Source organism: Streptomyces sp. SudanB5_2050, from assembly GCF_964272335.1.
Taxonomy (GTDB): Bacteria; Actinomycetota; Actinomycetes; order Streptomycetales; family Streptomycetaceae; genus Streptomyces; species Streptomyces rochei.
Genome location: NZ_OZ186760.1, coordinates 6989666 through 7044060, shown reverse-complemented (window position 1 = coordinate 7044060; position 54395 = coordinate 6989666). Strand labels below are relative to the sequence as shown.

Here is a 54395-nt window from a genome sequence, read left to right as displayed (position 1 = left end):
TGCTGCGGCACATCGAGGACGGTCCGGCCTGGTGGGCGGAGGTCACCCGCCACAACGACGAGGCGACCGCGGCGGCACCGGTGCCGCTGCGCGTCGCGAGCACATCGAGCTGACCGAGCCGAAGGACCGGGCCGCAGGGGTCCGGTCGTACGGAGGAAAGGAGCACCCGTGTCCCGGAACGGCGATGCCGACCACAAGTCCCCCGAGACCGCCATCGAGGAGGTTCTGCACGAGATCGCGGAGGCCCGGCCGCGCGACGCCGAGTCCGACGAGGGCCCGCGCCGGGGCGAGGCGGGGGACGCCACCTCGCCGAACACCGGGGCCCAGGAGGACGCCGAGGGAGAGTGACGTGTCACCCGTCCCGGCCGGGCAGGGGTGCCGCGGTGCCGGGCGGGTACTCGGCGTGCCATGGAGTACGACCGCGAAGGACCACAGTTGCCGACGGCCCGGGGCCCGATCTCCGCGGCCGTCGGCGCGTACCTGCTCGGGGCGGGTCCGCTGCCCGCCGCCGAGACCGTCGCCGAGGCCCCGCCGTACGGCGACGACCTGCAACTGGCCCTGTACCAGTGTTACGAGCTGCACTACCGGGGGTTCGCCGGCGTCTCCCCCGCTCTCGAATGGGACCCCGGCCTGCTGGGGACCCGGGCCGCGCTGGAGGACCGCTTCCTGTCCGCGCTGCGCGCCGACACCCCGGTGCACGACAGTGTCGCCGAGGCGGTCGGGGCGCTGCTGGTCGAACCCGTCGACGGGAAGGGCGTCAGTCACTTCCTCCGGGACGAGGGCGAGCTGTGGCAGCTGCGCGAGTACGCGGCCCAGCGCTCCCTCTACCACCTCAAGGAGGCCGACCCGCACGCCTGGGTGCTGCCGCGGTTGTGGGGGCGGGCCAAGGCGGCGATGGCGGCGGTGGAGTTCGACGAGTACGGCGGCGGCCGTGCCGAGCGGGTGCACGCCCGGCTGTTCGCTGACCTGATGACGGACCTGGGTCTGGACACCGCGTACGGCCGCCATCTGGACGCGGCGTCGGCCGAATGCCTGGCCACGGTGAACATGATGTCGCTGTTCGGCCTGCACCGGTCGCTGCGCGGCGCCCTGGTGGGCCACTTCGCGGCGGTCGAGATCACCTCGTCGCCCGGTTCACGGCGGCTCGCCGAGGCGATGCGCCGCACCGGCGCCGGACCCGCCGCCGAGCACTTCTACGACGAGCACGTCGAGGCCGACGCGGTGCACGAGCAGATCGTCCGGCACGAGGTGATCGACGGGCTCCTCGAGCAGGAGCCCTGGCTCGCCGCGGACGTCGCCTTCGGCATCGACGCCACCGGTTTCCTGGAGGACCGCTTCGGGGCCCGGCTGCTCGCCGACTGGCGTTGCGGCAGGTCGTCCCTGCGCACCCCGCTGCCCGACCCGCGGCACGCGGAGCACGAGGTGTCCCATACTTCGTGACCGGTGGGGTACCTGGGATCCGTGAATTTCATGGTGCTACCGGGCGTGTACGCCCCTCAGGAGGACACCGCCCTGCTGGCCGGGGCGCTGTCCGACGAGTCGCTCCCGCCGGGCGCGGCCGTGCTCGACGTGGGGACCGGATCGGGCGCCCTGGCCCTGGCGGCCGCCCGGCGGGGCGGCCGGGTGACCGCGGTGGACGTGTCCTGGCGCGCGGTGTGCGCCGCCCGGGTGAACGCCGCGCGGGCCGGGCTGCGCGTCCGTGTTCGGCACGGCAACCTCTTCACGCCCGTACGGGGCGAGACGTTCGATCTGGTGCTGGCCAATCCGCCGTACGTACCGGCCCCGGGCCGGGGCCGTGCGCCGCGCGGTGCGGCGCGGGCCTGGGACGCGGGCCACGACGGGCGGCTGGTGCTGGACCGGATCTGCGCCGAGGCGCCCGGCCTGCTGCGCCCCGGCGGGGTGCTGCTGCTCGTGCAGTCCGCCCTCAGCGATCCGGAGCGGACCGTGGGGCGCCTGCGGGAGGCCGGACTGAAGGCGGCGGTGACCCGGCGGCAGCGGATCGCCTTCGGTCCCGTGGTGCGCGGCCGGGAACGCTGGCTGCGCCAGCGCGGGCTGCTGTCCCTGGCCGACAACGAGGAGGAGCTGGTGGTCGTCCGTGCCGAACTCCCCGTCTGACGCCCCGCGCCGGGTCAAGGTCCAGCGCCGGGGGCCGCTGCTGGTGGAGGGCCCGGTGGAGGTGGAGCTGGAGGACGGCACGACGGTGTCCTCCGACCGTTTCCGGGTCGCGCTGTGCACCTGTCGCCGCAGTCGGCGCTATCCCTGGTGCGACACCAGTCACCGCGCCCGCTCGTCGGGCTCCGGCGACGGGCCCGCGGCGAAGGGCTGACCCTCTTATGACCCGCTTGATCCCGGAGAACGGCGGACGGCCCCACTCCGTCCGCCGTCCCCGGTGCGGGACCGCTTCCCGTCCGGCGGCGCCTCGCACTCCCCAGTAGCGAGCCGCCACTCGCGCCGCACGGGCGGCCGGTCCCGGTCCTAGAAGGTGAAGACGCCGGCGCTGCCCGCGTTCTTCACGCACTCGTTGGCGAAGGTGCGTTCGTAGGAGACGTGCCGGCCCTGCCAGACCCCGTCGACGGTGACCACCACGGGGTCGTACTCACGGGTGCAGAACACGCCGGGTTCCGCTCTCAGGGCGTCGAAGTCACCCCCCGCGCCGCGCAGTTCGGCGCAGGCCGACGCGGCGGCCGGGTGCGTGCCGGCCGCCTGCGGGGCGCAGGTCAGGGTGACCGCGCGTACCGGCGCGGCGGTGGCAGCGCTCTCTCCGTACCCCACGGTCAGCACCAGGGCCGAGGGGGCGTAGAGCGACGCGGGGGCGGTGGCCGGGGAGGCGAGGGAGGCCCCGGCGAGGGGCCCGCAGACGGCGGTGGCCGTCAGGCCCAGAGTCGCTGCCCAGCGCGCGGTGTTCCGCATTGTGTGCATCCTTCCGCTCGGGATGAGGGTGATCGCCGGCCCGGCCCGGTGGGTGCCGGAACGGCGAGCGCGAGTCTGCCGAGTCCGCCACCGAAACTCATCTCGACCCCACGGATTTCGGTAACCTTGCGTATTGAATCAGTGGCGCGAAGTCACAGAATTCGAACGTTCCAAGTCCGTAAGAGGCCGGTTCTTGATCGGTACTTCAGTCATGAACTGGCCGGATGGCGTGATCCCTTCGTTCGCCAATAGGCCGGAAACACCCCTGAAACATGCCCGTCTCCCCGACGGCACGGCCCGACATACTCACGGGTATGGTGCCGAAGGCGGCAACTCGACGACGAGAGGCGGGGCTTCGGATGGCCAAGCACTGGGCGGACTTCCAGTACGAGATCTACCTGAACGGGATGACCGGTGCCGTTCCGCGCCTGCCCACCGACCTGACGCGGCTGGAGGAGCTGACCGAGCGGCGCCTGGGCCCCGGTCCGGTCGGGTACGTCGCCGGCAGTGCCGGTGACGGCAGCACCGCGCGGGCCAACCGGGCGGCTCTCGACCGGCGCCGGATCGTGCCGCGCATGCTCCGCGACGTCCACGAACGTGACCTCGCGGTCGAGGTGCTGGGCCGTCGGTTGCCCGCCCCGTTGGCGCTCGCGCCGGTCGGCGTCCTGTCGATCATGCATCCGGACGCGGAGCCGGCCGCCGCCCGGGCCGCCGCCGCCCGGGGCGTGCCGTACGTCCTGTCCTCCGCGTCCAGCACCCCCATGGAGCAGGTCGCCGAGGCGATGGGCGACGGCGAGCGCTGGTTCCAGCTGTACTGGCCCAAGGACCGCGAGGTGGCCCGCAGTTTCCTGGGGCGGGCGAAGGCGGCGGGTTACAGCGCCTTGTTCGTCACCCTGGACACGCCGCTGCTGTCGTGGCGCCCGCGCGACCTCGACCAGGCGTACCTGCCGTTCCTGCACGGGGTGGGCACGGCGAACTACTTCTCCGACCCGGCCTTCCGGGCCGGCCTGGCGAAGCCGGTGCACGAGGATCCGAACGCGGCGGTGATGCACTTCGTCGGCATGTTCTCCGATCCCGCCAAGTCCTGGCCGGATCTGGCGTTCCTGCGCGAGAACTGGGACGGTCCGATCGTCCTCAAGGGCATCCTGCACCCGGACGACGCCCGGCTGGCCGCCGACGCCGGGATGGACGGCGTGGTGGTCTCCAATCACGGCGGCCGTCAGGTGGCCGGCTCCGTCGCCGCCGCCGACGCCCTGCCGCGTGTGGTGGAGGCGGTCGGCGACCGCCTCACCGTGCTGTTCGACAGCGGGGTGCGCACCGGCGACGACGTCTTCAAGGCGCTGGCCCTCGGCGCGCGGGCGGTGCTCCTCGGCCGTCCCTACGTCTACGGTCTGGCGCTGGACGGGCAGGCGGGCGTGGAGCATGTGATCCGCTGCCTGCTCGCCGAACTCGACCTGACCCTGGCCCTGTCGGGCCACGCCTCGCCGACGACCCCGGGCCCGGGCGACCTCGTCGAGGACCCCGCGTAGGGTCCCGGGGGCCCGCACAGGGGCCCGAGGCCCGGCACAGGGGCCCGAGGCCCCGCACAGGGGGCCGGGGTCCCGCACAGGGGGCCGGGGTCCCGCCGCCGCCCCGGCCCGGAGCACCGGCCCCCGTGCGTGCCGTGGCGACCGGGCGACCGGGCGACCGTGAGGCTCCCTCAGCCGCCCGGCAGCTCCACCGCGCGGGCGGCCGGGGTCTCGGTGCGGGCGACGGACAGGGAGCCGTCCACCGGTACCGGGTCGCTCCGCCAGCGCTGGGCGTCGGAGCCGTCGTGCACCTTGACGACCACATCGGCGTCCGGGGCGGTGGCGGTGGCCGCGAGGGCGAGCCCGCGCTGCCCGTGCGGCACCAGCTCACCCCGGTCGGTGAGGTCGTAGCGCACGTGGTCGCCCCGCTCGGTGCCCTCGTCGGCGCAGGTACCGAGAACGACGACCCCGGCGTCCGCCCGCGAGTCCAGACACAGCCCCGGATCGGCGGCGCTGCGCAGCAGTCCGTCGTCCTCCAGGGTCCACTGCTGGGTCCACGCCCCCGAACACTGCGCGAGGCGGGTCCCCACCCCGGCCCCGGGCTCGCCCCGGACGTCGAGGCAGAGGTCGGCGGCGACGTTGCGCAGCAGCGCCCGGTCCGCCGCCGTGGGCAGCCCGGCCGTGCCGGGCGGTTTCGGCCTGCTGGTGGCGGACGCCGTGCCTTCGTCCCCCGCGGCGCTGGTGGAGGCGGCGGGGTCGGCGCCTCCTCCGTCGTACGACCAGACGCTCACCACGAGCGCCACGGCCATCACGCCCGCCGACGCGGCGCCGAGCTGCCGCAGCACCGCCCGGCCGGAGCGCGGCCGGCCCAGGGGCACGGGCAACCGGGCCAGCAGACCCGGACGTCCGCCGCGGTGGCGGGCGCTTCCTCGGGCAAGGGTGCTCAGCCTCGCCCGTCCGGGACGGGAGTCGAGGTAGCGCCGGGCGCCCCAGCCGAGGACCGCTTCGGCGATCAGCGTGCCCAGCTCACGCTCGAAGTGGCCGAGCTGTTCGGCCGCGTGCCGGCAGTGGCGGCAGTCGGCCAGGTGCTTGCGGACGTCCGGCAGCAGGGTGCCGCCCCGGCGGATCGGCACGTCGAGGAGCCGGCCGTGGAAGCGGCAGTCCTGGGAGGGCGCGAGTTGCCGATGGGCGTCCAGACAGCCTTCGCGGAATTTCTCCCGAGCCTGTTCGAGAGTGATCGACGCGGTGTCGGTATCCATGCCGAGCAGACCGGCCGGGACAGCAATGTGTTCGGCTTCGACCTCCGTGTGCCAGAGCAAACAACGGGCCGGTCCCGGAAGTGACGCGAATGCCCGCGCGGCCAGGGTGCGGTTTTCCGGAATCATCGACTTCGCCGCCCGCATACCACGTCCGCCGGCGGGTTTGGCCAACGGGGGGAGAACGGCGGATATCCCCTCTTCCGCGGACCACTGGCGGACCGTGTCCCGTACGGCCACCAGCAGCCGAGGACGCAGGGCCGTGGCCTGCTCGCCCTCGGCCAGCCGGTCCAGCACCCGGTGCCAGGCGGCGCCGGCCACCATCGCCGTCACCTGGCCCGATGCGGCGAGACAGATGGTGGCGTAGTCGTGGGCGGGCTGCCAGTGCCGCGCCATGAGCAGGGCGGCGGCCCGGGAGCCTTCGCTCTCCGGACCGTCGCGCAGCCGCGCGGCGAGCAGTTCGTCGGACTCCCCGTGGTCCCCGCCCGAGGGCGGGTGTGCGGGACGAGGGGGGTGGGGGGTGGGCACTGGGGTCGTTCCTTCCCACGCGCGTGTGACACAGATGTTCCGGTCGCCGAAAAGGGACCACCGATTGGTGTATACCTTTTTACCGCGGTGTGGGGAGCGTGAATTCGCCACGGCGAAATCCGGTCTGGGTTTCTCAACGCGCGTGCGAGACCCGGCCTTTACCCCCCGCACGGGTGCTTCACTCTCGCACAAGCCTCTCATGGTCAACAAGGCGGACGGGTGACTTCGGCCCGCTTTGAAAGAAGGTCAGAATGCGCGGCGGCTCTCGCGGCGCGCGCCCGCTTCCGGCTTTCTCAGATCTGCCAGGAGCGCAGCCGGTCCGCCGCGCCGTAAACGTCGGCCTTGCCGGACATCAGGTCGCGCGCGAGGTCGACGAGGGCTCCGTAGGGCGGGTCGATCCCGACGTCGCTGGCGTACATGTAGGCGACGGCCGTGGCACAGGCGAAGCGGGCGTTGGCCGCGGGCAGCGGCTTGAGCACGGCGAGGGTGTGCAGCAGGGCGGCGGCCCGCCAGGCCGGGTCGGAGTCGACGCCGAGCCGGGGCGGGTCGACCCGGTGCCGGGCGACGGCGGCGACCAGCGCGGAGAAGTCGTTGATCGTGGGCTGCTCCGGCAGTACTTCCTCATGACGCTGGAGCAGCCAGGGCACGTCGATGTGCAGGACCGGTGCCATGGGTCAGGCGGCCCGCCCCTCGCCCCGGACGGGGGGCGGTTCGTCGTCGGGAAAGGCGGCGGCGAATTCGTCGGCGTGGGCCGAGAAGAACCGGCGGAACGCCTCCGCCCCCTCCTGAAGCGCCCGGTGCCGGGCTATGTCGGCGGCGGCGGCCTCCCGCACGAGCGCCTTCATCGACGTACCGCGTTCCTTGGCGATCTGCCGCAGGTCCTCGAGCTCGCGGTCGCTGAACTCCACGTTCAGAGCTGGCATGCCTCCCACGGTACCGCGCGGGTACTGACCAGTAAATAGGCCCAGGTCAGAGCAGTGATGCGACGGTACCGCGGGAGGCGGTCAGGGCAGCGACGGCAGGGTCAGCCCTGGTCCGCCACGAAGGAGGCCATCCGGGCCAGGGCGGCGTTCCAGTTGATGGTGTGCTCGTTGGTCGACCAGGACTGGATGTCGTCGATGAAGCAGAACTGGGCGACGCAGCCCTGGAGCTTGCTCTGCGCGTAGGGGTCCTGGATATTCGAGTTCGGGCCGCCGGAGAGGGTGCCGTCGGGCGGGGCCGGCAGCGACGGGTCGAGCTGCTTGGCGTACCAGCGGCTGTGCTGGTTGTGGGCGTTGACCTCGCCGTAGCCGGTGACGTACGACATGTTCAGCGCGTTGCGGCCCAGGATGTAGTCCATGCTCTGGAGCGCTCCGTCGCGGTACTTCGAGGCGCCGGTGATGTCGTAGGCGGTGGCCAGGACGACCGCGTTGTTGAGGATCTGGTGGCTGGAGCCCCAGTCGTAGACGTTGTCCTCGGGGGCGTAAGGCATGCCGTAGGGGTGTGCCCTCAGGGTGGCGAGGTACTTGTCGGCGCCCTGGACGACGGAGCGGCGCACCTGGTCCCGGCCGGGGAGCCGGTTCGGCACGGTCGCGAGGTCGAGGCGGGCGGCCGCCGCGGTGCGGGCCCAGTCGAAGCCGAGCGGGCCGAAGATGTCGGCGGTGTGGACCGGGGAGTTCAGCACGTACTCCCGGAAGTCCCGCTCCCCCGTCGTCAGATACAGCTCGGCCGCCGCCCAGTAGAACTCGTCGTCGACCCGGCTGTCGGGGTAGGCGCCGCCGCCGATGCCGTCGCTCTCGTCGGCGAGCACGTCCGGGTGGGCGAGCGCCGCCGCCCACGCCGTGCGGGCCGCGTCGAGCGCCTTCGCGGCGAACTCCCGGTCGTAGGGGCGGTAGAGGCGGGCCGCCTGCGCGGCCGTCGCGGCCAGGTTGAGGGTGGCCGCGGTGGTCGGCGGGTGCAGCTCGCGCTTCTGGGGATCGTCGCTGGGCAGCAGCGGCAGACCGGTCCACGCCTCGTCGTGGATCTTGTGGTGGGCCATGCCGGCCAGCGGCTGCCCCTGGGGCACCTGCATCTTCAGCAGGAAGTCCAGCTCCCAGCGGACCTCGTCGAGGATGTCCGGCACCTTGTTGCCGCTCTCCGGGATGGCGAGGGTGCCGTCGCCGAGCTTCGAGGGCTCGCCCGTGCGGGCGTGCAGCGAGCGCTCGTAGGTGCTGAGCAGCTCCCAGGTGGAGATGCCGCCGTTGACGACGTACTTGCCGTGGTCGCCGGCGTCGTACCAGCCGCCGGAGACGTCGAGGGTGTAGTCGCAGACGCCGGGCTGACAGGGGACCTCGGTGTCGCCCTGGTTGGGCGCCACGCCCACGTGTCCGGCCGGGCGGCCGTAGCCCGGGCGCAGCTCGTCGCTGATCGGGGTGCCGCTGCGCTGCGTGTAGTAGTACTTCGCGGAGTCGGTGCGCAGCCGCTCGTAGGCGGCGGTGCCGATGTCGAAGGGGCGGCTGGTCTCCCCGTCGGCGACCAGGGTGTAGCCCTCGCCGCGCTTCCCGTAGCGGCCGAAGTCGATCGAGTGGACGTTCTGCCCGGAGGAGGCGTCCACGCCGCGCGGCTCGCTCCGGCCGTGGGCGACGACGCGTCCGCGGTCGTTCTTCAGCTGCCAGCCCAGCGGCGAGGTCGCGTCGGTGACGACGGTGGCGTTCTTCGGGCCGGAGGGGAGGTAGCCGACCTGGTTGACGCGGACCCGCGGCCCGGTGTCGGGCTCGTACGGCTCGGGCGCGACCCCGCCCAGCAGCGACACGTCGTCCACGCAGAACCGCCAGGCGTCGGGCGTGCCGCCGAGCTGGAAGCCGACCTGGCCCTGGGTGGTGTCGACGGGCGAGGTGAAGGTGTACGAGTAGGTGTTGCCGGAGACGCTGAGCTGCGGGCTGACCTCGTGGTAGGTGTCGTACGGGGCGACCGAGAGGCCCACGATCGCACGGACCACGTGGTCGGCGGGCGCGCCGGTCGCGGTGAAGGAGAAGCGGTACGACTCCCCCGCCACCAGGGTGATGTCGTTCTGGCCGACGGCGGCGTCCCAGCGGTTGGCGGTGCCGCCCGGGGCGTCGGCGCACAGCCGGCCGTCGGTCACTGCCGCGGTGACGTTGCTGCTCGCCCACCAGGACTCGGTGCCGTTGTCGAATGTGCCGTTCCGCACCTGCTCGGTCTCCTCCGCGCCGGCCGGGGCGGCGGGCAGCGCGGTGACCGCCGCCGCCAGCAGCGCGGTCAGGGAGACGAGCGCGGTTCTGCGTCTTTTCACGTCTGGGCTCCTCGGGGGAGGTGCGAGTGGCGCTCACATGGAGGGAGCGGTCAGGAATGGGAGCGCTCCCAAATCGGTCGCAGGCCATGCTTGTGGCAGACATGACAGTCCGTCAACGGTCCGGACGGCACCGGTTCTCCTCCGGCCGCCGCCCGACGGTGGGGTGCCGAAGCGCGCGAGACCGCTCGTTCCGGTCCGTACCGGCCCCGGACGCACTAGGCTGGGGCCCAGGTGACGCGCTGTTCACCATGGGTGTGCGCAATGGAGTGGCGACGATGAGTCCGGTCAACCCGTCCGAGGATGACGCCGCGGCCCGCGCCGTCATCGACGACTCCGGCACCCTGCGCGAGTGGAACGAGGGCGCCCGGCTCCTGCTGGGCCACTCGGCCGCGGACGTCGTGGGACGCCCCGCGGCCGACCTGCTGGCCGACCGCGCGGACGGCCTGCCGCCCGGCCCCGAGCAGGAGCGGTGGAGCGGCACCCTGACGCTGCGGCACCGCGACGGACGGGCGGTGCCCGTCTGGGTGCTCGCCCACCGCAGACCGTCCGGGGGCGGCGGGCCGGGCACCTGGCTCGCCGTCGCCCCTCGTTACGACGGCCCCGACCACCACGACGACCCGCTGGTCAGGGCGGCGCTCACCCAGTCGCCCTGCGCCACCATGATCTTCGACGACCGGCTGCGGCTGCGCGCCGTGAACGACGCCATGGCGCGGCTGCTCGGCCTGCCGGCCGACCGGCTGCGCGGTCTGCGGCCCACCGACATCGGCAGCAGGTCCCAGCACACCGAGCTGGAGCGGCACCTGCGCCGGGTGCTGGCCACCGGCGACCGCCACGACATGCACACCCACCTGAAGGCCACCGGGGAGAGCCGGGCCCACGCGTGGCACGCCCGCATCGCGCCCCTCGCCGACGCCGACGGCCGGGTGCGCGGCGTCTGCGTCAGCGCCCACGACTTCACCGAGCAGCACCTCGCCCGCGAGCGGCTGCAGTTGGTCAACGAGGCCAGCGTGCGCATCGGCACCACACTCGACGTCACCCACACGGCGCAAGAGCTGGCCGACGTGTGCGTGCCCGCGCTCGCCGACTTCGTCAGCGTCGACCTGCTGGACCCCCACGACCACGGGGGTGAGCCCCCGGTCGTGCCCGCCCCGCCGGTCGGTCTGCGGCGGGCCGCCCACCGGTCGATCACCCCGGGCTCCCCGGAGGCGGTCGCCGAACCCGGCCGGCTGGACGTCTACCCGGCGGGCTCCCCCCAGGCCGAGTGCCTGGTCGCGGGGCACGCGATCGTGGCCGAGGTTCCCTCCGGGGACCTGGAGCGGTGGCAGGAGTGGGACCCCGTGCGCGTCCGGCGGGTGGAGGAGTACGGCATCCACTCCACGATGTCCGTGCCGCTGCAGGCCCGCGGCACGACCCTGGGCGTGGCGGTGTTCACCCGGTACCGGCGGCCCTACCCCTTCACGGACGACGACCGGCTGCTGGCCGAGGAGGTCACCGCCCGCGCCGCGGTCTGCATCGACAACGCCCGCCGCTACTCCCGCGAGCGCGAGACCACGCTCACGCTGCAGCGCAGCCTCCTGCCGAGGTGGCTGCCGCCCACCGCCGCGCTGGAGGCCGCCTCCCGCTATCTTCCGGCGGCCCGCTCCGGGGTCGGCGGCGACTGGTTCGACGTGATCCCGCTGTCCGGGATGCGGGTCGCCATGGTCGTCGGCGACGTCGTGGGCCACGGCATCCAGGCATCGGCCACCATGGGCCGGCTGCGCACGGCGGTGCGCACACTCGCCGACATCGACCTGACGCCCGACGAACTCCTCACCCACCTCGACGACCTGGTCGTGCGGCTCTCCGAGGAGTCCGGCGACAACGGCACGGGCGAGGTCGGCGCCACCTGCCTGTACGCGGTCTACGACCCGGTGTCGCGACGCTGCTCCCTGGCCCGCGCCGGGCATCCGTCACCGGTGCTGGTCCCGCCCGACGGCCCGCCCCGGCAGATCGAGCTGCCCTCGGGGCCGCCGCTGGGGGTGGGCGGCCTTCCGTTCGAGTCGGCGGAGCTGGAGCTGCGCGAGGGCAGCGTGCTGGCGTTCTGCACCGACGGTCTGGTCGAGGGCCGGGACCGGGACGCCGAAGCGGGTCAGGCGCTGCTGCGCGAGGCCCTGGCCGGACCCACCGAGTCGCTCGACGCGACCTGCGACCGGGTCCTGCACGCACTGCTCCCGTCGGGCGGCGCCGCCGACGACGTGGCACTGCTGCTGGCCCGCACCCGTGGGCTGCCCGCCGAGCAGGTGGCCACCTGGGACATCCCGGCCGACCCGTCGCTGGTCGCCCCCGTACGCAAACAGGTCGTCGAGCAGCTGTCCGCCTGGGCCCTGCTGGAGGCGTCCTTCACCGCCGAGTTGGTGGTGAGCGAACTGGTCACCAACGCCATCCGCTACGGCTCCCCGCCCATCCGGCTGCGGCTCATCCACGACTCGGCCACGCTGATCTGCGAGGTTTCCGACACCAGCCACACCGCGCCGCACCTGCGCCGGGCCAAGACCTGGGACGAGGGGGGCCGGGGGCTGCTGCTGGTCGCCCAGCTCACCCAGCGCTGGGGCAGCCGGCACACCGCCGAGGGCAAGACCATCTGGGCGGAGCTGGGACTGCTCGGCGAGGAGTGACACCGGGTGGTGCGCCGGCGGACGCCGGCGAAGGCGCACGCCCGTGAGCGACGCCCCGGGACCCGCGCCCCGGGCGCACGGCGGGACGCGCGCGCGAGGGAGCACCGGCCGTGCTCCCGTCAAGGCGGCGCGCCCGTCGTTTCCCGGGCGGTGCGGCGGGACACTCGAAAGGCACGGGGCGTACGTGCCGCCGGGCGGCCGTGCGCGCGACCTGACGGGAGTGGAGAAGCGATGGCGAACACGTCACGGCCCGTACGCCGTACCGCCCTGCTGGCGAGCGCGGCGGCGCTCCTCGGCCTGGTGGGCGCCTGCGGCAGCGAGAGCAGTACGTCGACTGCCCCGCGCCCGACCCAGGCCCCCCGCACGACGACTCCGGACCCTGGTGCCGCGACCGGTGCCGCCACCACCCCGGCGGCGACCGCCGCACCCAGTGACACCGCGGGTTCCGCCTCCGCCTCCGCCCGCACCAACGGCCGGTGCCGCACCGGCGAACTGCGCGCCGAGGTCGGCCGCGTCGACCCCGGGGCCGGGCAGCGGAACTTCCCGATCGTGCTGACCAACACCTCCGACCGCACCTGCACCGTGCACGGCTACCCGGGCGCCGCCTTCGTCGACGCCTCCGGCGGGCAGCTGGGCCCGGATCCCGTACGCGCGCCCTCCTCCCCCGGGACCGTCACGCTGGCGCCCGGGAAGAGCGCGTGGGCCGGGCTGTCGTTCTCCAGCCCCCAGATCAGCGGCGCCCGCACCGCCACCCCGGCGGCGCTGCTCGTGACCCCGCCCGACGAGCACGACCCGATCCGGGTGGCGTGGACGGCCGGTGAGGTCCCGGTGGGCGGCGACGAGTCGTCCGTGAAGGTCACCGCCCTCGAACCCGGCACGGGCCCCTGAGGCGCCCGCGAGAGCGTCCGGGGGCCGGCCCGGCTCAGTGACCTGCAATCGGGTGCGGCGTGTACGGCCGCTCCAGCTCCTCGATCTCCTGCTCGGTGAGCGACAGTTCGACCGCCGCCACGGCGTCCTCCAGGTGCCCCGGCTTCGACGCCCCGACGATCGGCGCGGTCACCGTGGACCGGTGCAGCAGCCAGGCGAGGGCCACCTGGGCGCGCGGCACACCGCGGTTCTCGGCCGTGCGGGTGACGGCCTCGACCACGGCCCGGTCGCCCTCCTGGTACAGCGTGCCGCCGAAGTCGTCGGTGGCGCTGCGCTCGGTGGTGGTGTCCCAGTCACGGGTGAGCCGGCCGCGGGCGAGCGGGCTCCACGGCAGCACGCCGACCCCCTGGTCGGCGCAGAGCGGCAGCATCTCGCGCTCCTCCTCGCGGTAGAGGAGGTTGTAGTGGTTCTGCATGGAGACGAACTTGGTCCAGCCGTGCCGTTCGGCGGTGTACTGCATCTTGGAGAACTGCCAGGCGTACATCGAGCTGGCGCCGATGTAGCGGACCTTGCCCGCCCTGACCAGGTCGTGCAGCGCCTCCATCGTCTCCTCGACGGGCGTGTGCGGGTCGAAGCGGTGGATCTGGTAGAGGTCGACGTAGTCGGTGCCCAGGCGCCTCAGGCTGTGGTCGATCTCGGTCATGATCGCCTTCCGGGACAGCCCGGCGCCGTTGGGTCCGGGCCGCATCCGGCCGTTGACCTTGGTCGCGAGCACGATGTCGTCCCGGCGGGCGTAGTCGCGCAGCGCCTCGCCGACGATCTCCTCGCTGGTGCCGTCGGAGTAGACGTTGGCCGTGTCGAAGAAGGTGACGCCCGCCTCCAGCGCCTGCCGGATCAGCGGACGTGACGCCTCGGCGTCGAGGGTCCACGCGTGGGTGCCCCGGTCGGGAACGCCGTACGTCATGCAGCCCAGGCAGATCCGCGACACCTCGAGGCCCGTCGAACCGAGCTTCACGTACCGCATCGTTGCTGCTCCTGTCTTCGGGATCATCAGTACCGGTGGCGAGCGTACGTCCTGGTGCGGCTTCGGGCGGCGCCGGGTCAGCCCCGTTCGACCAGGTCCAGCGCCCGCTCCCAGGCGAAGTCGGGGCGGCCGCCGTCCTCTCCCTGCCCGGCGTACGGGTCGCCGAAGCGCACGCCCATGCCGCGCAGCCGGGCCAGGCTCTCCCGGTACGCGGGATGGGACGCCAGCGCGTCGGCGACGCAGGGCAGCACCGCCACGGGCACCCCCAGGCCGCTCACCTCGCACAGGGTGGCCAGCGCGAGGTTGTCGGCGAGGCCGGCGGCCCACTTGTTGACCGTGTTGAAAGTGGCCGGCGCGACCACCACGGCGTCCGGGTCCGGGAAGGGACGGGGCTCGCCGGGGCGGCGCCAGGCCGACCGGATGGGCCGGCCGGTCTGCGCCCGGACGGCGTCGGTGTCGAAGAAGCCGTTCAGGGCGACCGGCGTCGCGAAGACGCCGACCGCCCAGCCGCGCTCCTGAGCGGCGGTGATCAGCTTGCTGACGCCGGAGGCCACGCCTGCGGCGCAGACCACGACGTAGAGGAAGGGCTGCTCCGGTGTCCCGGTGTTCCGGACCTGTTCGCTCATCCGGGAACCCTACTGAACGCGACCGGACGGGCGCCGGGCGACCGGCGTGACCCCGGGCACGCCCTGGCCGGGGATCGCCGTGCTGGCGGTGGGCGGTGAACTCCTGTGCCCCCGCGGGCGGTCCGCGGGCGGCGGACGGTGACTCGATGGCACCGCTCGCCGGCCGGTGCGGTACGCCGGATCCCGACGGTGGGCGACCGCGCCGCCCGTGCGCGGCCGGCGCGGTCGTCGCGGCGAGCCGGGATGGATGGAGCACCGGCCGGTGTTGTAGACCGGTACCGGTCAGCCGTACGACGTGACGATGGGACGGATGCCATGCCTTTGGACGGCGAGTACGAACCCAGCCCGACGCGGTGGGTGCGCGAACAGGTCGAGCTCTACGAGAGCAGCGGCGGCACGAAGGGCACCACCCTGCTGGACACGGGCATGCCCGTGATCGTGCTGACCACCCGGGGAGCGCGCAGCGGCAAGATCCGCAAGACGCCGCTGATGCGTGTCGAGCACGAGGGCCGGTACGCCGCGGTGGCGTCGCTGGGCGGGGCGCCCAAGCACCCGGTCTGGTACCACAACGTCAAGGCCGATCCGCGGGTGGAACTCCAGGACGGTCCCGTCAAGCGGGACATGACGGCCCGTGAGGTCACCGGCGCGGAGAAGGCCGCGTGGTGGGAGCGGGCGGTGGCGGCGTATCCGCCGTACGCCGACTACCAGAAGAAGACGGAGCGGGAGATCCCGGTCTTCGTGCTGGAACCGGCCGACGGGAGCTGAACGGGCGGCCCGGAAAATTCTCGGCACACGCGCGCATGAACCGGCGGCGGCCGGGCACGCGTGGGTCAGGCCCCGCCGCGTTCCCCCGTCGCGGCGGGGCTTTCCGCTGCCTCGCGCGCGGGCCGGTCGGTGACGTCCAGGAAGATCTGCCCGGCCTCGGGGATCGTGTGGGCTATCGACCGCTTGATGCGCACGGCGACCTCCTCCACCCGTTCGCTGTCCAGGCCCGGCACCAGGTCGATGCGGGCGGCCACCAGGGTGGAGTCGAGGCCCGTCTTCATGGTGAACAGCGCCTCGACGCTGTCGATCTCCGGCTGGGCGCGCAACAGCGCGCAGATCCGGCCGCTGGCCTCCGGGTCGGCGGCCTCGCCGATCAGCTGGTCGCGGGCCTCGCGGCCCAGCCGGTAGGCCACGTAGACCAGCAGCGCGCCGATGGCGAGCGAGGCGCCGGCCTCCCACACCACCTGACCGGTGACCATGTGCAGGATCATGCCGGCCATGGCGAGGGTCACGCCGAGCACCGCGGTGCCGTCCTCGGCGACGACCGTGCGCAGGGCCGGGTCGCGCAGCCCGGCGGCGAGCCCGCCCTGGCCGCGCACCTGGTACAGGGCCCGCAGCAGGGACGCGCCCTCGGCGAGCAGGGCGACCCCGAGCACCACCAGTCCGGCGACGTAACCGCTCAGCTCCTCCTGGGCGCCGGTACGCAGTGCCTCCACGCCCTGGTAGAAGGAGAAGCAGCCGCCCATCACGAAGATGCCGACGGCCGCCAGCAGGGACCAGAAGAACCGTTCCTTGCCGTAGCCGAAGGGGTGCCTGCGGTCGGCGGGCCGGCGGCTGCGGCGCAGCGCGGCGAGCAGGAAGACCTCGTTCATGCTGTCGGCCACCGAGTGCGCGGCCTCCGACAGCAGCGCGGGCGAGCCCGCGAGGAAGCCGCCCACCGCCTTGGCCACGGCGATCACCAGGTTGGCGGCCAGGGCCACCAGCACGGTGACGCGCGTCCTGCGGTCGGCCGCGCGGTCGGCCGCGCCCGGGCGGCCGTCGTCCCCATGACCGTCGCTCCGGCCGGCGTCGTCCCGGTGGCCGTCGCGCCGGCGGCCGACGTCCCGGTGGCCGTCGCCGGGGTGGCCGTCGTGCCGACGACCGGGCTCGCGTTCGGGCGTTTCTTCAGAGGCTGTCCCACTCACGAGGGGCCGACTGCCCCCACCCGCGTGGCTCACACCCGCCTTGCGGGTGGCCCGCGGGGGTTCCACCAGTGCCGTCGGCCGAAAACGGGGAACGCGTCCACCAGAGCACACGGACGACCGGAGGGCAGGGGCATGAGCGGTGACGACGGGACACCCGGCAACAGCGGCTACGGCAGGAAGGCGTTCAAGCGGTCCCGGAGCCACTTCGCGGACCGGATCACCGCCGACGGCCGGGACGGCTGGCCGGTGGCGCCCGGCCGCTACCGGCTGGTGGTGAGCCGGGCCTGTCCGTGGGCGAGCCGGGCGCTGGTCTCGCGGCGCCTGCTCGGCCTGGAGGACACCCTCTCCCTGGCGGTCGCCGATCCGATCCAGGACGACCGCAGCTGGCGCTTCACCCTGGACCCGGACGGCCGCGACCCGGTCCTCGGCATCCGCTACCTCAGCGAGGCGTACGACCGGCGGGAGACCGGTTACCCGGGCGGGGTGAGCGTGCCGGCGATCGTGGACGTGCCCAGCGGGAAACTGGTCACCAACGACTTCCAGCAGATCACCCTGGACCTCGCCACCGAGTGGACGTCCCTGCACCGGCCGGGCGCGCCCGACCTGTATCCCGAGGCGCTGCGCGACGAGATCGACGAGGTCATGGCGGGCGTCTACGAGGACGTCAACAACGGCGTGTACCGCGCGGGCTTCGCGACCGGGCAGCAGGAGTACGAGGAGGCGTGCGCGGGCGTCTTCCGGCGCCTGGAGCAGCTGGTGCCCCGCCTGGAGCGGCAGCGCTATCTGGTCGGCGACACGATCACCGAGGCGGACATCCGGCTGTTCACCACCCTGGTCCGCTTCGACGCCGTCTACCACGGTCACTTCAAGTGCAACCGCTGGAAGCTGGCCGAGAACCCGGTGCTGTGGGCGTACGTCCGCGATCTGTTCCAGACCCCGGGCTTCGGCGACACCGTGGACTTCGACCACATCAAGCGCCACTACTACCAGGTGCACACCGGCATCAACCCGACCGCCATCGTGCCGCTGGGCCCGGATCTGTCCGGCTGGCTCACGCCCCACCACCGGCAGGAGCTGGGCGGCCGGCCGTTCGGCGACGGGACGCCGCCGGAACCGGTCCGCCCCGACGAGGCGGTCGCGGTGCCGGGCAGGCCCTGACCGCGGACCGGCCGGGCCGCCCGGACCCCGGGACCCCGCTCATCCGGCCACCGCCCGTCCGACGGCGGCTCACCGGACAACGGCTCACCGGACAACAGCTCACCCGACGACCCATCACCCGACAACGGCTCACCCGACGACCGATCACCCGACGCAAGGAGAATCACGTGGGCAAGAAAAAGAAGAAGTCGCTCCCGCTGGCCTACAAGCCCGTCGGTTTCGTACTGGGCTGGGCGGGCGGCGCGCTGGCCGGCATGGCCTTCCAGAAGACCTGGAAGGTGCTCCGGCACGAGGACGACGCGCCCGACGCGCTGGACCCGGACCGCGGCTGGGGAGAGATCCTGCTGGCCGCCGCGATCCAGGGCGCCATCTTCGCCGCGGTGCGCAGCGCCGTGGACCGCACGGGCGCCAAGGCCATCGAGCGCTCGACCGGCGTCTGGCCGGTCGGCGACAAGGGCGGCCGGGACTGACCCGACCCGGCGCCCGGACGGGCCCGCTCCCCCTCCCCGACGGCACCCGGCAGGCTAGCCCTGCTTGGGTGCCGTCGGCGCGACAGCGCCGCGCAGGGTGAAGGAGTGCCCCGCCGGGTCGGAGAAGCCGCGCTCCTCGTGCGGGCCCGCCGGGTCCTTCGCCTCCACGGGGCGTCCGCCGAGCCCCACGATGGCGCGCTCCGCCTCGTCCAGGTCGTCGACCACGAAGTCCAGGTGGACCTGGAGGGAGTTCTCGGGGCGCGGCCAGCTGGGCGGGGTGGCGTTGACGTCCCGGCGGAACGCCATCCGGAAGCCGCCGGGCCCCTCGATCTCGATCCGGTTGGCGGTCGCCTCGGACTCCTCCGCGCCCAGCAGTCCCTTGTAGAACTCGGCGAGCTTCTCGGGCTCGGCGCAGTCGAGCACCACGACGCCCGCGTTGACCAGTGCCATGTCTCCTCCGAAGGATTCCGGGCGCGGGGCGGTCGTGCCCCGCGGTCCCGTACCTTGCGGATATCCCGGTCCGCCCGGATCAGTCGGCCGGCAGCCAACGGCCGTCGCGCATCAGCTCGCGTCCCTCCAACTCGTCGGCCTCGCGCCAGGCTTGGACACGCCGCGGGCGCAGACGGAAGTACAGGTACGGGGTGGCGAGCGACCGGGGGTCGAAGCCGGTCTTGGCCGCGAACGACTCGGCTTCCTCCTCGGACAGTTCGGCGGGCGTCACGGTCTCCACCGTGCCTTCGACCATCACCACGTCGCGGGTCGGCCCGATGCCGACCCGGGCCCGTCCGCTCGCGGCCAGATTGCGGCCGGTGGGGCTGGCGGCGGGGGTGGAGAAGAGCAGGTGGGAACCGTTCCAGAGGAAGGACAGGGGGACCAGGTACGGCGCGCCGGAGGCGCCGTCGGCCGTGGCCACCCAGGCGTCCACCTCGTGGTCCAGGCGGTGCAGGGTGTCGCGCTTGCGCTGTTCGGTGCCGCGGGGCGGTGGCGGGGTCATCGGCGAGCCTCCTGAGGCGACGTCATGATCGGCCGGGTCTCGATCGTGCCACGGCGGACGGGCGGTAACGAAGATCACCAGCAGGCGTCGTGTAGATCATTTAGGGTCGGGGCAGCCTCGTATCGCTTCTCGGTTCAACTTTCGTCCCGGGAAGCCCAGTTCGAGTGTGCGCACGGTCCGGCGACCGTGCGCCCGCAGGGCGGGGGGACTCTGCGTTCCGTCTCCCGAAAGGAAACACATGCCTCAGGACGTCCGGTTCGACCTCCCCTTCGACACTCCGGTCAGCCCCCATCTGGCCACCGCCCGCGACCTCCATCTGCGCTGGGTGCGCGAGCGGGGCCTGGTGCGCAGCCGGGCCGGGTTCGACGAGTACGAGTCCTGGGACCTCGCCGGCGCCGCCGCCCGCACCTACCCGTACGCGTCGGCGCAGGACATGGTCGTCCTGATGAACTGGTTCTCCCTGGCCTTCCTCTTCGACGACCAGTTCGACGCGGCCCGTCCGGACCGGGCGGAGCGCATAGCGGAGGTGGCGCGGGAACTGATCGCCACACCGCTGCGCCCGGCGGGTACCGCGCCGCGGGTGGAGTGCCCCATCACCCTGGCCTGGGCGGAGGTCTGGGCCCATCTCTCGGATGGCATGTCCCTGACGTGGAGGTCGCGGTTCGCCGCCTCCTGGGGCCGCTTCCTGGTGGCGCACTGCGAGGAGGTCGACCTGGCGGCCGGCGGCCGGGCCGGAACGCTCGGCCTCGCCGACTACACCGCCTTCCGGCGCCGCACGGTCGGCATCCACCACAGCATCGACGCGGGCGAGCGCAGCCGCGGCTTCGAGGTGCCGCCGTCGGCGATGGCGCATCCGCTGATGGAGCGGCTGCGGGACCTGGCCGCGGACACCATCGGCTTCATGAACGACATCCACTCCTTCGAGCGCGAGCGCCGTCGCGGGGACGGCCACAACCTGATCGCCGTCCTGCACCGGGAGCGGGGCTGCTCGTGGCAGGAGGCCGCCGAGGAGGCGTACCGGATGACGACCGCCTGTCTCGACGAGTACGTGGCGCTGGAGGCCCGCGTGCCCGAGATGTGCGACGAACTGGGTCTGGACGCGCGGGAGCGGGCCCGGGTGGGAATGGGCGTGGAGGCCATCCAGCACTGGATCAACGGCAACTACGAGTGGGCGCTGACCTCCGGCCGCTACACGGCGGCCAAGGAGGGTCCGGTGGCCACGGCGGAGCTGGCCGGGCGGGGCTCGGTGGACGACCTGCTGACGGTGTGAGGCGGGCGCCGCCCGGCCGGACCCCTCCGGCCGGGCGGCGTCGGCCCGGCCGGCGCGAGGGTCGGACGGCGCCTGGGCCAGACGGCGCCAGCGTCAGACGGCGAACTCCACGGGCAGACTGTCCAGCCGGGACTCCCAGGTGGAGGCCGTGGAGGTCAGCTCGGCCGGCGGCACCGCCAGACGCAGCCCGGGCAGCCGGTGCAGCAGCACGTCGACGGCCGTCTCGATGATGGACTGGCCGATGCTCTGCCCCGGGCACTCGTGGGGCCCCGCGCTGAAGGCCAGGTGCGAGGCGTTGCCCTCGACCGAGACACCCGTGTCGGGACGGATCTCGGGGTCGTGGTTGCCGGCCGCGAGCCCCAGGACCAGCAGGTCGCCCTCCTTGACCGGGCAGCCGCCCAGCTCCAGGTCGGCGGTGGCGAACCGGCCGGGGAGCACGGCGAGGGGCGGGGAGTTCCACATCACCTCCTCCACGACCGAGGACATGTTCAGCTGCCCGCTCACCAGGCCGGACAGCCAGGCGGTCTCGCTGAGCACGAGCTGAAGCGCCCGCGCCAGCAGGTTGCTGGTGGTGGTGTGGGCGGTGATCAGCACCAGACGCAGGTGGTTGACGATCTCGTCCTCGTCCAGACCGGCGTGGTGCTCGATGAGGCCGGAGGTGAAGTCGGCTCCGGGCTCGGCGCGCTTGCGCGCGGCGAGTTCGCCGAGGATGCCCATGATGCGCTCGTTGTGCGTGAGGGCGTCCGCGCCGCCCTTGATCACCTGATTGCTGGACTCGGCGAGGCTGCGCCCCTCCCGTTCGGCGAGCCCGAAGACGCGGGTGAGGACCAGCATCGGCAGGTACTCGGCGAAGTCGGCCACCAGATCGGCGCGGCCCGCGTCGGCGAACGCGTCGATCTGCTTGTTGGCGAAGTGCGTGGCGTGACGGCGGATGCCCCGGCCGGCGACGGCGTGGAGGTTGTCGGTGACGGCCGCGCGCAGCCTGCGGTGCGGTTCGCCGTCCTGGGAGACGCAGTCGGGCCGCCAGCCCACCATCTGTATCAGCGGGGACGTCTCCTCCACACGGCCGTCCCGGAAGTCCCGCCAGATCCGTGAATCCCGGCTGAACTGGAGGGGGTTGTCCAGCACCCGCCGGTTCTCCCGGTAGCCGAGCACCAACCAGGCGGGTACGTCCCCTTCCAGCAGCACCGGCGCGACGGAGCCGTGCTCCTTGCGCAGCCGGGCGTAGATGTCGTGGGGGTCGGTGGCCGCCTCGGGACCGTAGAGCCGGGTGACGTCCGCGCCGTGGGCGACGGGGCAGCCGCCGCCCACGGCACCGGACGGGGTCTGGTCGTCGGTCATCGGGGCTCCAGGGCTGCGGTCGACCGGTCCTTCAGGTGCCGGATCAGCGTGACCAGGACGTCGCGGCTGGCCTCGCGGTCCCGGGCGTCGAAGGTGACGACCGGGGTGCGCGGGGGGATGTCGAGGGCGTCGCGGATCTCCTCGACCGGGTAGTCGCGGGAGTCGGGGAAGACGTTGAGCGCGATGACGAAGGGGACCTTCTGCCGCTCCATCTCCTCGATCGCCCGGAAGCTGGAGGCCAGCCGCCGGGTGTCCACCAGGACCACCGCACCGAGGGCCCCCTTGAACAGGCCGTTCCACAGGAACCAGAACCGCTCCTGGCCCGGGGTGCCGAACAGGTACAGCATCAGCGTGTCGTTGAGGCTGATCTTGCCGAAGTCGAGGCTGACGGTGGTCTGCGTCTTGTCGGCCACGCCGACGAGGTGGTCGACGTCGGCGCTGGCCTGGGTGAGGGTCTCCTCGGTGGTCAGCGGTTTGATGTCGCTGACGGAGCGGACCATGGTGGTCTTGCCCGTACCGAAGCCGCCGGCGATCATCACCTTCACCGAGCGGGTCTCCCCCGACGTCGGTGACCCCGGTCGGTCAAAGCCTTTCAAGTCCACTGAGTACCTCCTCAAGGAGCGCGAGGTCGGGCCCGCGGCCGGCGTCGTGCGCCGGGATGGGATCACGGGCTTCGACGCTGCCCGCCCGGAGCAGGTCGGACAGCAGCACCGCGAGAATGTTGAACGGCAGTTGCAGATGGGCGCCGAGTTCGGCCACCGACAGCGGTTCGCGGCAGCGCCGGAGAATCTCCTGGTGCTCGTGCTGCATGCCCGGTGACGGGGCGGCCCGGGAGACGACGAGGGTCGCCACGTCGAGGGTCGACGCCGAACCGCCCGGCCCGCTGCGCCCGCCGGTGAGGACGTAGTAGCGCTCGAGGCCGGACGGATCGGTCGGTCGGCGGGGAGCACTCATCCAGAGTGCTCCTCCTGGCGCGGAGTGGTGCCGAGGAGTTCACCCATCCTGCGGGCCAGGTCGCGCATCTGATGGCCGAGCAGGCCCTGGTCGAGGCCCTCGCGGGCGAGGACGCCGAGATACGTCTCCAGACCCGCGCGGACGACGAAGAGGTGTCCGCCGTCCACCTCGATCATCGCGAGGCGCAGCTGCCCCGCGTGCTGCGGGAACTGCTCGGCGACCGGTTGGGCCAGCGCCTGCAGTCCGGCCACCACGGCGGCGAAGCGGTCCACGTCGTCGGGGTCTTCGGCGCCGTAGGAGGTGATGGCCTTGCCGTCGCTGGAGGCCACGAGGGCGAAGCGGATCTCCTGGATGGACTCCACAAGGTCGCGGAGCGCCCAGCTCACGTCGGTTCCCTGGTGCGTCATGGGGACTAGTCGCTCTCTTCAGTACGGTGCTCGGTGGGCTGGCCACCGGTGGTCGTGTCACGGGTGCCGGCGGTCCCGGGCGGCGGCGCGGCGCCGGTCGCCGGGCCGGCGTCGCGCCCGGCGGTGGCGAAGGCCGCGAGTCCGGCGAAGGACGCGTCCGGCGGGATCGCGGGGACGGGGGACGCCGCGGGCACGGGGGCCACCTCGGACTCGCCGGACCGGGCGCCGTGCGCGGCGGGCTCGGGGGCCCGCTGTCCCGCCGGGCGGTCCGGCGTTCCGGCGGCGGCCGGTTCGCCGCGCCTGCTGCGGCGCCGGGGCAGGCCGCCCGGGGTGGTCTCCACGGAGTCGTCTCCGGTCGGGGCCGGGGAGCCCGTCGGGACCGGGGAGCCCGTCGGAGCCGGGGCACCGGCCGGGCCCGGGGCCGGAGCACCGGCCGGGCCGGGGGCCGGGGCCTCGGCGGCGGGTGGCGCGGGGGCGGCCGGTGCCGCCTGGGTGGCGGGGGCCGCCGTCGGCAGCGGACCGAAGTATTTGTGGGGTACGACGACAACGACGGACGTGCCCAGCCAGGGCGAGTCGGCGAAGGTGACCCGGATGCCGTAGCGCCGGGCGAGGGCGCCGACGACCCGGAGGCCGATGCTGGCGTCCTCCGAGATGCCGCCGAGCCCGGGGCCGGGCGAGGTGCCCGCGAGGGCGTGCTCGGCCTCGCGCTTCTTCTCCTCGCTCAGGCCCTTCCCGGAGTCCTGGATCTCGATGCCGACGCCGTTGGGCACCTCCTTGCCGGAGACGACGACCGGCTCGGTGGGCGGCGAGTAGCGCGCGGCGTTGTCCAGCAGGTGGGCGAAGATCAGGGTGAGGTGGTCGACCAGACCGCCGTCGACGCCCAGCTCGGGCAGATGGCGCAGCTGGACGCGGTGGAAGTCCTTGATCCGGCCGATGCCGCCGCGCATCACGCTCAGCAGCCGCTGCGGCTCCTGCCACTGCCGGCCGGGCCGGTCGGAGCCGCCGAGGACGCCGATGCTGGCGGCGAGGCAGTCCGCGGGACCGATGGCCTGGTCGAGTTCCATCAGTCCCCGGGCGACGGACGGCAGCCGTCCGTGCTCACCCTGCATCTCGTGCAGACGGCCCCGGAGTTTGCTGGTCAGGACGTGGATGCGGTTGCCCACGCCGATGACGGCCTGTTCGGCGGAGGTGGAGCGGTCGAACTCCGCCTCGACGCCCATCAGCGCGGTCCGCAGGACCTTGCGCAGTTCGGCCTGGAGGTCGGCGCCGACCTTGGCGCACTGCTCGACGGTCGGCAGGATGTCGTCGATGGCGTCGCCGGCGCGCAGCCGGCGCATCGCGTCCGGCAGCTGCTCGTCGGCGAGCCGGGCCACGGCGGCCATCTGGTGGTCGAGCCGCTCCTGCCAGGCGCCGGCCTGCTCGGCGAGGCGCGTCTCGTGGGCGGCGGCCTGCTCGGCCAGCCGCTCGTCGGCGGCCCGGGCCTGTTCGGTCAGGCGCGTCTCGTACGTCCGCGCCTGCTCGGTCAGCCGGGCGTCCAGGGCCGCGCGTTCGGTGGAGAACTTCCGCTCGAGGCCGGCCACGTGCTGCTGCCACTGCTGGGAGTGCTCGGCCTGCGCCGCGCGGTGCGCGTCCTCGGTCCGGCGCAGCTGCGCGCGGGTGCGCAGGAGGAGGCGTACGCACACGGTGCCGGCCGCCGTCGCCGCCACGCCGGCGACGGCGACGGATATTCGCTCCGAGCTCATGAACGTCGCGGCTACCGTCCCGCCTCCCAGGCCCAGCGGCATCAGCCACCAGCTGTACCAGGCGACAGGGGCCCGCGCCGCCGGTGGCGGAGTGGCGAGTTCCATCTGCATCCTTCGAACAAAACGATCGAACACGGGGGGGTGCGCAAGGGGGACCGCACTCATGAGTACGCACCGCGGCCGACACGTCGCGACCGTGTCAACTCGCAGCGCCGCTCGGGAGCTTATCGGTTGTGAAGCCGAAAAGATCAATTCCGCGACCCGGCGGAAGTGAGGATTCCGTCACGGTCGACAAATAGACGTCGGGTCGACCAATCCCTTTGCCTCACAGGCAAGTTGAGGCAGTGAAAACAGGGCGGTCGCCCGGTTGGCGGAGCGGGCGGCGGGGACCGCGGCCCCGGGCGCGGCGACGGCCGGATGTGCGGACGCGGACACCCGGTGGAGCCGGACACCCGGTGGAGCCGGGCGCCTCCGGGTGCCCGCCGCCACCGGGAATGACACGATCGCGTCGGGGGTTGCAGACCGTGACCTTGAAACCCTTCTTCGTTCTGCGAGGTTCTCGATGAACAGCATGCGCGCCATCAGCCAGGACGCCCTCGGCGGTCCCGAGGTCCTGAAGGAGGTGCGCCTCGACCGCCCCGAGCCGCGCCCGAACGAGGTGCTGGTGCGCGTGCGGGCCGCCGGGGTGAACCCGACCGACTGGAAGCACCGGTCGGGCGCCGGCTTCCTGGGCGACCCCCCGTTCGTGCTGGGCTGGGACGTCTCGGGTGTGGTGGAGGCGGTCGGGATCGGTGTCGCCGCCTTCCGGCCGGGCGACGAGGTCTTCGGCATGCTGTCCTATCCGTTCGGCCACGGCTCCCACGCGGAGTACGTCACGGCGCCCGCGCGCACCTTCACCCACAAGCCCGCCGGCATCGACCACGTCCAGGCGGGCGCCCTGCCCCTGGTCTCGCTGACGGCGTGGCAGGCGCTGGTCGAGCGGGCCGACGTCCGGCCCGGGCAGCGGGTGCTGATCCACGCGGCGGCCGGGGGCGTGGGTCACGTGGCCGTGCAGATCGCCAAGGCCCGCGGCGCCCATGTGATCGGCACCGCCAGCGCGGGCAAGCACGAGTTCCTGCGCTCCCTCGGCGTGGACGAGCCGCTGGACTACCGGGAGACGGACTTCGCCGAGGCCGTCAAGGACGTCGACGTGGTGCTGGACACGATCGGCGGGGACACGTCCCTGCGTTCGCTGCGCGTGCTGCGCCCGGGCGGCGTGGTGGTGTCGATCCTTCCGGTGGGGTCGGACGAGTTCTACGAGGAGGCCGAGCGGCTGGGCGTGCGGGCGGTGCGGATGCTCGTCGACGCCGACCGGGCCGACATGCGGGAGATCGCCGCCCTGGTGGAGTCGGGGAAGCTGCGCGCCACGGTCGAGCGGACGTTTCCGCTCGCCGACGCGGCCGAGGCGCACGCGCTGGGCGAGACGGGCCGGACCACGGGCAAGCTCGTGCTCGTCGTGGAGTGACCGGCGGTGTCCGGCCGGCCGACGCGCCGGCCGGACACCGTGTGAGATTTCGATGACATATGTCAATCGAACATGCTCAAACTCGCTCGATCGGGGTAACTTCCCGAGCGGAACTGACCGTTGTGGCCCCGGAGGGCTGAAGGCGAGGTCGTCGTGCGGCAGGAACCCGCGTCGCCCACCCGGCATCTGCGCGTGCGCCGTGACCGGGGGCACACGGTGCTGGAGTTCCGCGGCGAGATCGACATCGCGTCGGCCGCGGAGATCGTCCCGCACCTGGACCGGGAGACGGGACGCCCCGGCGCGCGGGTCGTGCTCGACCTCGGCGGCATCGAGTTCTTCGACTGCTCCGGACTGCGGCTGCTGTACCGGGCCCGCCACCGGGTGCTCGACGGGGGCGGGGAGGTGCATCTGGTGTGCGCCCACCCCCTGACCCTGCGCATGCTGCGGATCACCGGCCTGGCGGGGGTGCTGCCGCCACGGCCGACCCTGGAGGAGGTGTTCGGCGTCAGCCCGCCGGCGGGGCGTCGAACAGGGCACTGACCGACTCGCCGTTGTGGATGCGGCGCACCGCCTCGGCCAGCGCCGGGGCGATGGAGAGGATCCGCAGCTTCTCCGTGTGGTCGTCCACCGGCACCGGGACGGTGTTGGTGCACACGATCTCCAGCACGTCCGGCTGCTCGCTCAGCCGCCCCAGCGCTCCCGCGGCGAACAGCCCGTGCGTGCACGCGAGGCGGATCGTGCGCGGACCGGCCTCCCGCAGCCGGTCGAGCAGTTCCAGCACCGTGCTCCCCTTGGCGATCTCGTCGTCGAGCACGATGACGTCCCGCCCGGCGACGTCCCCGATCACCGAGCTGATGCTGACCCGGTCGTCGGCGAACCGCTGCTTGGCGCCGGCCGCGACCTGGGCGCCCAGCATCCGGGCGAACGCGGCGGCCTCCTTCGCGTTGCCCAGGTCCGGGGAGACCACCGTCGTCCGGGACAGGTCGTACTGCCGGAAGTGCGCCGCCAGTTCCCGCAGCGCGTGCAGGTGGTCGACCGGGACGCTGAAGAAGCCGTGCACCTGCGGCGAGTGCAGGGTCATGGCGAGGACCCGGCTCGCGCCCGCCGCCACCAGCAGGTCCGCCACCAGACGTCCGCCGAGCGAGATGCGCGGCGCGTCCTTCTTGTCGGAGCGGGCGTAGGAGTAGTGCGGCATGACGACGGTGATGCGGCCGGCCGAGGCCCCGCGGGCCGCGTCGCACATCAGCAGCAGCTCGACCAGGTGCTCCTGGACCGGCGTGACCAGCGGCTGGATCAGGAAGACGTCGCGCTCCCGGCAGTTGGCCCGCAGCTGCACCTCCAGGCAGTCGTTGGCGAAGCGGCTGACCCGGGTGGGGCTGAGCGGCACGCCCAGGTGTGCGCAGACCTCCTCGGACAGCTCGGGGTGGGCACTACCGCTGAACACGGCGATGTCTCGCACGGACCGCTCCTCGCGTGATCCTGTCCGGCCGGGAGCCCCAGCTTACGGAAATCCGCTTGCGGGGGACCCGGGAGACGACGGCATGATGGCGCCCGTCCGTGCTCCCTCAGGTCAGGATCGCTCGCATGCGCCGACTCCTCGGAAACCCCCAGCGCCCCTTCCGGCCCACGGTTCACGAGGACTCCACCCCGCATGCAGACCCCGCACGACGCGCGCGCCCCGCGCACCCTGAACATCGGCATCCTGGCCCACGTCGACGCCGGTAAGACCAGCCTCACCGAGCGGCTGCTCTTCGACCACGGCGCCGTCGACCGGCTCGGCAGCGTCGACGCCGGAGACACCCTTACGGACGACGGCGCGATCGAGCGCCGCCGCGGCATCACCGTCCGTTCCGCCGTCGCCGCCTTCACGGTCGGCGACACCCAGGTCAACCTGATCGACACCCCCGGCCACTCCGACTTCGTCGCCGAGGTCGAGCGCGCCCTGGAGGTCCTCGACGGCGCGGTGCTCCTGCTGTCCGCCGTGGAGGGCGTACAGGCGCGGACCCGGTTGCTGATGCGCACCCTCAGGCGGCTGCGGCTGCCCACGCTGGTCTTCGTCAACAAGATCGACCGGGCCGGCGCACGCACCGACGGCCTCCTCGCCGACGTCCGGCGCCTGCTCACCCCGCACGTCGCGCCGCTCACCGACGTCACCGGCGCGGGCACCCCGCACGCCCGGGTCACCCGCCGCCCGCCGGACGAGCGGACCGCCGAAGCCCTCGCCGACGTCGACCCCGGCGTCCTGGCGGCCCTGGTGGACGGCCCCGCGCCGACCGCCGACGACCTGGCCGCCGCGCTCACCGCCCGCACCGCCGACGGCTCGTTCCACCCGCTGTACCACGGCTCGGCGCTCGGCGGTCAGGGCGTCGCGGAGCTGGTCGCGGACCTGGTGCGGCTGGTCCCGGCGCCGCCGCCTCCGCCGGACCGGCGGCCGGCGCCGCGCGGCACGGTGTTCGCCGTGCGCCCCGGCCCCGGCGGCGAGCCGACGGCGTATCTGCGGCTGTACGACGGTGAGGTGCGCCCGCGTCAGCGGCTGACGTTCCTGCGGCGCGCGGCCGACGGCGGGGCCACCGAGGTCACCGGCCGGGTGACGCGCCTGGACGTGGTCGGCGGAGCGGGCGCGCTCACCGCCGGCAACATCGCGGCCCTCGGGGTCCCCGGCGGCCTGCGCGTCGGCGACCGGCTCGGCGACCCCACCGACCGGGCCCCGCAGTTCGCGCCGCCGACACTGGAGACCGTGGTCCGGGCCCGCCGGCCCCGGCAGGCGGCCGCGCTGCGGTCCGCGCTGCTCGCGCTGGCCGACCGGGACCCGATGCTGCACGCGCGCCCGGAGGCGTCCGGCGGGACCGCGCTGCTGTTGTACGGCGAGGTCCAGATGGAGGTGCTCGCGGCGACGCTGGCCGAGGAGTTCGGCATCGAGGCGGAGTTCGCACCGGGCCGCGTCCGGTTCCTGGAGCGACCGACGGGCACCGGGGAGGCGGCGGAGGAGATGCCGTGGCTCGACCACACGCGTTACTGGGCGACGATCGGGTTGCGCGTCGAGCCCGGGCCGCGCGGCTCGGGCGGGGTGTTCACCCACGAGACGGAACTGGGCGCCCTCCCCCGCGCCTTCCACCAGGCCGTCGAGGAGACGGTGCACGCGACCCTGCGGACCGGCCTGAGCGGCGCCGCGGTCACGGACTACCGGGTCACGCTGACCCGTTCCGGTTACAGCTCGCCGGTCAGCACCGCCGCCGACTTCCGCGGACTGACCCCGATCGTGCTGCGCCGCGCCCTCCGCCGGGCGGGGACCCGGCTGTACGAGCCGTACCACTGCTTCGAGGCGGAGATCCCCGCGGACGCGCTGGCCGCGGTGACGGCCCGGCTCGCCGCGCTGGGCGCCGACTTCACCGGCACCACGGGCGGCGACCCGGTCTGGCTGGTCACCGGCGAGCTGCCGGCCCGGCGGGTGCGGGAGGCCGAGCTGCGGCTGCCGGGACTGACCCGCGGGGAGGCGGTGTGGTCGTCCCGGCCCGGTGCGGACCGTCCGCTGAAGCCGCCGCGCTGACCCGCCGCACGCACCGAACGCCGCACGCGCCCTCCGCGCCCCGTCTTCTCTCGCCCGGCGCCAACTGCTCTGTCTGGCACGAGAGATGGGGGGCATCCGGACACCAGGAAGGAGGGCTGTCGCCATGACGACTCCCGTCAGGAAGCCCCCCGGGCGCGTGCCCGGCTGGGCGAAGGCACTGAGCGCGTTCCTGCTGGTCCTCGTCGTGCTGTTCGCCGGGTTCCGGCTGAGTCTCGTACCGGGGCTGAAGGACGTGTTCGGCACCGAGACCCACGACCGTTCGGGCCCCGCGCTGCTGGAGTCCGTCCAGGACATCAGCCGTTACGAGGCCGCCTCCGGCAACTTCCAGGTCGTCGTGGACCTGGAGAAGGACGCCAAGCTCCTGCCCGACGCCATCCGCGGCACCCGCACCCTCTACGTCGGGGCGGGCACCGTCGACGCCTACGTGGACCTCGGCAAGGTGGACGAGGGCGACGTGACGGTCGACGACGACCGCACCTCGGCCACGCTCCGGCTGCCGCACGCGGCGCTCGGCGAGCCGGCCCTCGACCCCGAGCGCTCCTACGCCGTGTCCAAGCAGCGCGGGCTCCTCGACCGCCTCGGCGACCTGTTCTCCGACAACCCGAACGGCGAACAGGCCGTGCAGAAGCTCGCGGCCCGGCACATCGGCGACGCGGCGAAGGACAGCGAACTCAAGGCGAGGGCCGAGAGCAACACCACGGCGATGCTCAAGGGCCTGCTGCACTCCCTCGGCTTCGAGGAGGTGCGCGTGACCTACGGGTCCTGAAGGGCCGGGACCGCCCGCCCGCCCGTCCGCCCGTCCTCGCCCGTTCGACGGGTAACCGTCCGCGTAACCGCTCCGCCACGCGGGGAAGTCGACGACTGGAGAATCGCATGGCACGCACCGCTTCGGGGTCGCGCTCCCTACTGCGCCCACGCACCGCCCGGACCGAGAAGCCCGACGCCCACGAGCGGCGTCCGCTCCCCCTCCCCCTGCGCCTGCTGGCCACACTGTGCGCGTTCGTCTTCATGGTGGCGTTCGCGGTGGTGCTCGCGCGGCTGACGCTGAACCCCTCCCCCGCGTCGGAGGCGCTGACGCACACCAACATGCACCCCGGGCGCTCGCTCAGGGCCTACTTGGACCAGCCGGCCCTGCGGGACGCGGTCAAGCAGATCGGCGGGAACATCCTGCTGGGCGTCCCGTTCGGCGTGCTCGTCCCGGTCGTCGCCCCGCGCACCCGGGGACTGCTGCGGGTGCTGCTCCTGACGGCCGTGGTGATGCTGCTGGTCGAGTTCGCGCAGGGCGCCCTGGTCACCGGGCGGGCCTTCGACATCGACGACGTCATCCTCAACACCACGGGCGCGCTGATCGGTTACCTGCTGCTGGGCCGGCGGATGAGCCGCGCGGTGCACGCGCGCGAGCCCCGCACCTGAAAGAGGCGAGGCGTCCGCGGCGTCCGCAAGAGGCCCGGCGCCCGAAAGAGGAAAGGGTGGTCCGTACCAAGGTATTGACCACCCCTTACTTCACTACTTGAATCAAGAGGAGACACCCTTACCCCCCACCTCGGTCGGCGCTCCCGTCCCCGGGACGCCGTACGGAAGGGAGAGCCGTGGCCCGTCCACGCCTGCTCCGCAGATGTCTCCTCGCCGCCGCCCTGTCCGCCGGGCTGGCCGCGTCCCTCGTGACCGGTCCCGCCCGGGCGGAACCGGCGCCCGACGAGGCCGCCCCCGCCGCGGCCGCCGCCGTGGCGTTCTCGGACACCTTCGACGGTCCGGCCGGCGCGGCCGTCGACTCCTCGAAGTGGCAGATCGAGACCGGCGACAACGTCAACAACCACGAGCGGCAGTACTACACCGCCGGCAACCGCAACGCCGCCCTGGACGGCCAGGGTCACCTGGTCATCACGGCCCGCAAGGAGAACCCGGCCGGCTACCAGTGCTGGTACGGCACCTGCCAGTACACCTCGGCCCGGCTCAACACCTCCGGGAAGTTCACGGCCCAGTACGGGCACGTCGAGGCCCGGATGAAGGTGCCGCGCGGGCAGGGCATGTGGCCCGCGTTCTGGATGCTCGGCACCCCGGTGAACTGGCCGGACTCCGGCGAGATCGACATCATGGAGAACGTCGGCTTCGAGCCCTCGACCGTGCACGGCACCCTCCACGGCCCCGGCTACTCCGGCGCGGGCGGCATCGGCGCCGGGTACACCCTGCCGAACGGGCAGGCCTTCGCGGACGGCTTCCACACCTTCGCCGTCGACTGGGCGCCCGACTCGATCACCTGGTCGGTGGACGGCACCGTCTACCAGCGGCGCACCCCGGCCGACCTGGGCGGGAAGCAGTGGGTGTTCAACCGGCCGTACTTCCTGATCCTCAACCTGGCGGTCGGCGGCTACTGGCCCGGCGACCCGGACGCCTCCACGGTCTTCCCGCAGACGCTGGTGGTCGACCACGTGTCGGTCACGACGAGCGACTCGGGGGCGGGCGGCGCCATCCGCGGCCTGGCCGGCAAGTGCGTGGACGTCGCGGCGGCGAACTCCGCCAACGGCACCCCCGTACAGCTCTACGACTGCAACGGCACCGCGGCCCAGCGGTGGACGGTGGGCGCCGACGGCACGGTCCGGGCCCTCGGCAAGTGCCTGGACGTGAGCGGCGGCGGCACGGCGGACGGCACGGCCGTGCAGTTGTGGGACTGCAACGGCAGCGCCGCCCAGCGGTGGGTCGTCACCGCGGCGCGCGACATCGTCAACCCGCAGGCCGACAAGTGCCTCGACGCCACCGGCAACAGCTCGGCCAACGGCACCCGCCTCCAGATCTGGACCTGCACGGGCGGCGCCAACCAGAAGTGGACGGTCGGCTGAGGCATCCGGGCGGGGGCCGGCGCACGGGCTAGCGCAGCGTCCAGGTGAACTTGTCCCCGCCCACCCAGCGGACCACGTCCGGGTCGTCGAGGTCGTGGACCGTGATGCCGAAGGCCGCGGCGGCCTCCAGTACGTCGGTGACCGCCCTGGCCTCACCGACCACCTGGCCGTCGATCTCCACGATCCGGAACGGCGGAGTGCCCGGCTGGACCCGGAGCACGAGAATCCGCGGACTGCCGATGTGCGGGCTGTCGATTTCGGTCATGCATCGAGGGTAGGCCGCAAGGCGCGGTGGTCGCCGGACGAGCGGACCCACCAGGCGGTACGACCCCTCAGGGCCGACGCCAGTCGTCGCCCGTCAGATGGGATCCGGCCATCGGGCCCATCCGGAGCATGCCGCCGTCCACGCTCCAGGACGCGCCCGTGACGTACGAGGCGTCGGGGCCGGCGAGGAAGGCGATCACGGCGGCCACCTCGCGGGCGTCGCCGGGCCGGCCCAGCGGCACGCCGGGGCGGCGCTCGGTGTGCGGGTCGGTGTCCTCCTGGCCGGTCATGGGCGTGGCGATCTCACCGGGGGCCACCGCGTTCACGGTGATGCCGTGCTCGGCCAGTTCGATCGCCATGACCTGGGTGAGCAGGCCGAGCCCGCCCTTGGCCGCGCAGTACGGGGCGGCGCCCACCCGGGGCTGGTGCTCGTGGACGGAGGTGACGTTGACGATCCGGCCGCCCCCGCCCTGGGCGATCATGCGCCGGGCGGCCTTCTGGCCGCACAGGAAGGGGCCGGCGAGGTCCACGTCGAGGACGTGCCGGAGGTCGTCGAGCCCCAGGTCGAGGAAGGGGGTGGCGGTGCCCGTCCCGGCGTTGTTCACCAGGACGTCGACGCGGCCGAGCCGGTCGCACAGTCCGTCGACGGTCTCCGCGGCCTCGGGCAGCCGGGTCAGGTCCACCCGGGCGGTCTCGGCCCGCCGGCCCCGCGCGCGGACCTCCTCGGCGGTCCGTTCGGCGCCCTCCTCGTCGGTGTGCCAGGTGATGCCGACGTCCATCCCCGCCTCGGCCAGGCGTACGGCGGTGGCGCGACCGATGCCGGAGTCGGCCCCGGTGACGACGGCCACCCTGACCTCGGACGGGCTGGGGCTGGACATGACGGCCTCCTCGTGGCTCCGCTCGGCTCTCCGGTGCCCGCTCCGCGCGCTCGGCGGCGCGGGTGCGCGGGGCGTCGCAGTACCCGCGTGCGGTCCGGGGAAACCGCCCGGCCCGTGGTGCGGTCCCCGGGGCACTGGGGAACCCTGGACGTGCCGGAGGAGGAGGTGGCGATGGAGCCCGTCGAGGCACTGGAGCGCATCGCGTTCCTTCTGGAGCGGTCCCAGGCGCCGACGTACCGCGTCCGCGCCTTCCGCACCGCGGCCCGGGTGCTCGGGGAGCTGACCGGGGACGAGCTGCGCGAGCGGGCCGGTTCGCTGGAGTCGCTGAAGGGCGTGGGACCCAAGACGGCGCAGGTGGCGCGCGACGCACTGGCCGGGCGGGTGCCCGGGTACCTGGAGAAGCTGGAGGGCGAGGCGGACGCCCCGCTCGCCCGGGGCGGTGAGCGGCTGCGGGAGCTGCTGCGCGGCGACTGCCACCTGCACTCCGACTGGTCCGACGGCGGCAGCCCGATCGAGGAGATGGGCCGTACGGCGGCGGCGCTCGGGCACGAGTGGGCGGCGCTCACCGACCACTCGCCGCGGCTGACGGTGGCGCGCGGCCTGTCCCCCGAGCGGCTGCGCGAGCAGTTGGACGTGGTGGCGGAGCTGAACGAGGGCTGGGCCCCGTTCCGGCTGCTGACCGGCATCGAGTGCGACATCCTCGACGACGGCTCGCTGGACCAGGAGCCGGAGCTGCTGGAGCGGCTGGACGTGGTCGTGGTGTCGGTCCACTCCAAGCTGCGGATGGACGCCCGCGCCATGACGCGCCGCATGGTGCGGGCCGTACGCGACCCGCACGCGGACATCCTGGGGCACTGCACCGGGCGACTGCTGACCGGCCGGGGACGGCCCGAGTCCCAGTTCGACGCGGACGAGGTGTTCGCCGCCTGCGCGGAGTCCGGCACGGCGGTGGAGATCAACAGCAGGCCGGAGCGGCTGGACCCGCCGCGCCGGCTGCTGCGCCGGGCCGTGGACGCGGGGGTGCTGTTCTCCGTCGACACCGACGCGCACGCGCCCGGCCAGCTGGACTGGCAGGCCCACGGGTGCGCGCGGGCCGAGGAGTGCGGGGTGCCCCCGGAGCGGGTGGTCACCACCTGGCCGTTGGAGGACCTGCTCGCCTGGACCCGTGAGGGCCGCCTTCCGTCCGGAGTGGCGGGCCGCTGACGTGGTACTCGCTGCTCGAACCACGGACCAGGAAGGGAACGGTGCATGGAACGGGCAGCCGTGTTCGACGTCGACGGGACCCTCGTCGACACCAATCACCTGCATGTGACGACCTGGTGGGAGGCGTTCCGGCAGGCAGGTCATCAGGTGCCGATGCACGCGATCCACCGGGCCGTGGGGCTCGCCTCGACCGACCTCATCGGGCATCTGCTGGGCGAGGACCGGGACACCGACCAGGACGCGGGGCTCAGCGCCGCGCACAAGGCGCTGTACGGGCAGTACTTCGACCGGCTGCCGGCGCTGCCGGACGCCGGGGAGCTGCTGCGGCGCCTGGCCCGGGACGGCTGGAAGGTGGTCCTCGCCACCTCCGCGGGCGGGGCCGAGCTGGGCGCGCTGCGGCGGGCGATCGACGCGGACGACGCCATCGCCGCCACCGCGAGCGCCGACGACGTGGCGGCCGGGAAGCCGGCGCCCGAGCCGGTGGAGCACGCCCTGGAGCTGGCCGGGGTGCCGGCCGAGCGGGCCGTGTTCGTCGGTGACACCGTCTGGGACATGCGCGCGGGCAGCAGGGCCGGGGTGCGCTGTGTGGCCGTGCTGTGCGGCGGGCTGCCCCGCGCCGACCTGGAGGAGGCGGGCGCGGACGCGGTCTACGCCGATCCGGCCGACCTGCTGGCCTCGCTGAAGGAGAGCCCGTTCGCATGAGCCACCGTGTCGTGACCCGTCTCCGTCGCCGGAGGCTTCGGCCCGTCGAGGGGATGTCCGGCGCCGTATGACCGCTGTGACACATACCGTCCGCGAGATGTTCCGGGGGCGGCGGCCGCTGGCCGCGGTGGGGTGGGAGGCGCGTGCCGTCGGGCGGGCGGCCCGGGCCGCCTGGCAGGGGCCCGGACGCGAACGCGATCTGGTCGTGCAGTCCCTGAAGGCGGCCGGCGCCGCGCTGATCGCCTGGGCCGTGGCGGGCGTCTGGCTGGACGATCCCATGGCCCTGATGGCGCCCTGGGTGGCGCTGGTCCTCGTACAGGCCACCGTCTACAGCTCGGTGCGGCAGGCCGGGCAGCAGTTCACGGCGATCTGCGCGGGGGCCCTGGTGGCGTCGGCGGCGCAGGCCATCACGGACGACAACACGGGGGCGCTGGCGCTGTCCCTGCCGGTGCTGATGCTGATCTCGAACTGGTCCCGCTTCGGCGGGCAGGGCATCTACACGGCCACCACCGCGGTCTTCGTGCTGGCCTCCGGCACGGCCGTCTCCGCGTCGGCGGTCGGGCACCGGGTGGGCCAGGCGGCGCTCGGCGCGGTGATCGGCGTCGCGGTCAACGCCCTCGTACTGCCGCCGATCCACCTGCGCGACGTACCGGAGAACCTCGCCGGGCTGGCCCGGGAGGCGGGCGACGTCCTGCGCTCGGTGGCGGACGACCTGCGCGCGTCCGAGTGGGACGCGCAGACCGCGGCCGGCTGGTCGGACGACGCCGCGCGGCTGCAGCGGCGCCTGCGGGCGCTCGAGTCGGCCCGGTCCTGGAGCCGGGAGAGCCTGCGCCTGACCTCGGGTCCGCTGCGCGCGCTGCGCCGCGCGCCCACCGCCGCCGTGCCGCCCGAGGACGAGGACCAGCGCTGGAGCAGGGTCACCGGGCACATCACGGCGCTGACCCGGACGCTGGCGGTGGCCGCCGACGAGAACCGGACCCCGGCCCCGCCCGAGGGCCCGGCGCTGGACCTGTACGCGCGCCTGCTGCGGCTGATCGGCGACTCCTGTCACGCGGAGGCCGACCGGATGCTGGGCGAGGACGCCGATCCGCGTCCCCGCGAGGAGACGGAGGAGACGATGGAGGAGCTGCACCGGCGGCTCCAGCAGGGGCTCCAGGAGCACGCCGGGCAGGACGCGGCGCGGACGGCGGTGCTGGGCACGCTGCTGCTGCAGGCCGAGAACCTGTGGGCCGAGATCGTCCCCACGCACCGCTCCCAGTGACACACATCACCCCAAATCCCGACAGACGGTGGAACACCGGCGGGCCCTCCCCCGTTGAAGAGAGCGTGGGTACGGATGGGACAGTGTCCCCGGGCCTCACCTTTCGCCCACAGGGAAGATCGTTCGGCTGAAGCCCTGTGGAGCCTTTCGCCGAGAGGCGACCGCCATCCGTACCCACCTCGTACCGCCCCGACCGTGATTCCCCCGTCGCGGTCGGGGCTTCTCCTTGTCCGGCCCCTCCCCTCCCGGCTCCTCCTTGTCCGGCCCCTCCCCTCCCGGTTCCTCGTGCCGGTCCTTCGGCGTGCCCGGCCGCAGGGGCGGGTACCCGGTGACGGCCGTACGGGCGAGTCACCGAGAGGAGCGCAAGGTGAGCAGTGGAACGGGCATCAGGGTCGTGGTCACGGGGGCCACCGGCAACGTGGGCACCAGCGTGGTGCGGCTTCTCTCGCAGGACCCGGAGGTCGCCTCCGTGCTGGGACTGGCCCGGCGTACTCCCCGGTGGTCACCCGAGAAGACGGAATGGGCCGCGGTGGACCTGGCCTCGGACCGGGCCGATCTGTCCGGACACCTCGCGGGCGCCGACGCGGTGGTGCACCTGGCCTGGGCCTTCCAGCCGACGCACGACCCGGCGACGACGTGGCGCACCAACGTGCTGGGCTCGCTGCGGGTCTTCGAGGCGGTGGCCGCGGCCGGCGTGCCGGCCCTGGTGCACGCCTCGTCGGTGGGCGCCTACTCGCCGGGCCCCAAGGACCGCGCGGTGGACGAGTCGTGGCCGACCCACGGCTGGCCCGACGCGGCGTACTGCCGGGAGAAGGCGTACCTGGAACGGGTCCTGGACACCTTCGAACGCGACCACCCGGGGACACGGGTGGTCCGGATGCGGCCGGCCTTCCTCTTCAAGCGGGAGTCGGCCAGTGAACAACGCCGGATCTTCGGCGGCAAGTACCTCCCCGGCCCGCTCGCCCGTCCGGAGCTGCTGCCCTTCCTGCCCGACGTGCCCGGGCTCCGCGTGCAGGCGCTGCACACCGACGACGCGGCGAACGCGTACCGGCTGGCGGTGCGTGACGAGGACGCCCGGGGGCCGTACAACCTCGCCGCCGAGCCGCCGGTCGACGCGGAACTGCTGGGCGAGCTGATGGGCGCACGGCCGGTGCGGCTGCCCCGCAGCGCGGCCCGCTCCGCCATCGCCGCGGCGTGGGGGCTGCATCTGCTGCCGGCCTCCCCGCACCTGTTCGACGCGGTGCTGCGGTTGCCGCTGATGGACTGCACACGGGCACGGGCGGAGCTGGGCTGGCGGCCGGTGCACACGGCCACCGAGGTGCTGGAGGAGTTCCTGCGGGGCTTCCGGGAGGGCGCGGGAGCCGCCACGGAGCCACTGCGCGGACGCAAGGTGGGCTGACCGGGCCCGGGAGGCGCGGCGACGGCCGGCCGCGCCTCCCTGGCGGTCCCCCGACGGACGGCGGCCGGGAACGGCCGACAGGGCCGGCAGGGGACCGCGCACGGCCGGGCACGGCGGGACCGCCATGGGTGAGCCGCGAGCCGACACGTCCCCGGTCGGGGGTCCGGTCGGCCGGTGTGTGTGCGGGTGTCCCGGGTCGCCCTCAGCCGGAGGACTCGTCGGGCACCGGGTGCTCCGGGTGGACGGCCCCCGAGTGCGGGTGTCCCTGACGGCCGGTCCCCGCCTCGTCCGTGTCGGGCACGTCGGTGCCGCCGGTCCCGTCCTCGTCGTCGGCGTCGTCGGCGTCGTCGGCGTCCTCGGTGCGCTGACCCTGCTCCAGTTGCTCCCGCGTGGGGGCGGCGGCCTCCCAGGGGTCGTCACCGGCGCCCGCCTGCTGGTCCGGCATGTCCCGGGGGACGGGGTCGCCGTTCTCCCCCGGTCCTTCGAGTCGGTGATCGGTCACGGCGCACTGCCTCTCTGCTTCGCTGCGGGTCGTCCGGGCGGCAGCGGGTACCTCTCCGCCCGCCCGCGAAACGTCCGCGCGGCCTCCGGTCCGCTCCGGCGGCGACCCCGGACGGCGGTGGACGGCGGTGGACGGCGGTGGACGGCGGGCGCGCGGCAAATTCGTTGGCACCCCTCCCCCGTGGCTATCTACGCTAGGTGGAAACCTAGAGGCCCTAGGTTGCTTCCGTCACCGAACCCTGGGAGATCCCATGAGAGCCCTTACCGAGCAGGACATCCGCAACTCCTTCGTCAACTGCTCCAAGGGCGAGGCCAAGCGTCTGGCCGTCCCCCGCGACCTCGGCGAGCGCCCCTGGGACGATCTCGACTTCCTCGGCTGGCGCGATCCGGGCGCGCCCGACCGCAGCTATCTGGTCCGCGAAGAGGACGACGGGCGGCTGACCGGCGTGGCCCTGCGCTTCCAGCCGGGCCGGTCCGGCTTCCTCCAGCGCAGTCTGTGCGCCCTGTGCCTGACGACCCATCCGCGGGGCGGTGTGTCGCTGATGACCGCCCGCAAGGCGGGCCCGGCGGGCCGCGAGGGCAACTCGGTCGGCCTGTACATGTGCACCGACCTGGCCTGTTCGCTGTACCTGCGGGGCAAGAAGGTGCCGGAGGGCGGTGCCCGCTTCGAGGAGAGCCTGTCCCTGGAGGAGCAGATCGCCCGGACCATGGGCAACCTGTCGGCCTTCCTCGCCAAGGTGAACGCCTGAAGATCCCGGACGCGCCGCGGCGCACGGCGCGTATGACCCTTCCCGTCCCCCTTCGTCCGGTTACCGTCCTGTCCGGATACGTTCGAGGCGCCTGGGGAAGGGAACAGCCCGAGGATGCACGAGGTACGTGAGAGGGCCGCGTCGGCCCTGCGGCGGGTGAAGTGGCTCAGGGACCCGATGGTCGTGCAGGCGCTGCGCTCGGCCGCCGCGGCGTCGATCGCCTATGTGATCGCGGTGCGGCTGACCCCCGACAAGTCGGCGGCGCCGCTCACCGCGCCCCTCACCGCGCTGCTGGTCGTGCAGGTCACCCTGTACGCCACCCTCAAGATGAGCTTCCGCCGGGTGAACGCCGTGGTGGCCGGTGTCCTGGTCGCCATCCTCTTCAGCCAACTGGTCGGACTGAGCTGGTGGAGTCTGGCCCTGGTGATCGTGGCGGCGCTCGGCGTCGGCCATCTGGTGCGGGCGCACGAGTTCGTGGCCGAGGTGGCGATCAGCGCGATGCTGGTGCTCGGCGTGACCTCGCACGGGACCCTGGCGTGGGCGCGGGTGGTGGAGACGCTGATCGGCGCGATCGTCGGACTGGCCTTCAACCTGGTGCTCGCGCCCCCGGTGTGGGTGGAGCAGGCGGGCGAGTCGATCGAGGGGCTGGCCCGACGGGTGCGGCAGCTGATGCTGAGGATGGGCGAGGAGGCCGCGGGACACACGGCGTTCCACGAGGCGGCGGCCCGGCTGCACGAGGCCCGCCGCCTCGACCACGACATCGGCGAGGTGGACGAGGACCTGCGGCAGGCCGAGGACAGCCTGCGGCTCAACCCCCGGGTGCGCGAGGGACTGCTGCACCGGGTGGTGCTGCGCTCGGGTCTGGACACACTGGAGATCTGCACGGTGGTGATGCGGGTACTGGCCCGCACCTTCACCGACCTCGCGAAGGAACGCGAACCGGACCCCCTCTTCCCCCCCGAGACCGGCGCCGCCGTCGAACAGCTCCTGGCGGAGATCGCCGACGCCGTGGTCAGCTTCGCGGTCCTGGTCACCACCAGCGTGAGCGACGACGCCGAGTCCGCGGAGGAGCGCCTCTCCGCCCAGCTGCGCCAGGCCGCGGTCACCCGGGACAGACTCGCCGGGCTCCTGCTCGCACAGGTGCAGCGCGACCCGCGGCAGTGGCAGTTGCAGGGCGCGGTGCTGACCGAGGTCAACCGCATCATCGACGAGATGGACACCGAGCACCGTTCGCGTCGGCTGCTGGAGGAGCTGGACCGGCACACGCGCGAGCAGCGCGAACGCATGCCCCGGCTGACCCGGCTGCGCGACCGGCTGCGGGCCCGTCTGCGGGCCCGGCCGCGCAGGCGGAAGCGGCGCGGTGCCGCGCGGCGCTCCTCATGAGGACGCCCGCACGCGTACCGCGGGCACCCCGCGCCGGTACCGCCGGCACCTCGCACGGGTACCGCGGGCACCCCGCGCGGGCGGCGGACCGCCGCCCGTCCTCACCCCTCGCCGTCGGTGCGCTGCCGCTGCAGGGCCCGGGGGCAGGACGCGGCGCTCGCCTGCGCCAGCAGCACGTGCATCCGCTCCGTGAGCCGGGCGATGTCGTCGGCGGGCGCGTGGAAGGGCAGGCGTACGTCACCGTGGGCGCGGGCGCGCTCGATGCGCAGCGTGAGCCCGTGCCGGTCGACGGCGAGGGGCCACACCCGGACCGCGCCGTGCAGGCTGTCGGCGTCCACGAGCCGGGTCAGCCGCTCGACCGCGTCGCCGTGGCAGTCGGCGAGGTGGGTCAGCAGCCGGGCCTCGGCCAGGGCCAGCGGGTCGGGCGCGGCGGTGGCGAACTCGTCGAGGTCGACGACCACGGCGCCCGAGGACTGCCGCAGCACCACGCGCGTGGGGGTGAAGGCCAAGTGGCCGTCCTCCGGGGCGAACCAGCCCGCGAGCCAGAGCCGGGCCCTGATCCTGCCCCGGACCGGGACGGGCGCCACGTCGGCGAACTCCAGTACGGCGGACGGCTCGCCGCGGGGCGCGCAGATCGCCGCCGCGAGCAGCGCACTGTCCTCGGGCACGTGCAGCAGCACCCGGCCGTCGTCGGCGACGCTGTGCGCGCCGACGAGCTCCTCGCGTCCCCCGTCCGCGGTCACCGCGCAGGACCAGGCGGCGGCGAGCACGGAGCGGGCCCGTTCCGCAGCGGCAGGCGCGGCCGTCCAGATGTGGCTGTCACCCATCCCCAACCTCCGTCGTCAGTTCATTGGCAGGCTCTTTGGCAGGCCCATGTTCAAGCTCATTAGGTAAGGCTCACCTAACCTATCCGAGATCGGGGCGTGCGCCAACCACGGCCGGGATCTCCGCCGGCCCTCTTCGGCGCGGCGGGCGGCGCGTTCAGGCGGTCTGACGGCGCGTCCGGAGCGCGACGGGGGCGCTCACGACGCGATGGCGCCGAGCAGGGCCCGTGCGCACAGGTCACGCACCTGCTCCGGGCTCGGCTCCGGGTCCCGCAGCCACTCCAGGCAGACCGCGGTGGTGAACGCCAGCCAGCCGCGCACCGCCAGCCGCACCTCGGTGCGCTCCCCGAAGGACGGACCGAACTCCGGGTCGGCGGCCAGCGCCGCGAGGATCTGCCGCTCCTGGGCGGCGAGCGCCTTGCGGTAGACCCGGCGCACCGCCTGGTCCCCGGTCGCGTCGGCGCGATGGAAGGCGCGGTAGCCGTGGGCGTGGGCCCGGACGTACTCCAGGTACGCGCCGAGGCCCGCCGCGAGCTGTTCGCGCACCGGCACCCCCGGCACGGCCGCCGTCATCCGCAGCATCCGCTCGCTCTCGCGCTCGACGACCGCCGCGAAGAAGTCCCGCTTGTTCGGGAAGTAGTGGTACAGCAGCCCGCGGGAGACCCCGGCGATCTCGGCGACCCGCTCGATCCACACGTCGTCGTAGGGGCTCTCCGAGAACAGTCGCGCGCCCACCGAGAGCAGCTGCTCCCGGCGCTCCTCGGTACTGAGCCTGCGGCGGGTGCGCTCGCCCTGGTTCGCGGCCATGCCCGCACCTTACTTGACGTCGGTTCAACAACGGGTCGAGACTGTGGGCGCGTTATTGAATCCATGTACAACACGCTTGCCCGGCACGTGCAACACGCCGCTGCGTCAAGGGAGATCGCGTCATGGCGGAGACGACCGAACGACTGGCACCGGACGGCCTTCCGAAGGGTTTCCGCAGCGCCGAGCTGGGCTGGCCGGAGCTGCACCGCATCCCCCGCCCGCCCTACCGGCTCCCGCTGCTCGGGGATGTGATCGGGGCGAGCCGCAGCACCCCGATGCAGGACTCGCTGCGATACGCCCGGCGGCTGGGCCCGATCTTCCGGCGGCGGGCCTTCGGCAAGGAGTTCGTGTTCGTGTGGGGCGCCTCCCTCGCCGCCGACCTCGCGGACGAGACGCGCTTCGCCAAGCACGTGGGCCTGGGCGTGGCCAACCTGCGGCCGGTCGCCGGGGACGGGCTGTTCACGGCGTACAACCACGAGTCCAACTGGCAGCTCGCGCACGACGTGCTGGCGCCCGGGTTCAGCCGGGAGGCCATGGCGGGCTACCACGTGATGATGCTGGACGTGGCCGCGCGCCTCACCGGCCACTGGGACCGGGCCGTGGCGCAGGGCCGGCCGGTGGACGTGCCCGGGGACATGACCAAGCTGACCCTGGAGACGATCTCGCGCACCGGCTTCGGACACGACTTCGGTTCCTTCGAACGCTCCCGCCCGCACCCCTTCGTGACCGCGATGGTCGGCACCCTCGGCTATGCCCAGCGCCTGAACACGGTGCCCGCGCCGCTCGCCCCGTGGCTGCTGCGCGGCGCGAGCCGCCGCAACACCGCCGACATCGCGTACCTCAACCGCACGGTCGACGACCTGATACGGGCGCGCCGGACCGCCGGCGGGAGCGCGACGGGCGACCTGCTCGACCGGATGCTGGAGACAGCCCATCCGGAGACCGGTGAGCGGCTGTCGGCACAGAACGTCCGGCGCCAGGTCATCACCTTCCTGGTGGCCGGCCACGAGACCACCTCCGGGGCGCTCTCCTTCGCCCTGCACTACCTCGCCCGGCACCCGGAGGTGGCGGCCCGCGCCCGCGCCGAGGTGGACCGGGTCTGGGGCGGCACCGAGGCTCCCGGCTACGAGCAGGTGGCCAAACTGCGCTATGTGCGCCGGGTGCTGGACGAGGCCCTGCGGCTGTGGCCGACGGCGCCCGCCTTCGCGCGCGAGGCCCGCCGGGACACGGTGCTGGACGGCACGCATCCGATGCGGCGCGGTGCCTGGGCCCTGGTGCTGACCGGGATGCTCCACCGCGACCCGGCGGTGTGGGGGCCGGACGCCGAGCGGTTCGACCCGGACCGCTTCGACGCCAAGGCCGTACGGGCGCGGGCGCCGCACACCTTCAAGCCGTTCGGGACGGGGGCGCGGGCCTGCATCGGACGCCAGTTCGCGCTGCACGAGGCGACCCTGGTCCTGGGACTGCTGCTGCGCCGCTACGAGTTGCGGCCGGAGCCGGGCTACCGGCTACGGGTGACCGAGCGGCTGACGCTGATGCCGGAGGGGCTGCGGCTGCGTCTCGAGCGGCGGCCCGCGCCCGGCCGCACCGCGTCGGCCCCGGACGGCGCGCCCGGCGTCGAGGACGCCGCGTCGGACGCCGAGGACGCCGCGTCAGCCTCCCGCTGTCCAGTGCGCGGGGCGGCCGACTGAGTCCGGCAGCCTGGTGCCGGCGCTCCCCCGGGCCGCCGTGACCTGCGGCTGGGTCAGGAAGAGGGCGCCCGTGAGGTCGGCGTCGGTCAGGTCGGCACCGCGCAGGTCCGCGCCGATCAGGTCGGCGCCCCGCAGGTCGGCGCCGGTGAGGTCGGCGGCGATGAGGTACGCGCCGCGCAGGTCCGCGCCGCTGAGGTCGGCGCCCTTGAGGCGGGCGCCCATCAGGTCGGCGCCCCGGCGGTTCTTCTTCCGGCCGCGCGTGCCGGCCCGCGCCAGTTCGCTGGCGCGCAGCAGAAGGACGTTGACCCGCTGCCGGTGCGCGGCGACGTCCAGGGCGGCCAGTTCCTCGGGCGTCCCCCCGGTGACCCGCTCGGTCTCGGCCAGGGCCCGGCGCAGGTCGGCGTGGACCGGGCGGGCGGCGGGCAGCGTCAGCGCCTCGGTGAGGTACCGGAGCAGTTCGTGCAACTGGCGGACGACCGGGAACACGTCGAACATGCGGCGGGCGTGGTCCGCCGGTGCCCCGCGCCAGTCCCGCCCGCCGAAGGTGATCTGCGAGACCCGCTGCCCGGCGCCGAAGCAGTCGTAGACCGTGCAGCCGGTGAAGCCGGAGCGGCTCAGCCGGGCGTGGATGGCGCAGCGGTGGTCGTCCCGGAGGTGGGAGCAGGGGCGTCCGGCCTCCTTGTCCACGGCGAAGTCCGCGGACCGGGCGAACGGCAGGGCCACACAGCACAGACCGAAGCACCGTTCGCAGTCGCCGCGGAGTTCCGCCAGGTCGGCCGTGTGTTCTCGCATGACGTCGAGCATACGGACCGCCGGCCGGCCACGGCTCGGGCGGCCCCGGCTACCGCGGGAAGACCTCGAAGGTGACCGCCGGCTTCCCGCCGAACCGCTCCCCCGCCGACTCGGCGAACCCGACGAGGAACCCGCGCACGTACGTCTCCGGGTCCTCGTCGGTCAGCGCCTCGATGTAGGTGCGGTGTTCGAGCAGGGAGCGCACCGCCCGCTCCAGTCCCGGCGTCGCGTCCACGGCGTGCGTGGGCGAGGAGGAACCGGCGACCGCCACCCAGCGCACGCCGTCCCAGGGCTCCAGCCCCTGCTCGGTCAGCTCCGGGAAGATCCACCGGTTGCCGGCGTCGCCCGCCGCGTCGAGCGTGGCCCGCCCGACGGCGACGTGGTCCGGCGTGTTCCAGGCGACGCCGCCCCAGGTGTCCCGGTGGTTGAGGGTGACGACCAGTTCGGGCCGGTGCCGGCGGATCGCGGCGGCGATGTCCCGGCGCAGCGCGGTGCCGTACTCGATGACGCCGTCGCGGTGGTCGAGGAACTCCACCTCGCTGACCCCGACGACGGCCGCGCTCGCCCGCTGCTCGCGCTCCCGCAGCGGGCCGCACTCGGCGGGCGCCAGGGTGTCGATCCCCGCCTCGCCCCGGGAGGCGAGGACGTAGGCGACCTCCCGGCCCTCGTCGGTCCAGGCGGCGATCGCCGCCGAGCAGCCGTACTCCAGGTCGTCCGGGTGGGCGACGACGGCCAGGGCGCGCCGCCAGTCGCCGGGCATGGGCTCCAGTTGCGTGATCGTCGGCTCCGTCATGCCCGCACAGTAACCCGGGCCGCCGCCGTCCCACCGGCAATCGGGGCGCGGCCGCTCAGACCTCGTCGCGGGCGAGTGCCAGCAGCCGGTCCAGGACGCGGGGGCCGCCGGCCCGGACGCCGTCGTGCTCGAACTCGTCGGTGACCCAGGTGCGCAGGCCGCGGACGGCGCGGGCGGTGGTCAGGGCGTGGGCGGTGTCGACGTACATGTCGTCGTGGTAGACGGCCGCGGCGGCCGGCACCTCGTTGGCGGCGAGGCGGGCGGGATCGTAGAGCGGGGTCCAGTCGGTGCGGGCGGCGAGCAGTTCGGCCGTCTCGCGCAGCGGGCGCAGCGCCGGGTCGCAGTCGAACATCCAGGGGTGGACCGACTCCCCGGTGAAGAGCAGCGGCCCGTCGCCCGCGAGGGCCTTGGCCGCGTCGAACTGCGGGAACTCGGCGCGGACCCGCTCGGCCGACCAGTCGGTGGGGCGCGCGTCCTGGCCGTAGATGGCCTCGTGGACGAGGGCGTACAGCGGGTGGCCCGCGTACGAGAGCAGGGACTGCGCCTCCTCCTGGAACGCGTCGGACAGCTCGGGTCCACGCGGGGTGCGGACGAAGGCGTCCTCCAGCAGGAAGTGCAGGCGGTGGCTTCCCTCGCTGCCGCCGAGCAGGATGCCGAGGGACTGGAACGCCTCGACGGTGAGCCGGTAGCCGTTCGGCAGGACGACGTCGTGGGTGAGCAGGTGGTCGGCGATGCGGCGGGCGCGCTCGACGTCCTGCGGGTAGCGGGCGTAGTGCGCGGCGACCTTGCGCTCGATGCGCGGGTAGGCGGCCCGGTACACGTCGTCGGCGTGGGCGTCCAGGGAGGGCAGCCCGCCGGTGATCAGCGCGGTACTCAGGCCCTCGGGGGCCATCGAGAGGTAGGCGACGGTGCAGAAGCCGCCGAAGCTCTGGCCGAGCACCGTCCAGGGGGCGCCGCCGGTGACCTGCGGGCGGATGGCCTCGCAGTCGCGGACGATGGCGTCGGCACGGAAGTGGGTCAGGTAGTCGGCCTGCTCGGCGGGGCCGCCGCGCAGCGGGAGGGTCTGGCGGTTGGCGGGTGTGGAGGCACCGGTGCCGCGCTGGTCGAGCAGGAGGACCCGGTATTCCTTCAGGGCGCGGCCGAGCCAGGCGGGACGGCCGATGAAACGGTTCGCCCCGAAGCCGGGGCCGCCCTGGAGGTAGACCAGCCACGGCAGGTCGTCCCGGTCCGCCCGGTCGCTCGCGACGACCTCGCGGGCGTACAGCTCGATGGTCTCGCCGTCGGGGGCGGCGTGGTCGAGGGGCACGGTGAAACGGCGATCGGTGAGGACGACGCCGGGCTGGCGGTAACGGACGCTCAACGGGGCTCCCGGGACGGACGGATCGTACGGTCGGACCGCACGGGCGGATCTTTCGGCCGGGACCCAGTTCAGCACACGGCCTTGCGGGGGCGGGCCCCCGGGACCGGAATTCGTGCTGAACGACGGGTCAGCGGGCGGCGAGGCTGGAGCGGCGCACCACCAGCTCGGGCTGGAGCACCACCCGGCGGTGGGCGTGGGACCGGTCGGGGGCCGCCGGCTCGGTCTCCTCCAGCAGCAGTTCGGCGGCCATGGCGCCCATGGTCACGGCGGGCTGGCGCACGGAGGTGAGCGGGACGGCGGCGGCGGCGGCGAACTCGATGTCGTCGTAGCCGACGATCGCGAGGTCGTCCGGGACGCTGACACCGGCGGCGTACAGGGCCTGGAGGACGCCGAGGGCGAGCAGGTCGTTGGCGCAGAAGACGGCGGTGGGCCGGTCGGCGAGGCCGAGCAGGCGGGCCCCGGCGTCCCGGCCGGCGGCGACGTCGAGCCGCTCGGTGGGCAGCTCGCGCAGGGCGTCGGGACCGAGGCCGGCCTCGGCTAGGGCGGCCAGGGCGCCGGTGCGGCGGTCGCGGACCTGATGGAGGCCGGGCGGTCCGCTGACGTACGCGAGGGAGCGGTGCCCGGCGTCCACCAGATGACGTACCGCGAGTGCCCCGCCCGCCACGTCGTCCACCGAGACCGAGCACTCGGTGGTGCCCTCGGCGACCCGGTCGACCAGTACGAAGGGGATGTTGTGGCGCCGGAACCCCTCGATGTTGCGGCCGGTGGCGTCGGCGGGGGTCAGCAGGACGCCCCGCACCCGCTGCTCGGCGAAGAGCGAGAGGTACTCGGCCTCCTCCCCGGGGCTCTGGGCGCTGTTGCAGACCATCACGCCGAGCCCGGCCTCGCGCGCGGCCCGCTCGGCGCCGCGCGCGACGTCGACGAAGAAGGGGTTGCCCATGTCGAGGACGAGCAGCCCCATGATCCGGCTGCGGCCGGCACGCAGCTGGCGCGCGGACTCGCTGCGCACATAGCCGAGCCGGTCGATCGCCGACAGCACGCGCGCCCGGGTCTCGGTCGCGACGGTGTCGGGGCGGTTGATGACGTTGGAGACCGTGCCCACGGATACTCCGGCGGCGCGGGCGACGTCCTTGATACCCACGGAATGGGCCATCGGGCAGGGACCTCCAGGGTCGGGCGGGGGGAACGCACCCAGGGACGCGGGCGGCCGGATGACCTTCACATTACCCGCGCCGTCCCGGGAAGACCGCCGCCGTGCCCGCCGCCGTGCCGAGGGGGCGGCTGCCGTCCCGGGAGGGGTGTCAGGCGAGGTGGAACACCTCGGTGAGCGGTTTCATCGCCTCGTCGGGGCGGTCGCCGTCGAGGGACTCGAAGAGGGGGCCCATCTCGGCCTGCCAGCGGGCGTTGACCTCGGTCGCCTCCATGCCCGCCCGGGCGGCGTCGAAGTCCTCGGTCTCCAGGTAGCCGACGAGCAGGCCGTCGTCGCGCAGGAAGAGCGAGTAGTTGTGCCAGCCGGTGGCCGTCAGTGCCTCGCACATCTCCGGCCACACCGCCGCGTGGCGTTCGCGGTACTCCGCGATCCGGTCCGGTCGGACCTTGAGCAGGAAACAGACGCGTTGCACGGAGTACCGCCTTCCTGGGGGAACGTGTGGGCCGGGCGTGGGCGGGGACGCGGGCGCGGGCGTCAGAAGTCGTACCGGTCGATGTTCTCGGCGTCGAAGACGGTCGGCTCGCCGAGGTCGATCACGCCGTCCTCGCCGATCGTGTACTCGCCCATGGCGCCGGCCTCGAAGGTCTCGCCCTCCTTGCCGGTGATCTGTCCGGAGGCCAGGGCGACGGCGGTGCGCGCGGCGAGTTCGCCGAGCTTGGCCGGATCCCAGAGCTCGAACGCCTCGACGGTGCCGTTCTTGACGTACTTGCGCATGTCGTTGGGGGTGCCGAGGCCGGTCAGCTTGACCTTGCCCTTGTACTTGGAGCCCGACAGGTACTGGGCGGCGGCCTTGATGCCGACGGTGGTCGGGGAGATGATCCCCTTCAGGCCGGGGTGCTCCTGGAGCAGGCCCTGGGTCTGCTGGAAGGACTTCTGGGCGTCGTCGTCCCCGTAGGCGACCTCGACCAGCTCGATGTCCTTGTACTTCGGATCCTTCAGCTCGTCCTTCATGATCTCGATCCAGGCGTTCTGGTTCGTCGCGGTCTGCGCGGCGGAGAGGATCGCGATCTCGCCCTTGTTGCCGATCTGCTCGGCGAGCAGGCGCACCTGGGTGCGGCCGAGGGCGTCGGCGGACGCCTGGGAGACGAAGGCGTTGCGGCACTCGGGGTTGGTGTCGGAGTCGTAGGTGACGACCTTGATCCCGCTCTTCATGGCCTGCTTGAGCGCGGTGCACAGCGCGCCCGGGTCCTGTGCGGAGACGGCCATGGCGTCGACCTGCTGCTGGGTGAGCGTGTTGACGTAGGAGACCTGGCCGGCGGTGTCGGTGCCGCTGGAGGGGCCGACCTCCTTGTAGTCGGAGCCGAGTTCCTTCAGGGCCTTCTCGCCGCCCTTGTCGGCGACGGTGAAGTACGGGTTGTTGACCTGCTTGGGCAGGAAGCCGACGGTCAGGCCCTTCTTGGTGGGGGCGTCCGGGTCGGCCTTGCCGGCGGTGGCGGCGGCCGCGTCCTCGTTCTCGACGTCCTCCTTGGTGGTGCCGCCGCAGGCGGTGGCGGCCAGGGCGAGGGAGGTGACGGCGGCGAGGGCCGCGCAGGTGCGGCTCAGGGACTGCTTGCGCATGGCGGGTTCCTTACGAGGGTGGGCGGTGCCGGTCACGGGGTGGGCGCGGGTGTCCCGGGCGGGGGCGCCGAGGCCGCCCTGCGTCCGGCCCGCGCGAGGGAGAGCTGCCGTGCGAGGCGGGGGCCGAGCACGGAGAGCACGAGCAGGACGCCGGTGACGACGATCTGCGACTGGGCGGAGACGTCCTTCAGGCTCATCACGTTCTGGAGGGTCCCGAGCAGGAAGACCCCGGCGATCGCGCCGCCGAGCGTGCCCTTGCCGCCGTCGAAGTCGATGCCGCCCAGCAGCACGGCGGCGACGACGGAGAGTTCCAGGCCGGTGGCGTTGTCGTAGCGGGCGCTGGCGTAGTGCAGGGCCCAGAAGACGCCGGTGAGGGCGGACATCAGTCCGGTGAGGGTGAACAGGATCAGCTTCTGCCGCTTGACCCGGATACCGGCGAACCGGGCCGCCTCCTCGCCGGCGCCGATGGCGAACAGCGACCGGCCGAACGGCATGGCGTGCAGCGCGACCACGGCGACGACGAGCAGCACGAGGAACGGCAGGAAGGCGTACGGGACGAAGGTGCCGTCGATGCGTCCGGCCGCGAAGTCCAGGTACGCGGAGGGGAAGTCGGTCACCGCGTCGGAGCCGAGCACGATCTGCGCGATGCCCCGGTAGGCCGCCAGGGTGCCGATGGTGACGGCGAGGGAGGGCAGGCCGAGCCGGGTGACGAGCAGCCCGTTGACCAGGCCGCACACCACGCCGAGCAGCAGACAGATCGGGATGATCGTCTCGATCGCCATGCCCTGGTTCCACAGGGCGCCCATCACCGCTCCGGACAGGCCGGCGGTGGAGGCGACCGACAGATCGATCTCGCCGGAGACGACCAGCAGGGTCATCGGCAGGGCGATGAGCGCGATGGGCAGGGTGTTGCCGATGAGGAAGGACAGGTTGAGGGCGTTGCCGAAACCGTCGACGAAGCCGAAGGAGAGCAGCAGGACGACGAGGAGGAGGGCGCCCACGGCCCCGTCCCACCTCGGCGAGGCGGACCGGCGGACGGCGCGCATCAGGGAGCGGTCAGCCATGGCGGGCGTTCCTCTTCTTCAGGGCGTCGGCCACCCGGAGCGCGACGATCCGGTCGACGGCGATGGCGAGGATGAGCAGGATGCCGTTGATGGCCAGCACCCACACGGAGCTGACCCCGAGGGCGGGCAGCACGCTGTTGATCGAGGTGAGCAGGAGCGCGCCGAGCGCGGCGCCGTAGACGCTGCCGGAGCCGCCGGTGAAGACGACGCCGCCGACCACGACCGCGCTGACGACGGTCAGTTCGTAGCCGTTGCCGGTGCCGGAGTCGACGTTGCCGAACCGGGCCAGGTAGAGGGCGCCGGCGAGTCCGGCGAGGGCGCCGCAGAAGGTGTACGCGGTAAGGATGCGCTTGCGGACCGGGATGCCGGCGAGCCGGGCCGCCTCCGGGTTGGAGCCGAGGGCGTACAGCTCGCGCCCGCTGCCGAAGTGCTTCAGGTAGTACGCGGTGGTGACGAGCACCGCGAGGGCGATCAGGGCCAGATACGGCACGGCGGAGATCCCGCCGGAGCCGAAGTCGACGAAGCCGCCGGGCAGGTCGGCCGCGGTGATCTGGCGGGAACCGACCCAGATCGAGTCGATGCCGCGGATGATGTACAGGGTGCCGAGCGTGACCACCAGGGCGGGCACCTGGCCGAGGCTGACCAGCAGACCGTTGAGCAGGCCGAAGCCGACGCCCATCAGGACGGCGAGGAGCACGGCCACGGCGGAGTCGCCGCCGCCCTGGAGGTAGGTGCCGGCGGCGAAGGCGCTGATGCCGAGGGTGGAGCCGACGGACAGGTCGACGTTGCGGGTGATGACGACCAGGGACTGGCCGGTGGCGACCAGGACCAGGATGGTCGCGTTGAGCAGCAGGTCCTTGATGCCCTGCTCGGACAGGAACGCGCTGTTGCCGGCCTGGGTGACGGCGATCATCACCAGGAAGACCAGCAGGATGGCCAGTTCGCGCATCTTGAAGACGCGGTCGACGAGCCGGGTGGCGCCGGCCTTCGGCACATCGGTGACGGGGGCCTGGTCGGGTGCGGTGACCGTCATGCGGCGGCCCTCCCGGTGACGTACGGGGGCGTGGGGGCGTCGGTCATGCGGCGGCCCTCCCCGTGGCTGCGGCCATCACGGTCTCCTCGGTGGCGTCGGTGCGGTCGATCTCCGCGGTCAGCCGGCCCTCGTGCATCACCAGGACGCGGTCGGCCATGCCGAGGACCTCGGGCAGGTCGGAGGAGATCATCAGGACGGCCACGCCGTCGGCGGCCAGTTCGCTCAGCAGCCGGTGCACCTCGGCCTTGGTGCCGACGTCGATGCCGCGGGTCGGCTCGTCGACGATCAGCACCTTGGGGCCGGTGGCCAGCCACTTGGCGAGGACGACCTTCTGCTGGTTGCCTCCGGAGAGGGTGGAGACGGCGTCGGCGATGCGGGCGTACTTGACCTGGAGCCTGACGGCCCAGTCGAGGGAGCGGCTGCGCTCGGCGCCCCGGTCCATCAGTCCGGCCCTGACGGTCTTGCGCAGCCCGGTGAGGCCGATGTTGCGCTCGATGGACATGTCCATCACCAGGCCCTGGGCGCGTCGGTCCTCGGGGACCAGGGCGAGGCCCGCGGCCATCGCGGTGGACGGGGCGCCGTTGACCAGGGGCTTGCCGTCGACGGTGACCTCGCCGGCGTCCCAGCGGTCCACGCCGAAGATCGCGCGGGCGACCTCGGTGCGGCCGGCGCCGACCAGTCCGGCCAGGCCCACGATCTCCCCGCGCCGCACCTCGAAGGAGACGTCGGTGAAGACGCCCTCCCGGGTCAGCCGGCGCACGCTGAGGGCGACCTCGCCGGGGCTGACCTCCTGCTTGGGGTACAGCTCGTCGAGGTCGCGGCCGACCATGCGGCGGACCAGGTCGTCCTCGGTCATGCCGGCCAGCGGCTCACTGGCGATCCGGCCGCCGTCGCGCAGGGTGGTGACGCGCGTGCAGATCCGGAAGATCTCCTCCAGGCGGTGCGAGATGAAGAGCACGGCGGCGCCCTGCTCGCGCAGGGTGCGCACGACGCCGAAGAGCCGGGCCACCTCGCTGCCGGTGAGGGCGGCGGTCGGCTCGTCCATGATCAGGACACGGGCGTCGAAGGAGAGGGCCTTGGCGATCTCGACGATCTGCTGGTCCGCGATGGACAGGCCGCGCGCCGGGCGGTCGGGGTCGAGTGCCACGCCGAGGCGCCGCATGAGCGCGGCCGTGGCGTCGCGGGTCGCCCGGTGGTCGATACGGCCGAGGGCACGCCGGGGCCGGCGGCCCATGAAGATGTTCTCGGCGATCGACAGGTCGGGGAAGAGGGTCGGCTCCTGGTAGATCACGGCGATGCCGGCGGCGCGGGCGTCGCCGGGGCCGTGGAAGACGACCGGCGCGCCGTCGAGCAGCACCTGGCCGGCGTCCGGCCGGTGGACTCCGGCGAGCGTCTTGATGAGGGTCGACTTGCCGGCGCCGTTCTCACCGGCGAGGGCGTGCACCTCACCGGGGAAGAGCTCCAGGGAGACGTCCCGCAGCGCGCGGACCGCGCCGAAGGACTTGGAGACGTCCCTGAGCGCCAGAACCGGGGCCGTACCCGTGTCGGACGGGTGGGTCATGGGGGCTCCTCGACGACGCCGGGCGGGACGGCCCTCACGGCGCCGTGAAAGGTTTCAACTGGGTTGCCGGGACGTTAGGCAGGCAGCGCATGTCGCGTCAATGGGTCCGGGTCGAAAAACTTTCGATAATCGAAGGTCACGGCGGGGTCACGGAAAGCCGGGCCGAGCAGAAGGGTTGACACCCCTTCGGGCGCCTCATAGCTTCACGTTCTGAATCGTTTCACACATGGTCGTGCGCAGAGTCGGTCTCGGGACCGGGCCGCGACCCGATGCCACAGGAGCGCCGAAGTGACCGAGCTCGCCGCGGTGAAGGCCGCGCTCAAGACCCAGGCAGTCGAGACGCCGTCGTGGGCGTACGGGAACTCGGGCACCCGGTTCAAGGTGTTCGCCCAGGCGGGCGTGCCGCGCGACCCGTTCGAGAAGCTGGACGACGCGGCGAAGGTGCACGAGTTCACCGGCGTGGCCCCGACCGTCGCCCTGCACATCCCGTGGGACAAGGTCGAGGACTACGCGGCGCTGGCGGAGCAC

Annotated in this window: 56 protein-coding genes (2 of these 56 running past the window's edge); 26 read left to right on the top strand and 30 right to left on the bottom strand. The window is 73.5% G+C overall.

Annotation, left to right across the window (positions count from 1 at the left end; translation table 11 throughout):
• The 5 genes in view from ACFZP7_RS30915 to ACFZP7_RS30895 are tightly spaced (at most 60 nt apart) and all read left to right on the top strand, a layout consistent with a single transcriptional unit that may run on beyond the window.
• Positions 1-113: the final stretch of a hypothetical protein gene (locus ACFZP7_RS30915; RefSeq protein ID WP_062133573.1), read on the top strand. Its footprint begins 898 nt before the window's first position; 113 of the gene's 1011 nt are visible here — the last part of the coding sequence; its start codon lies off the left edge, out of view; it ends in the stop codon at positions 111-113.
• Positions 114-168: 55 nt separating this feature from the next.
• Positions 169-348: a hypothetical protein gene (locus ACFZP7_RS30910; protein WP_030975739.1), complete on the top strand. Its 180-nt coding sequence runs from the start codon at positions 169-171 to the stop codon at positions 346-348.
• Between the two features lie 60 nt (positions 349-408).
• Positions 409-1440 carry an iron-containing redox enzyme family protein gene (locus tag ACFZP7_RS30905; protein WP_127444843.1) on the top strand — a complete coding sequence of 344 codons (1032 nt, stop codon included), beginning with the start codon at positions 409-411 and terminating at the stop codon, positions 1438-1440.
• A 30-nt stretch (positions 1441-1470) separates the two neighbouring features.
• A complete protein-coding gene (locus ACFZP7_RS30900; RefSeq protein ID WP_031015894.1) occupies positions 1471-2115 on the top strand; it encodes a HemK2/MTQ2 family protein methyltransferase in 645 nt (214 codons plus the stop codon).
• Complete coding sequence (locus ACFZP7_RS30895) at positions 2096-2326, top strand: CDGSH iron-sulfur domain-containing protein (protein ID WP_030975734.1); 231 nt, start codon at positions 2096-2098, stop codon at positions 2324-2326. Before ACFZP7_RS30900 ends, ACFZP7_RS30895 begins: the two co-directional genes overlap by 20 nt.
• Positions 2327-2475: 149 nt before the next feature.
• On the opposite strand, the gene ACFZP7_RS30890 is transcribed toward ACFZP7_RS30895, so the two are convergent.
• Positions 2476-2910, bottom strand: a complete 435-nt coding sequence (locus ACFZP7_RS30890) for a protease inhibitor (RefSeq protein WP_220670901.1) — start codon at positions 2908-2910, stop codon at positions 2476-2478.
• A gap of 359 nt (positions 2911-3269) precedes the next feature.
• Here ACFZP7_RS30890 and ACFZP7_RS30885 point away from each other — a divergent pair, with 359 nt between their 5' ends.
• Positions 3270-4439 (top strand): lactate 2-monooxygenase, encoded by a 1170-nt coding sequence (locus ACFZP7_RS30885; RefSeq protein ID WP_385637214.1) that lies wholly within the window; start codon positions 3270-3272, stop codon positions 4437-4439.
• Between the two features lie 170 nt (positions 4440-4609).
• Here ACFZP7_RS30885 and ACFZP7_RS30880 read toward each other — a convergent pair whose 3' ends face one another.
• The 4 genes from ACFZP7_RS30880 to ACFZP7_RS30865 form a co-directional block, all read right to left on the bottom strand.
• Entirely contained in the window at positions 4610-6202 is a 1593-nt protein-coding gene (locus tag ACFZP7_RS30880) for an RICIN domain-containing protein (protein ID WP_385637211.1), read from the bottom strand.
• A 293-nt stretch (positions 6203-6495) separates the two neighbouring features.
• Positions 6496-6873 (bottom strand): hypothetical protein, encoded by a 378-nt coding sequence (locus tag ACFZP7_RS30875; RefSeq protein WP_019327731.1) that lies wholly within the window; start codon positions 6871-6873, stop codon positions 6496-6498.
• A 3-nt stretch (positions 6874-6876) separates the two neighbouring features.
• The gene (locus ACFZP7_RS30870; protein ID WP_030975726.1) at positions 6877-7125 is read right to left on the bottom strand and encodes a hypothetical protein; all 249 of its coding nucleotides are present in this window, start codon (positions 7123-7125) and stop codon (positions 6877-6879) included.
• A 101-nt stretch (positions 7126-7226) separates the two neighbouring features.
• Positions 7227-9470 (bottom strand): glycoside hydrolase family 9 protein, encoded by a 2244-nt coding sequence (locus ACFZP7_RS30865; RefSeq protein ID WP_385637208.1) that lies wholly within the window; start codon positions 9468-9470, stop codon positions 7227-7229.
• A 275-nt stretch (positions 9471-9745) separates the two neighbouring features.
• Here ACFZP7_RS30865 and ACFZP7_RS30860 point away from each other — a divergent pair, with 275 nt between their 5' ends.
• Entirely contained in the window at positions 9746-12124 is a 2379-nt protein-coding gene (locus ACFZP7_RS30860) for a SpoIIE family protein phosphatase (RefSeq protein WP_385637205.1), read from the top strand.
• A 231-nt stretch (positions 12125-12355) separates the two neighbouring features.
• Complete coding sequence (locus ACFZP7_RS30855) at positions 12356-13012, top strand: DUF4232 domain-containing protein (RefSeq protein WP_385637202.1); 657 nt, start codon at positions 12356-12358, stop codon at positions 13010-13012.
• Positions 13013-13046: 34 nt separating this feature from the next.
• Here ACFZP7_RS30855 and ACFZP7_RS30850 read toward each other — a convergent pair whose 3' ends face one another.
• Positions 13047-14015, bottom strand: a complete 969-nt coding sequence (locus ACFZP7_RS30850) for an aldo/keto reductase (RefSeq protein WP_030975716.1) — start codon at positions 14013-14015, stop codon at positions 13047-13049.
• Between the two features lie 77 nt (positions 14016-14092).
• Positions 14093-14641: a flavoprotein gene (locus ACFZP7_RS30845; protein WP_019327724.1), complete on the bottom strand. Its 549-nt coding sequence runs from the start codon at positions 14639-14641 to the stop codon at positions 14093-14095.
• A 315-nt stretch (positions 14642-14956) separates the two neighbouring features.
• Here ACFZP7_RS30845 and ACFZP7_RS30840 point away from each other — a divergent pair, with 315 nt between their 5' ends.
• Positions 14957-15406 (top strand): nitroreductase family deazaflavin-dependent oxidoreductase, encoded by a 450-nt coding sequence (locus tag ACFZP7_RS30840; RefSeq protein ID WP_029393827.1) that lies wholly within the window; start codon positions 14957-14959, stop codon positions 15404-15406.
• Positions 15407-15471: 65 nt separating this feature from the next.
• Here the strand turns inward: ACFZP7_RS30840 and ACFZP7_RS30835 are convergent, their stop codons facing one another.
• Positions 15472-16392: a cation diffusion facilitator family transporter gene (locus ACFZP7_RS30835; protein ID WP_019327722.1), complete on the bottom strand. Its 921-nt coding sequence runs from the start codon at positions 16390-16392 to the stop codon at positions 15472-15474.
• A 330-nt stretch (positions 16393-16722) separates the two neighbouring features.
• On the opposite strand from ACFZP7_RS30835, the gene ACFZP7_RS30830 reads away from it, so the two are divergent.
• Entirely contained in the window at positions 16723-17748 is a 1026-nt protein-coding gene (locus ACFZP7_RS30830) for a glutathione S-transferase family protein (protein WP_385637199.1), read from the top strand.
• A 167-nt stretch (positions 17749-17915) separates the two neighbouring features.
• On the top strand, positions 17916-18218 hold the full coding sequence (locus ACFZP7_RS30825) for a DUF4235 domain-containing protein (RefSeq protein WP_019327720.1): 303 nt from the start codon (positions 17916-17918) through the stop codon (positions 18216-18218).
• A 54-nt stretch (positions 18219-18272) separates the two neighbouring features.
• Here ACFZP7_RS30825 and ACFZP7_RS30820 read toward each other — a convergent pair whose 3' ends face one another.
• Positions 18273-18668 carry a VOC family protein gene (locus ACFZP7_RS30820; RefSeq protein ID WP_030975709.1) on the bottom strand — a complete coding sequence of 132 codons (396 nt, stop codon included), beginning with the start codon at positions 18666-18668 and terminating at the stop codon, positions 18273-18275.
• Between the two features lie 79 nt (positions 18669-18747).
• Positions 18748-19212, bottom strand: coding sequence for a pyridoxamine 5'-phosphate oxidase family protein (locus ACFZP7_RS30815; RefSeq protein ID WP_019327718.1), 465 nt, complete (start codon positions 19210-19212; stop codon positions 18748-18750).
• 238 nt (positions 19213-19450) lie between these two features.
• On the opposite strand from ACFZP7_RS30815, the gene ACFZP7_RS30810 reads away from it, so the two are divergent.
• A complete protein-coding gene (locus tag ACFZP7_RS30810; protein WP_031015914.1) occupies positions 19451-20482 on the top strand; it encodes a 7-epi-alpha-eudesmol synthase in 1032 nt (343 codons plus the stop codon).
• A 93-nt stretch (positions 20483-20575) separates the two neighbouring features.
• On the opposite strand, the gene ACFZP7_RS30805 is transcribed toward ACFZP7_RS30810, so the two are convergent.
• The 5 genes from ACFZP7_RS30805 to ACFZP7_RS30785 are packed head-to-tail and all read right to left on the bottom strand — an operon-like array spanning position 20576 to position 25031.
• Positions 20576-21823: a cytochrome P450 gene (locus ACFZP7_RS30805; RefSeq protein ID WP_031015915.1), complete on the bottom strand. Its 1248-nt coding sequence runs from the start codon at positions 21821-21823 to the stop codon at positions 20576-20578.
• Positions 21820-22425, bottom strand: a complete 606-nt coding sequence (locus tag ACFZP7_RS30800; RefSeq protein WP_355513334.1) for an ATP/GTP-binding protein — start codon at positions 22423-22425, stop codon at positions 21820-21822. The genes ACFZP7_RS30805 and ACFZP7_RS30800 overlap by 4 nt, the downstream gene beginning before the upstream one ends.
• Positions 22406-22777, bottom strand: a complete 372-nt coding sequence (locus tag ACFZP7_RS30795; RefSeq protein ID WP_031015917.1) for a DUF742 domain-containing protein — start codon at positions 22775-22777, stop codon at positions 22406-22408. Before ACFZP7_RS30795 ends, ACFZP7_RS30800 begins: the two co-directional genes overlap by 20 nt.
• Positions 22774-23184, bottom strand: a complete 411-nt coding sequence (locus ACFZP7_RS30790) for a roadblock/LC7 domain-containing protein (RefSeq protein WP_019327713.1) — start codon at positions 23182-23184, stop codon at positions 22774-22776. Before ACFZP7_RS30790 ends, ACFZP7_RS30795 begins: the two co-directional genes overlap by 4 nt.
• Before the next feature lie 5 nt (positions 23185-23189).
• Entirely contained in the window at positions 23190-25031 is a 1842-nt protein-coding gene (locus ACFZP7_RS30785; RefSeq protein ID WP_385637195.1) for an ATP-binding protein, read from the bottom strand.
• A 457-nt stretch (positions 25032-25488) separates the two neighbouring features.
• On the opposite strand from ACFZP7_RS30785, the gene ACFZP7_RS30780 reads away from it, so the two are divergent.
• Together ACFZP7_RS30780 and ACFZP7_RS30775 are read left to right on the top strand one after the other, a co-directional pair.
• Positions 25489-26430: an NADP-dependent oxidoreductase gene (locus ACFZP7_RS30780; protein ID WP_385637192.1), complete on the top strand. Its 942-nt coding sequence runs from the start codon at positions 25489-25491 to the stop codon at positions 26428-26430.
• 153 nt (positions 26431-26583) lie between these two features.
• Positions 26584-26970 carry an anti-sigma factor antagonist gene (locus ACFZP7_RS30775; protein WP_019327710.1) on the top strand — a complete coding sequence of 129 codons (387 nt, stop codon included), beginning with the start codon at positions 26584-26586 and terminating at the stop codon, positions 26968-26970.
• On the opposite strand, the gene ACFZP7_RS30770 is transcribed toward ACFZP7_RS30775, so the two are convergent.
• Positions 26936-27889, bottom strand: coding sequence for a ribose-phosphate pyrophosphokinase (locus tag ACFZP7_RS30770; RefSeq protein ID WP_019327709.1), 954 nt, complete (start codon positions 27887-27889; stop codon positions 26936-26938). The two genes, ACFZP7_RS30775 and ACFZP7_RS30770, sit on opposite strands and share 35 nt — an antisense overlap.
• 192 nt (positions 27890-28081) lie before the next feature.
• Here ACFZP7_RS30770 and otr(A) point away from each other — a divergent pair, with 192 nt between their 5' ends.
• The 4 genes from otr(A) (at position 28082) to ACFZP7_RS30750 (ending at position 32835) form a co-directional block, all read left to right on the top strand.
• Positions 28082-29977: a tetracycline resistance ribosomal protection protein Otr(A) gene (otr(A), locus tag ACFZP7_RS30765; protein WP_385637189.1), complete on the top strand. Its 1896-nt coding sequence runs from the start codon at positions 28082-28084 to the stop codon at positions 29975-29977.
• 124 nt (positions 29978-30101) lie between these two features.
• Entirely contained in the window at positions 30102-30764 is a 663-nt protein-coding gene (locus tag ACFZP7_RS30760; protein ID WP_385637186.1) for a DUF4230 domain-containing protein, read from the top strand.
• Between the two features lie 107 nt (positions 30765-30871).
• Positions 30872-31411, top strand: coding sequence for a VanZ family protein (locus ACFZP7_RS30755; RefSeq protein WP_031015923.1), 540 nt, complete (start codon positions 30872-30874; stop codon positions 31409-31411).
• Positions 31412-31587: 176 nt separating this feature from the next.
• The gene (locus ACFZP7_RS30750; protein WP_385637183.1) at positions 31588-32835 is read left to right on the top strand and encodes a ricin-type beta-trefoil lectin domain protein; all 1248 of its coding nucleotides are present in this window, start codon (positions 31588-31590) and stop codon (positions 32833-32835) included.
• A 28-nt stretch (positions 32836-32863) separates the two neighbouring features.
• On the opposite strand, the gene ACFZP7_RS30745 is transcribed toward ACFZP7_RS30750, so the two are convergent.
• Both ACFZP7_RS30745 and ACFZP7_RS30740 read right to left on the bottom strand, forming a co-directional pair.
• Positions 32864-33100: a hypothetical protein gene (locus tag ACFZP7_RS30745; protein WP_031015926.1), complete on the bottom strand. Its 237-nt coding sequence runs from the start codon at positions 33098-33100 to the stop codon at positions 32864-32866.
• A gap of 67 nt (positions 33101-33167) precedes the next feature.
• Positions 33168-33977: an SDR family oxidoreductase gene (locus ACFZP7_RS30740; RefSeq protein WP_019327703.1), complete on the bottom strand. Its 810-nt coding sequence runs from the start codon at positions 33975-33977 to the stop codon at positions 33168-33170.
• A 171-nt stretch (positions 33978-34148) separates the two neighbouring features.
• Here ACFZP7_RS30740 and ACFZP7_RS30735 point away from each other — a divergent pair, with 171 nt between their 5' ends.
• From ACFZP7_RS30735 to ACFZP7_RS30720, 4 genes are all read left to right on the top strand, one after another.
• Complete coding sequence (locus tag ACFZP7_RS30735; protein ID WP_385638549.1) at positions 34149-35180, top strand: PHP domain-containing protein; 1032 nt, start codon at positions 34149-34151, stop codon at positions 35178-35180.
• Positions 35181-35225: 45 nt separating this feature from the next.
• On the top strand, positions 35226-35882 hold the full coding sequence (locus ACFZP7_RS30730) for an HAD family hydrolase (RefSeq protein ID WP_019327701.1): 657 nt from the start codon (positions 35226-35228) through the stop codon (positions 35880-35882).
• A 67-nt stretch (positions 35883-35949) separates the two neighbouring features.
• Positions 35950-37143 (top strand): aromatic acid exporter family protein, encoded by a 1194-nt coding sequence (locus ACFZP7_RS30725; RefSeq protein ID WP_385637180.1) that lies wholly within the window; start codon positions 35950-35952, stop codon positions 37141-37143.
• Between the two features lie 367 nt (positions 37144-37510).
• Positions 37511-38542 (top strand): SDR family oxidoreductase, encoded by a 1032-nt coding sequence (locus ACFZP7_RS30720; protein WP_062133509.1) that lies wholly within the window; start codon positions 37511-37513, stop codon positions 38540-38542.
• Positions 38543-38744: 202 nt separating this feature from the next.
• On the opposite strand, the gene ACFZP7_RS30715 is transcribed toward ACFZP7_RS30720, so the two are convergent.
• Complete coding sequence (locus ACFZP7_RS30715; protein ID WP_385637177.1) at positions 38745-39044, bottom strand: hypothetical protein; 300 nt, start codon at positions 39042-39044, stop codon at positions 38745-38747.
• Between the two features lie 250 nt (positions 39045-39294).
• Between ACFZP7_RS30715 and ACFZP7_RS30710 the strand changes: the two genes are divergently transcribed.
• Both ACFZP7_RS30710 and ACFZP7_RS30705 read left to right on the top strand, forming a co-directional pair.
• Positions 39295-39792, top strand: a complete 498-nt coding sequence (locus ACFZP7_RS30710) for an FBP domain-containing protein (RefSeq protein WP_019327697.1) — start codon at positions 39295-39297, stop codon at positions 39790-39792.
• A gap of 114 nt (positions 39793-39906) precedes the next feature.
• Positions 39907-41175, top strand: a complete 1269-nt coding sequence (locus ACFZP7_RS30705; protein ID WP_355513353.1) for an FUSC family protein — start codon at positions 39907-39909, stop codon at positions 41173-41175.
• A 101-nt stretch (positions 41176-41276) separates the two neighbouring features.
• Here the strand turns inward: ACFZP7_RS30705 and ACFZP7_RS30700 are convergent, their stop codons facing one another.
• Both ACFZP7_RS30700 and ACFZP7_RS30695 read right to left on the bottom strand, forming a co-directional pair.
• Positions 41277-42002 (bottom strand): DUF2470 domain-containing protein, encoded by a 726-nt coding sequence (locus tag ACFZP7_RS30700; protein ID WP_385637175.1) that lies wholly within the window; start codon positions 42000-42002, stop codon positions 41277-41279.
• Positions 42003-42197: 195 nt separating this feature from the next.
• Positions 42198-42806: a TetR/AcrR family transcriptional regulator gene (locus tag ACFZP7_RS30695; protein WP_019327694.1), complete on the bottom strand. Its 609-nt coding sequence runs from the start codon at positions 42804-42806 to the stop codon at positions 42198-42200.
• A gap of 122 nt (positions 42807-42928) precedes the next feature.
• Here ACFZP7_RS30695 and ACFZP7_RS30690 point away from each other — a divergent pair, with 122 nt between their 5' ends.
• Positions 42929-44497, top strand: coding sequence for a cytochrome P450 (locus ACFZP7_RS30690; RefSeq protein ID WP_031015935.1), 1569 nt, complete (start codon positions 42929-42931; stop codon positions 44495-44497).
• On the opposite strand, the gene ACFZP7_RS30685 is transcribed toward ACFZP7_RS30690, so the two are convergent.
• From ACFZP7_RS30685 to ACFZP7_RS30645, 9 genes are all read right to left on the bottom strand, one after another.
• Positions 44459-45289, bottom strand: coding sequence for a pentapeptide repeat-containing protein (locus ACFZP7_RS30685; protein ID WP_385637172.1), 831 nt, complete (start codon positions 45287-45289; stop codon positions 44459-44461). The genes ACFZP7_RS30690 and ACFZP7_RS30685 overlap by 39 nt on opposite strands.
• A 49-nt stretch (positions 45290-45338) precedes the next feature.
• On the bottom strand, positions 45339-46082 hold the full coding sequence (locus ACFZP7_RS30680) for a PIG-L deacetylase family protein (protein WP_019327691.1): 744 nt from the start codon (positions 46080-46082) through the stop codon (positions 45339-45341).
• Positions 46083-46137: 55 nt separating this feature from the next.
• Positions 46138-47442, bottom strand: coding sequence for an alpha/beta fold hydrolase (locus ACFZP7_RS30675; RefSeq protein WP_385637169.1), 1305 nt, complete (start codon positions 47440-47442; stop codon positions 46138-46140).
• 127 nt (positions 47443-47569) lie between these two features.
• Complete coding sequence (locus ACFZP7_RS30670) at positions 47570-48595, bottom strand: LacI family DNA-binding transcriptional regulator (protein WP_385637167.1); 1026 nt, start codon at positions 48593-48595, stop codon at positions 47570-47572.
• A 148-nt stretch (positions 48596-48743) separates the two neighbouring features.
• The gene (locus ACFZP7_RS30665) at positions 48744-49064 is read right to left on the bottom strand and encodes an L-rhamnose mutarotase (RefSeq protein WP_019327688.1); all 321 of its coding nucleotides are present in this window, start codon (positions 49062-49064) and stop codon (positions 48744-48746) included.
• Positions 49065-49126: 62 nt separating this feature from the next.
• Positions 49127-50209 (bottom strand): rhamnose ABC transporter substrate-binding protein, encoded by a 1083-nt coding sequence (gene rhaS, locus ACFZP7_RS30660; RefSeq protein WP_385637164.1) that lies wholly within the window; start codon positions 50207-50209, stop codon positions 49127-49129.
• A gap of 32 nt (positions 50210-50241) precedes the next feature.
• Positions 50242-51273 carry an ABC transporter permease gene (locus tag ACFZP7_RS30655; protein ID WP_030975666.1) on the bottom strand — a complete coding sequence of 344 codons (1032 nt, stop codon included), beginning with the start codon at positions 51271-51273 and terminating at the stop codon, positions 50242-50244.
• On the bottom strand, positions 51266-52306 hold the full coding sequence (locus ACFZP7_RS30650; RefSeq protein ID WP_385637161.1) for an ABC transporter permease: 1041 nt from the start codon (positions 52304-52306) through the stop codon (positions 51266-51268). Before ACFZP7_RS30650 ends, ACFZP7_RS30655 begins: the two co-directional genes overlap by 8 nt.
• 43 nt (positions 52307-52349) lie before the next feature.
• Positions 52350-53867: a sugar ABC transporter ATP-binding protein gene (locus tag ACFZP7_RS30645; RefSeq protein ID WP_019327684.1), complete on the bottom strand. Its 1518-nt coding sequence runs from the start codon at positions 53865-53867 to the stop codon at positions 52350-52352.
• A gap of 288 nt (positions 53868-54155) precedes the next feature.
• Here ACFZP7_RS30645 and rhaI point away from each other — a divergent pair, with 288 nt between their 5' ends.
• Positions 54156-54395 carry the 5' end (the start) of an L-rhamnose isomerase gene (gene rhaI, locus ACFZP7_RS30640; RefSeq protein WP_031015943.1) on the top strand. 921 nt of this gene lie beyond the right edge of the window, so 240 of the gene's 1161 nt are visible here — the first part of the coding sequence; it begins with the start codon at positions 54156-54158; the stop codon falls past the right edge of the window.

What these genes read in the sequence shown, in the direction of transcription:
- rhaS (WP_385637164.1), bottom strand. Translation starts at nt 50,209, where the DNA reads ATGCGCAAGCAGTCCCTGAGCCGCACCTGCGCGGCCCTCGCCGCCGTC.
- ACFZP7_RS30810 (WP_031015914.1), top strand. Translation starts at nt 19,451, where the DNA reads ATGCCTCAGGACGTCCGGTTCGACCTCCCCTTCGACACTCCGGTCAGC.
- ACFZP7_RS30755 (WP_031015923.1), top strand. Translation starts at nt 30,872, where the DNA reads ATGGCACGCACCGCTTCGGGGTCGCGCTCCCTACTGCGCCCACGCACC.
- ACFZP7_RS30655 (WP_030975666.1), bottom strand. Translation starts at nt 51,273, where the DNA reads ATGGCTGACCGCTCCCTGATGCGCGCCGTCCGCCGGTCCGCCTCGCCG.
- ACFZP7_RS30790 (WP_019327713.1), bottom strand. Translation starts at nt 23,184, where the DNA reads ATGACGCACCAGGGAACCGACGTGAGCTGGGCGCTCCGCGACCTTGTG.
- ACFZP7_RS30685 (WP_385637172.1), bottom strand. Translation starts at nt 45,289, where the DNA reads ATGCGAGAACACACGGCCGACCTGGCGGAACTCCGCGGCGACTGCGAA.
- ACFZP7_RS30645 (WP_019327684.1), bottom strand. Translation starts at nt 53,867, where the DNA reads ATGACCCACCCGTCCGACACGGGTACGGCCCCGGTTCTGGCGCTCAGG.
- ACFZP7_RS30695 (WP_019327694.1), bottom strand. Translation starts at nt 42,806, where the DNA reads ATGGCCGCGAACCAGGGCGAGCGCACCCGCCGCAGGCTCAGTACCGAG.
- ACFZP7_RS30710 (WP_019327697.1), top strand. Translation starts at nt 39,295, where the DNA reads ATGAGAGCCCTTACCGAGCAGGACATCCGCAACTCCTTCGTCAACTGC.
- ACFZP7_RS30875 (WP_019327731.1), bottom strand. Translation starts at nt 6,873, where the DNA reads ATGGCACCGGTCCTGCACATCGACGTGCCCTGGCTGCTCCAGCGTCAT.
- ACFZP7_RS30740 (WP_019327703.1), bottom strand. Translation starts at nt 33,977, where the DNA reads ATGTCCAGCCCCAGCCCGTCCGAGGTCAGGGTGGCCGTCGTCACCGGG.
- ACFZP7_RS30890 (WP_220670901.1), bottom strand. Translation starts at nt 2,910, where the DNA reads ATGCGGAACACCGCGCGCTGGGCAGCGACTCTGGGCCTGACGGCCACC.
- ACFZP7_RS30905 (WP_127444843.1), top strand. Translation starts at nt 409, where the DNA reads ATGGAGTACGACCGCGAAGGACCACAGTTGCCGACGGCCCGGGGCCCG.
- ACFZP7_RS30830 (WP_385637199.1), top strand. Translation starts at nt 16,723, where the DNA reads ATGAGCGGTGACGACGGGACACCCGGCAACAGCGGCTACGGCAGGAAG.
- ACFZP7_RS30690 (WP_031015935.1), top strand. Translation starts at nt 42,929, where the DNA reads ATGGCGGAGACGACCGAACGACTGGCACCGGACGGCCTTCCGAAGGGT.
- ACFZP7_RS30760 (WP_385637186.1), top strand. Translation starts at nt 30,102, where the DNA reads ATGACGACTCCCGTCAGGAAGCCCCCCGGGCGCGTGCCCGGCTGGGCG.
- ACFZP7_RS30725 (WP_385637180.1), top strand. Translation starts at nt 35,950, where the DNA reads ATGACCGCTGTGACACATACCGTCCGCGAGATGTTCCGGGGGCGGCGG.
- ACFZP7_RS30855 (WP_385637202.1), top strand. Translation starts at nt 12,356, where the DNA reads ATGGCGAACACGTCACGGCCCGTACGCCGTACCGCCCTGCTGGCGAGC.
- ACFZP7_RS30870 (WP_030975726.1), bottom strand. Translation starts at nt 7,125, where the DNA reads ATGCCAGCTCTGAACGTGGAGTTCAGCGACCGCGAGCTCGAGGACCTG.
- ACFZP7_RS30805 (WP_031015915.1), bottom strand. Translation starts at nt 21,823, where the DNA reads ATGACCGACGACCAGACCCCGTCCGGTGCCGTGGGCGGCGGCTGCCCC.
- ACFZP7_RS30680 (WP_019327691.1), bottom strand. Translation starts at nt 46,082, where the DNA reads ATGACGGAGCCGACGATCACGCAACTGGAGCCCATGCCCGGCGACTGG.
- ACFZP7_RS30650 (WP_385637161.1), bottom strand. Translation starts at nt 52,306, where the DNA reads ATGACGGTCACCGCACCCGACCAGGCCCCCGTCACCGATGTGCCGAAG.
- ACFZP7_RS30815 (WP_019327718.1), bottom strand. Translation starts at nt 19,212, where the DNA reads ATGACCCCGCCACCGCCCCGCGGCACCGAACAGCGCAAGCGCGACACC.
- ACFZP7_RS30735 (WP_385638549.1), top strand. Translation starts at nt 34,149, where the DNA reads ATGGAGCCCGTCGAGGCACTGGAGCGCATCGCGTTCCTTCTGGAGCGG.
- ACFZP7_RS30785 (WP_385637195.1), bottom strand. Translation starts at nt 25,031, where the DNA reads ATGGAACTCGCCACTCCGCCACCGGCGGCGCGGGCCCCTGTCGCCTGG.
- ACFZP7_RS30840 (WP_029393827.1), top strand. Translation starts at nt 14,957, where the DNA reads ATGCCTTTGGACGGCGAGTACGAACCCAGCCCGACGCGGTGGGTGCGC.
- ACFZP7_RS30705 (WP_355513353.1), top strand. Translation starts at nt 39,907, where the DNA reads ATGCACGAGGTACGTGAGAGGGCCGCGTCGGCCCTGCGGCGGGTGAAG.
- ACFZP7_RS30885 (WP_385637214.1), top strand. Translation starts at nt 3,270, where the DNA reads ATGGCCAAGCACTGGGCGGACTTCCAGTACGAGATCTACCTGAACGGG.
- ACFZP7_RS30730 (WP_019327701.1), top strand. Translation starts at nt 35,226, where the DNA reads ATGGAACGGGCAGCCGTGTTCGACGTCGACGGGACCCTCGTCGACACC.
- ACFZP7_RS30850 (WP_030975716.1), bottom strand. Translation starts at nt 14,015, where the DNA reads ATGCGGTACGTGAAGCTCGGTTCGACGGGCCTCGAGGTGTCGCGGATC.
- ACFZP7_RS30670 (WP_385637167.1), bottom strand. Translation starts at nt 48,595, where the DNA reads ATGGCCCATTCCGTGGGTATCAAGGACGTCGCCCGCGCCGCCGGAGTA.
- ACFZP7_RS30820 (WP_030975709.1), bottom strand. Translation starts at nt 18,668, where the DNA reads ATGGCACTGGTCAACGCGGGCGTCGTGGTGCTCGACTGCGCCGAGCCC.
- ACFZP7_RS30700 (WP_385637175.1), bottom strand. Translation starts at nt 42,002, where the DNA reads ATGGGTGACAGCCACATCTGGACGGCCGCGCCTGCCGCTGCGGAACGG.
- ACFZP7_RS30745 (WP_031015926.1), bottom strand. Translation starts at nt 33,100, where the DNA reads ATGACCGAAATCGACAGCCCGCACATCGGCAGTCCGCGGATTCTCGTG.
- ACFZP7_RS30795 (WP_031015917.1), bottom strand. Translation starts at nt 22,777, where the DNA reads ATGAGTGCTCCCCGCCGACCGACCGATCCGTCCGGCCTCGAGCGCTAC.
- ACFZP7_RS30845 (WP_019327724.1), bottom strand. Translation starts at nt 14,641, where the DNA reads ATGAGCGAACAGGTCCGGAACACCGGGACACCGGAGCAGCCCTTCCTC.
- ACFZP7_RS30900 (WP_031015894.1), top strand. Translation starts at nt 1,471, where the DNA reads ATGGTGCTACCGGGCGTGTACGCCCCTCAGGAGGACACCGCCCTGCTG.
- ACFZP7_RS30780 (WP_385637192.1), top strand. Translation starts at nt 25,489, where the DNA reads ATGAACAGCATGCGCGCCATCAGCCAGGACGCCCTCGGCGGTCCCGAG.
- ACFZP7_RS30860 (WP_385637205.1), top strand. Translation starts at nt 9,746, where the DNA reads ATGAGTCCGGTCAACCCGTCCGAGGATGACGCCGCGGCCCGCGCCGTC.